58 protein-coding genes and 1 other annotated feature (2 of these 59 running past the window's edge) are annotated in these 56,478 nt (G+C 53.6%); of the genes, 30 read left to right on the top strand and 28 right to left on the bottom strand.

Annotated elements, in window-relative coordinates:
- A protein-coding gene (gene adhE, locus AC0TOY_RS04465) for a bifunctional acetaldehyde-CoA/alcohol dehydrogenase (protein ID WP_032647603.1) crosses the window boundary here: on the bottom strand, positions 1–2,678 show its 5' portion. It extends 1 nt beyond the left edge of the window; 2,678 of the gene's 2,679 nt are visible here — the first part of the coding sequence; its start codon is at positions 2,676–2,678; the stop codon is cut by the window's left edge — 2 of its three bases fall inside, at positions 1–2.
- A gap of 477 nt (positions 2,679–3,155) precedes the next feature.
- On the opposite strand from adhE, the gene AC0TOY_RS04460 reads away from it, so the two are divergent.
- From AC0TOY_RS04460 to AC0TOY_RS04430, 7 genes are all read left to right on the top strand, one after another.
- The gene (locus AC0TOY_RS04460) at positions 3,156–3,803 is read left to right on the top strand and encodes a YchE family NAAT transporter (RefSeq protein ID WP_021240330.1); all 648 of its coding nucleotides are present in this window, start codon (positions 3,156–3,158) and stop codon (positions 3,801–3,803) included.
- A gap of 769 nt (positions 3,804–4,572) precedes the next feature.
- Positions 4,573–6,204, top strand: coding sequence for an oligopeptide ABC transporter substrate-binding protein OppA (gene oppA / locus AC0TOY_RS04455; protein ID WP_024907095.1), 1,632 nt, complete (start codon positions 4,573–4,575; stop codon positions 6,202–6,204).
- 84 nt (positions 6,205–6,288) lie between these two features.
- Positions 6,289–7,209 (top strand): oligopeptide ABC transporter permease OppB, encoded by a 921-nt coding sequence (gene oppB / locus AC0TOY_RS04450; RefSeq protein WP_008502786.1) that lies wholly within the window; start codon positions 6,289–6,291, stop codon positions 7,207–7,209.
- A 12-nt stretch (positions 7,210–7,221) separates the two neighbouring features.
- Positions 7,222–8,130: an oligopeptide ABC transporter permease OppC gene (oppC, locus tag AC0TOY_RS04445; RefSeq protein ID WP_023312096.1), complete on the top strand. Its 909-nt coding sequence runs from the start codon at positions 7,222–7,224 to the stop codon at positions 8,128–8,130.
- A gap of 11 nt (positions 8,131–8,141) precedes the next feature.
- Positions 8,142–9,155 (top strand): ABC transporter ATP-binding protein, encoded by a 1,014-nt coding sequence (gene oppD, locus AC0TOY_RS04440; protein WP_045404931.1) that lies wholly within the window; start codon positions 8,142–8,144, stop codon positions 9,153–9,155.
- Positions 9,152–10,156 carry a murein tripeptide/oligopeptide ABC transporter ATP-binding protein OppF gene (gene oppF / locus AC0TOY_RS04435; RefSeq protein ID WP_024907098.1) on the top strand — a complete coding sequence of 335 codons (1,005 nt, stop codon included), beginning with the start codon at positions 9,152–9,154 and terminating at the stop codon, positions 10,154–10,156. The genes oppD and oppF overlap by 4 nt, the downstream gene beginning before the upstream one ends.
- A gap of 14 nt (positions 10,157–10,170) precedes the next feature.
- Positions 10,171–11,040: an ion transporter gene (locus AC0TOY_RS04430; RefSeq protein WP_473721527.1), complete on the top strand. Its 870-nt coding sequence runs from the start codon at positions 10,171–10,173 to the stop codon at positions 11,038–11,040.
- Positions 11,041–11,071: 31 nt separating this feature from the next.
- Here the strand turns inward: AC0TOY_RS04430 and AC0TOY_RS04425 are convergent, their stop codons facing one another.
- Entirely contained in the window at positions 11,072–11,401 is a 330-nt protein-coding gene (locus tag AC0TOY_RS04425; protein ID WP_006810881.1) for an HI1450 family dsDNA-mimic protein, read from the bottom strand.
- Between the two features lie 33 nt (positions 11,402–11,434).
- Positions 11,435–12,895, bottom strand: coding sequence for a cardiolipin synthase (gene cls / locus AC0TOY_RS04420; RefSeq protein WP_008502791.1), 1,461 nt, complete (start codon positions 12,893–12,895; stop codon positions 11,435–11,437).
- 158 nt (positions 12,896–13,053) lie between these two features.
- Between cls and AC0TOY_RS04415 the strand changes: the two genes are divergently transcribed.
- The 3 genes from AC0TOY_RS04415 (at position 13,054) to AC0TOY_RS04405 (ending at position 15,033) form a co-directional block, all read left to right on the top strand.
- The gene (locus AC0TOY_RS04415; RefSeq protein ID WP_021240326.1) at positions 13,054–13,227 is read left to right on the top strand and encodes a YciY family protein; all 174 of its coding nucleotides are present in this window, start codon (positions 13,054–13,056) and stop codon (positions 13,225–13,227) included.
- 111 nt (positions 13,228–13,338) lie between these two features.
- Positions 13,339–13,974, top strand: a complete 636-nt coding sequence (leuE, locus tag AC0TOY_RS04410) for a leucine efflux protein LeuE (RefSeq protein ID WP_023312092.1) — start codon at positions 13,339–13,341, stop codon at positions 13,972–13,974.
- A 93-nt stretch (positions 13,975–14,067) separates the two neighbouring features.
- A complete protein-coding gene (locus AC0TOY_RS04405) occupies positions 14,068–15,033 on the top strand; it encodes a bifunctional helix-turn-helix transcriptional regulator/GNAT family N-acetyltransferase (RefSeq protein WP_473721526.1) in 966 nt (321 codons plus the stop codon).
- 29 nt (positions 15,034–15,062) lie between these two features.
- On the opposite strand, the gene AC0TOY_RS04400 is transcribed toward AC0TOY_RS04405, so the two are convergent.
- Entirely contained in the window at positions 15,063–15,359 is a 297-nt protein-coding gene (locus AC0TOY_RS04400; RefSeq protein ID WP_024907101.1) for a YciI family protein, read from the bottom strand.
- Positions 15,360–15,579: 220 nt separating this feature from the next.
- Between AC0TOY_RS04400 and tonB the strand changes: the two genes are divergently transcribed.
- Positions 15,580–16,302, top strand: coding sequence for a TonB system transport protein TonB (gene tonB, locus AC0TOY_RS04395; protein WP_157189934.1), 723 nt, complete (start codon positions 15,580–15,582; stop codon positions 16,300–16,302).
- Positions 16,303–16,342: 40 nt separating this feature from the next.
- On the opposite strand, the gene yciA is transcribed toward tonB, so the two are convergent.
- From yciA to AC0TOY_RS04375, 4 genes are all read right to left on the bottom strand, one after another.
- Positions 16,343–16,738 (bottom strand): acyl-CoA thioester hydrolase YciA, encoded by a 396-nt coding sequence (gene yciA, locus AC0TOY_RS04390; protein WP_473721525.1) that lies wholly within the window; start codon positions 16,736–16,738, stop codon positions 16,343–16,345.
- Positions 16,739–16,842: 104 nt separating this feature from the next.
- Positions 16,843–17,382, bottom strand: coding sequence for a septation protein A (locus tag AC0TOY_RS04385; RefSeq protein ID WP_032647595.1), 540 nt, complete (start codon positions 17,380–17,382; stop codon positions 16,843–16,845).
- Between the two features lie 56 nt (positions 17,383–17,438).
- Entirely contained in the window at positions 17,439–18,182 is a 744-nt protein-coding gene (locus tag AC0TOY_RS04380; RefSeq protein WP_024907104.1) for a YciC family protein, read from the bottom strand.
- A gap of 25 nt (positions 18,183–18,207) precedes the next feature.
- Complete coding sequence (locus AC0TOY_RS04375) at positions 18,208–18,612, bottom strand: YkgJ family cysteine cluster protein (protein ID WP_032645143.1); 405 nt, start codon at positions 18,610–18,612, stop codon at positions 18,208–18,210.
- Between the two features lie 281 nt (positions 18,613–18,893).
- On the opposite strand from AC0TOY_RS04375, the gene ompW reads away from it, so the two are divergent.
- Positions 18,894–19,526 carry an outer membrane protein OmpW gene (gene ompW, locus AC0TOY_RS04370; RefSeq protein ID WP_032674934.1) on the top strand — a complete coding sequence of 211 codons (633 nt, stop codon included), beginning with the start codon at positions 18,894–18,896 and terminating at the stop codon, positions 19,524–19,526.
- 145 nt (positions 19,527–19,671) lie between these two features.
- The gene (locus tag AC0TOY_RS04365) at positions 19,672–19,881 is read left to right on the top strand and encodes a hypothetical protein (protein WP_473721524.1); all 210 of its coding nucleotides are present in this window, start codon (positions 19,672–19,674) and stop codon (positions 19,879–19,881) included.
- Positions 19,882–20,037: 156 nt separating this feature from the next.
- Here AC0TOY_RS04365 and yedF read toward each other — a convergent pair whose 3' ends face one another.
- Positions 20,038–20,271 carry a sulfurtransferase-like selenium metabolism protein YedF gene (gene yedF, locus AC0TOY_RS04360; RefSeq protein WP_003856774.1) on the bottom strand — a complete coding sequence of 78 codons (234 nt, stop codon included), beginning with the start codon at positions 20,269–20,271 and terminating at the stop codon, positions 20,038–20,040.
- Complete coding sequence (gene yedE, locus AC0TOY_RS04355) at positions 20,268–21,479, bottom strand: selenium metabolism membrane protein YedE/FdhT (protein WP_473721523.1); 1,212 nt, start codon at positions 21,477–21,479, stop codon at positions 20,268–20,270. The genes yedF and yedE overlap by 4 nt, the downstream gene beginning before the upstream one ends.
- A 249-nt stretch (positions 21,480–21,728) precedes the next feature.
- Between yedE and AC0TOY_RS04350 the strand changes: the two genes are divergently transcribed.
- Positions 21,729–22,145 (top strand): hypothetical protein, encoded by a 417-nt coding sequence (locus AC0TOY_RS04350; protein WP_024907108.1) that lies wholly within the window; start codon positions 21,729–21,731, stop codon positions 22,143–22,145.
- Between the two features lie 76 nt (positions 22,146–22,221).
- Here AC0TOY_RS04350 and AC0TOY_RS04345 read toward each other — a convergent pair whose 3' ends face one another.
- The 7 genes from AC0TOY_RS04345 to trpL all read right to left on the bottom strand — a co-directional run bounded on the left by AC0TOY_RS04345 (position 22,222) and on the right by trpL (position 29,986).
- The gene (locus AC0TOY_RS04345) at positions 22,222–23,097 is read right to left on the bottom strand and encodes a GNAT family N-acetyltransferase (protein ID WP_473721522.1); all 876 of its coding nucleotides are present in this window, start codon (positions 23,095–23,097) and stop codon (positions 22,222–22,224) included.
- 216 nt (positions 23,098–23,313) lie between these two features.
- Entirely contained in the window at positions 23,314–24,123 is an 810-nt protein-coding gene (gene trpA / locus AC0TOY_RS04340; RefSeq protein ID WP_473721521.1) for a tryptophan synthase subunit alpha, read from the bottom strand.
- On the bottom strand, positions 24,123–25,316 hold the full coding sequence (gene trpB, locus AC0TOY_RS04335) for a tryptophan synthase subunit beta (RefSeq protein WP_023312081.1): 1,194 nt from the start codon (positions 25,314–25,316) through the stop codon (positions 24,123–24,125). Before trpB ends, trpA begins: the two co-directional genes overlap by 1 nt.
- Positions 25,317–25,326: 10 nt before the next feature.
- A complete protein-coding gene (gene trpCF, locus AC0TOY_RS04330; protein WP_473721520.1) occupies positions 25,327–26,685 on the bottom strand; it encodes a bifunctional indole-3-glycerol-phosphate synthase TrpC/phosphoribosylanthranilate isomerase TrpF in 1,359 nt (452 codons plus the stop codon).
- A gap of 3 nt (positions 26,686–26,688) precedes the next feature.
- Positions 26,689–28,284: a bifunctional anthranilate synthase glutamate amidotransferase component TrpG/anthranilate phosphoribosyltransferase TrpD gene (trpD, locus tag AC0TOY_RS04325; RefSeq protein ID WP_032647582.1), complete on the bottom strand. Its 1,596-nt coding sequence runs from the start codon at positions 28,282–28,284 to the stop codon at positions 26,689–26,691.
- Positions 28,284–29,846, bottom strand: a complete 1,563-nt coding sequence (locus tag AC0TOY_RS04320) for an anthranilate synthase component 1 (RefSeq protein WP_048990764.1) — start codon at positions 29,844–29,846, stop codon at positions 28,284–28,286. Before AC0TOY_RS04320 ends, trpD begins: the two co-directional genes overlap by 1 nt.
- A 25-nt stretch (positions 29,847–29,871) precedes the next feature.
- Positions 29,872–29,965: a sequence feature (Trp leader region), on the bottom strand.
- Entirely contained in the window at positions 29,942–29,986 is a 45-nt protein-coding gene (trpL, locus tag AC0TOY_RS04315) for a trp operon leader peptide (RefSeq protein ID WP_106993556.1), read from the bottom strand. (Overlaps the previous feature by 24 nt.)
- 139 nt (positions 29,987–30,125) lie before the next feature.
- On the opposite strand from trpL, the gene rnm reads away from it, so the two are divergent.
- The 3 genes from rnm to rluB all read left to right on the top strand — a co-directional run bounded on the left by rnm (position 30,126) and on the right by rluB (position 32,596).
- Positions 30,126–31,007 carry an RNase RNM gene (gene rnm / locus AC0TOY_RS04310; protein ID WP_032647580.1) on the top strand — a complete coding sequence of 294 codons (882 nt, stop codon included), beginning with the start codon at positions 30,126–30,128 and terminating at the stop codon, positions 31,005–31,007.
- Complete coding sequence (locus AC0TOY_RS04305; protein WP_003856793.1) at positions 31,004–31,624, top strand: L-threonylcarbamoyladenylate synthase; 621 nt, start codon at positions 31,004–31,006, stop codon at positions 31,622–31,624. Before rnm ends, AC0TOY_RS04305 begins: the two co-directional genes overlap by 4 nt.
- A gap of 96 nt (positions 31,625–31,720) precedes the next feature.
- Positions 31,721–32,596 (top strand): 23S rRNA pseudouridine(2605) synthase RluB, encoded by an 876-nt coding sequence (rluB, locus tag AC0TOY_RS04300; RefSeq protein WP_023312076.1) that lies wholly within the window; start codon positions 31,721–31,723, stop codon positions 32,594–32,596.
- Positions 32,597–32,631: 35 nt separating this feature from the next.
- On the opposite strand, the gene cobO is transcribed toward rluB, so the two are convergent.
- Positions 32,632–33,222 carry a cob(I)yrinic acid a,c-diamide adenosyltransferase gene (gene cobO, locus AC0TOY_RS04295; RefSeq protein ID WP_024907116.1) on the bottom strand — a complete coding sequence of 197 codons (591 nt, stop codon included), beginning with the start codon at positions 33,220–33,222 and terminating at the stop codon, positions 32,632–32,634.
- Positions 33,219–33,980 carry a YciK family oxidoreductase gene (locus AC0TOY_RS04290; RefSeq protein ID WP_024907117.1) on the bottom strand — a complete coding sequence of 254 codons (762 nt, stop codon included), beginning with the start codon at positions 33,978–33,980 and terminating at the stop codon, positions 33,219–33,221. Before AC0TOY_RS04290 ends, cobO begins: the two co-directional genes overlap by 4 nt.
- Positions 33,981–34,231: 251 nt before the next feature.
- On the opposite strand from AC0TOY_RS04290, the gene sohB reads away from it, so the two are divergent.
- The gene (sohB, locus tag AC0TOY_RS04285) at positions 34,232–35,278 is read left to right on the top strand and encodes a protease SohB (RefSeq protein WP_024907118.1); all 1,047 of its coding nucleotides are present in this window, start codon (positions 34,232–34,234) and stop codon (positions 35,276–35,278) included.
- 34 nt (positions 35,279–35,312) lie between these two features.
- On the opposite strand, the gene AC0TOY_RS04280 is transcribed toward sohB, so the two are convergent.
- The gene (locus AC0TOY_RS04280) at positions 35,313–35,564 is read right to left on the bottom strand and encodes a YciN family protein (protein WP_023312072.1); all 252 of its coding nucleotides are present in this window, start codon (positions 35,562–35,564) and stop codon (positions 35,313–35,315) included.
- Positions 35,565–35,963: 399 nt separating this feature from the next.
- Between AC0TOY_RS04280 and topA the strand changes: the two genes are divergently transcribed.
- The 6 genes from topA (at position 35,964) to acnA (ending at position 43,449) form a co-directional block, all read left to right on the top strand.
- Complete coding sequence (topA, locus tag AC0TOY_RS04275; protein WP_024907119.1) at positions 35,964–38,561, top strand: type I DNA topoisomerase; 2,598 nt, start codon at positions 35,964–35,966, stop codon at positions 38,559–38,561.
- A gap of 187 nt (positions 38,562–38,748) precedes the next feature.
- Positions 38,749–39,723 (top strand): HTH-type transcriptional regulator CysB, encoded by a 975-nt coding sequence (gene cysB / locus AC0TOY_RS04270; RefSeq protein ID WP_024907120.1) that lies wholly within the window; start codon positions 38,749–38,751, stop codon positions 39,721–39,723.
- A gap of 338 nt (positions 39,724–40,061) precedes the next feature.
- Positions 40,062–40,202: a YmiA family putative membrane protein gene (locus AC0TOY_RS04265; RefSeq protein WP_213327741.1), complete on the top strand. Its 141-nt coding sequence runs from the start codon at positions 40,062–40,064 to the stop codon at positions 40,200–40,202.
- A 2-nt stretch (positions 40,203–40,204) separates the two neighbouring features.
- Positions 40,205–40,375 carry a hypothetical protein gene (locus AC0TOY_RS04260; RefSeq protein WP_048991908.1) on the top strand — a complete coding sequence of 57 codons (171 nt, stop codon included), beginning with the start codon at positions 40,205–40,207 and terminating at the stop codon, positions 40,373–40,375.
- Positions 40,376–40,513: 138 nt separating this feature from the next.
- Entirely contained in the window at positions 40,514–40,612 is a 99-nt protein-coding gene (ymiC, locus tag AC0TOY_RS04255; RefSeq protein ID WP_032623144.1) for a small membrane protein YmiC, read from the top strand.
- Positions 40,613–40,773: 161 nt separating this feature from the next.
- Positions 40,774–43,449, top strand: coding sequence for an aconitate hydratase AcnA (gene acnA, locus AC0TOY_RS04250; RefSeq protein WP_473721519.1), 2,676 nt, complete (start codon positions 40,774–40,776; stop codon positions 43,447–43,449).
- Between the two features lie 35 nt (positions 43,450–43,484).
- On the opposite strand, the gene ribA is transcribed toward acnA, so the two are convergent.
- A complete protein-coding gene (ribA, locus tag AC0TOY_RS04245) occupies positions 43,485–44,075 on the bottom strand; it encodes a GTP cyclohydrolase II (RefSeq protein WP_008501210.1) in 591 nt (196 codons plus the stop codon).
- A 197-nt stretch (positions 44,076–44,272) separates the two neighbouring features.
- Between ribA and pgpB the strand changes: the two genes are divergently transcribed.
- The 5 genes from pgpB (at position 44,273) to yciH (ending at position 47,922) form a co-directional block, all read left to right on the top strand.
- Positions 44,273–45,040 carry a phosphatidylglycerophosphatase B gene (pgpB, locus tag AC0TOY_RS04240; RefSeq protein WP_473721518.1) on the top strand — a complete coding sequence of 256 codons (768 nt, stop codon included), beginning with the start codon at positions 44,273–44,275 and terminating at the stop codon, positions 45,038–45,040.
- A gap of 148 nt (positions 45,041–45,188) precedes the next feature.
- Positions 45,189–45,497 (top strand): LapA family protein, encoded by a 309-nt coding sequence (locus AC0TOY_RS04235; RefSeq protein WP_023312067.1) that lies wholly within the window; start codon positions 45,189–45,191, stop codon positions 45,495–45,497.
- Positions 45,498–45,503: 6 nt separating this feature from the next.
- Complete coding sequence (lapB, locus tag AC0TOY_RS04230) at positions 45,504–46,673, top strand: lipopolysaccharide assembly protein LapB (RefSeq protein WP_023335944.1); 1,170 nt, start codon at positions 45,504–45,506, stop codon at positions 46,671–46,673.
- A 185-nt stretch (positions 46,674–46,858) separates the two neighbouring features.
- Positions 46,859–47,596 carry an orotidine-5'-phosphate decarboxylase gene (pyrF, locus tag AC0TOY_RS04225; RefSeq protein ID WP_157189307.1) on the top strand — a complete coding sequence of 246 codons (738 nt, stop codon included), beginning with the start codon at positions 46,859–46,861 and terminating at the stop codon, positions 47,594–47,596.
- Positions 47,596–47,922, top strand: a complete 327-nt coding sequence (yciH, locus tag AC0TOY_RS04220) for a stress response translation initiation inhibitor YciH (protein ID WP_024907124.1) — start codon at positions 47,596–47,598, stop codon at positions 47,920–47,922. Before pyrF ends, yciH begins: the two co-directional genes overlap by 1 nt.
- Before the next feature lie 105 nt (positions 47,923–48,027).
- Here the strand turns inward: yciH and osmB are convergent, their stop codons facing one another.
- The 3 genes from osmB to AC0TOY_RS04205 form a co-directional block, all read right to left on the bottom strand.
- Positions 48,028–48,246 carry an osmotically-inducible lipoprotein OsmB gene (osmB, locus tag AC0TOY_RS04215; RefSeq protein ID WP_008501216.1) on the bottom strand — a complete coding sequence of 73 codons (219 nt, stop codon included), beginning with the start codon at positions 48,244–48,246 and terminating at the stop codon, positions 48,028–48,030.
- Between the two features lie 263 nt (positions 48,247–48,509).
- Positions 48,510–49,262, bottom strand: a complete 753-nt coding sequence (gene yciT / locus AC0TOY_RS04210) for a DNA-binding transcriptional regulator YciT (RefSeq protein WP_048991911.1) — start codon at positions 49,260–49,262, stop codon at positions 48,510–48,512.
- 43 nt (positions 49,263–49,305) lie between these two features.
- Positions 49,306–49,488 carry a YciZ family protein gene (locus tag AC0TOY_RS04205; RefSeq protein ID WP_024907126.1) on the bottom strand — a complete coding sequence of 61 codons (183 nt, stop codon included), beginning with the start codon at positions 49,486–49,488 and terminating at the stop codon, positions 49,306–49,308.
- A gap of 193 nt (positions 49,489–49,681) precedes the next feature.
- Between AC0TOY_RS04205 and AC0TOY_RS04200 the strand changes: the two genes are divergently transcribed.
- Positions 49,682–50,551, top strand: coding sequence for a crotonase/enoyl-CoA hydratase family protein (locus AC0TOY_RS04200; RefSeq protein WP_032647560.1), 870 nt, complete (start codon positions 49,682–49,684; stop codon positions 50,549–50,551).
- Here AC0TOY_RS04200 and pdeR read toward each other — a convergent pair.
- The 4 genes from pdeR to fabI form a co-directional block, all read right to left on the bottom strand.
- A complete protein-coding gene (gene pdeR / locus AC0TOY_RS04195) occupies positions 50,548–52,539 on the bottom strand; it encodes a cyclic di-GMP phosphodiesterase (RefSeq protein ID WP_473721517.1) in 1,992 nt (663 codons plus the stop codon). The genes AC0TOY_RS04200 and pdeR overlap by 4 nt on opposite strands.
- A 322-nt stretch (positions 52,540–52,861) precedes the next feature.
- Positions 52,862–54,796 (bottom strand): exoribonuclease II, encoded by a 1,935-nt coding sequence (locus tag AC0TOY_RS04190; RefSeq protein ID WP_370883570.1) that lies wholly within the window; start codon positions 54,794–54,796, stop codon positions 52,862–52,864.
- Between the two features lie 88 nt (positions 54,797–54,884).
- Positions 54,885–55,871, bottom strand: a complete 987-nt coding sequence (locus AC0TOY_RS04185) for a CMD domain-containing protein (RefSeq protein WP_024907130.1) — start codon at positions 55,869–55,871, stop codon at positions 54,885–54,887.
- Positions 55,872–56,025: 154 nt separating this feature from the next.
- Positions 56,026–56,478, bottom strand: partial view of an enoyl-ACP reductase FabI gene (gene fabI / locus AC0TOY_RS04180; RefSeq protein WP_003856831.1) — the 3' portion only. The gene runs 336 nt beyond the window's last position; 453 of the gene's 789 nt are visible here — the last part of the coding sequence; the start codon falls outside the window, past its right edge — the gene reads right to left on this strand; its stop codon occupies positions 56,026–56,028.

The following is a 56,478-nucleotide window of genomic DNA, read 5'->3' as shown; positions in this document are numbered from 1 at the left end:
TAAGCGCTTTTCTTCGCTTTCTTGTCAGCTTTGATGACAGGCACTTCTGTTTTCACAGCGGCAACGTCACCTTCTTTGAACTCACGACCGTAGAAGGTATCCAGCAGAATCTGTTTCAGCTCGGAGATCAGTGGGTAGCGCGGGTTAGCACCTGTACACTGGTCATCGAATGCATCTTCAGACAGCTTATCTACATGAGCGAGGAAGTCAGCTTCCTGTACGCCCGCTTCACGGATAGATTTAGGAATACCCAGCTCAGCTTTCAGACTTTCCAGCCATGCCAGCAGTTTCTCAATCTTCGCAGCAGTACGGTCGCCCGGTGCGCTCAGACCAAGGTGGTCTGCGATTTCAGCATAACGACGACGTGCTTGCGGACGGTCGTACTGGCTGAAAGCAGTCTGCTTGGTTGGGTTGTCATTAGCGTTATAACGAATAACGTTGCTGATCAACAGGGCGTTCGCCAGACCGTGAGGAATGTGGAACTGTGAACCCAGCTTGTGCGCCATAGAGTGGCAAACACCCAGGAAGGCGTTCGCAAACGCGATACCGGCGATGGTTGCTGCACTGTGAACGCGTTCACGTGCTACCGGGTTTTTAGACCCTTCGTTATATGACGCTGGCAGGTTTTCCTTCAGCAGTTTCAGAGCCTGCAGAGCCTGACCGTCAGAGAACTCAGACGCCAGTACAGAAACGTAAGCTTCCAGGGCGTGAGTTACCGCATCCAGACCACCGAACGCACACAGTGACTTCGGCATATCCATGACCAGGTTCGCATCGACGATAGCCATGTCTGGGGTCAGGGCATAGTCAGCCAGCGGGTATTTCTGACCTGTCGCATCGTCCGTTACTACCGCGAATGGCGTGACTTCTGAACCGGTACCGGAAGTGGTGGTGACCGCGATCATTTTCGCTTTTACGCCCATTTTCGGGAACTTGTAGATACGTTTACGGATGTCCATAAAGCGCAGCGCCAGTTCTTCGAAGTGGGTTTCAGGATGCTCGTACATGACCCACATGATTTTCGCGGCGTCCATTGGGGAACCACCACCCAGTGCGATAATCACATCTGGTTTGAAGGAGTTAGCCAGCTCAGCACCTTTGCGCACAACGCTCAGGGTAGGGTCAGCTTCAACTTCAAAGAACACTTCAGTTTCAACGCCAGCCGCTTTCAGCACAGAGGTGATCTGGTCAGCGTAGCCGTTGTTAAACAGGAAACGGTCAGTCACGATGAGCGCACGTTTGTGGCCATCAGTAATCACTTCATCCAGCGCGATTGGCAGTGAGCCACGGCGGAAGTAGATAGATTTCGGAAGTTTGTGCCACAACATGTTTTCAGCTCGCTTAGCAACGGTTTTCTTGTTGATCAGGTGTTTTGGACCAACGTTTTCAGAGATGGAGTTACCACCCCAGGAACCACAACCCAGAGTCAGGGAAGGCGCGAGTTTGAAGTTGTACAGGTCACCGATACCACCCTGAGAAGCAGGGGTGTTAATCAGAATACGGGCAGTTTTCATCATCTGACCGAAGTGAGCAACACGCTCTGGCTGGTTATCCTGGTCAGTGTACAGACAAGAGGTGTGACCGATACCACCCATGGCAACCAGTTTCTCGGCTTTTTCTACCGCGTCTTCGAAATCTTTCGCACGGTACATTGCAAGCGTTGGAGACAGTTTTTCATGTGCAAACGGCTCGCTTTCGTCGACAACTTTTACTTCACCGATCAGGATTTTAGTTGTTGCCGGAACGGTAAAGCCTGCGAGTTCAGCAATCTTGTACGCTGGCTGACCCACGATAGCGGCGTTCAGCGCGCCATTTTTCAGGATGATGTCCTGAACTGCTTTCAACTCTTTGCCCTGCAGCAGGTAGCCGCCGTGGCTGGCGAAACGTTCGCGAACGGCGTCGTACACGGAGTCAACAACAACAACAGACTGTTCAGATGCACAGATCACACCGTTATCGAAGGTTTTAGACATCAGTACAGACGCAACGGCACGTTTGATGTCAGCGGTTTCGTCGATAACAACAGGGGTGTTACCGGCGCCCACACCGATGGCTGGTTTACCGGAGCTGTATGCCGCTTTAACCATGCCAGGACCACCGGTCGCCAGGATCAGGTTAATGTCCGGGTGATGCATCAGGGCGTTAGAGAGCTCAACGGAAGGTTGGTCGATCCAGCCGATCAGATCTTTTGGTGCACCCGCAGCGATCGCCGCCTGCAGGACAATATCCGCAGCTTTGTTGGTCGCGTCTTTCGCACGTGGGTGTGGAGAGAAGATGATTGCGTTACGGGTCTTCAGGCTAATCAGCGATTTGAAGATAGCGGTAGACGTTGGGTTAGTGGTCGGAACAATACCGCAGATGATGCCGATAGGTTCAGCGATGGTGATAGTACCGAAGGTGTCGTCTTCGGACAGCACGCCACAGGTTTTCTCATCTTTATAGGCGTTATAGATATACTCGGAAGCGAAGTGGTTTTTAATCACTTTATCTTCCACGATACCCATGCCGGATTCGGCAACGGCCATTTTAGCGAGAGGGATTCGAGCATCTGCAGCAGCCAGTGCGGCCGCGCGGAAGATTTTATCAACCTGTTCTTGGGTGAAATTGGCATATTCACGCTGGGCTTTTTTAACGCGCTCGACGAGGGCGTTCAGTTCAGCGATATTAGTAACAGCCATAATGCTCTCCTGATAATGTTTAAACTCTTTTAGTAAACCAGCGCTCGATACGTCACACAGTATAGACAGAGCCGATACGACTTGCGTAACACAAAGTAAAACAAAGAGTTACTTTCTGCGTCAGCACACTAATTTACTAAAAGAGCCTTACCTTGGCATCATCCCTTTTGTCAGGTGACCTCCCTGGGGGTGTAACCAAGATTACTCACTTCTGAGTACGGAAATCATGATCTGTGTCAATTTCCCCCCAAGCTGATACCTTTCAGCAGGGTTATTTCGTGCTGATTTTTCCAGTGTTAAATAATTACGTAAGTATTGGAAGCGGCGCTATCATTGATTATACATATGTTTAACATCCTGAAATGATAACGTTTTGGCACAGATTTCGAGTGAAGTATGCTAATAAAAAGGGTATCTTCAGCGCGATTTCTCATGACGAATTGTCAGTCCAGGGCATGTGTATAAGCGGAGCAAAACGTGATCCAAACGCTCTTTGATTTTCCAACGTATTTTAAATTTTTTATTGGTTTGTTTGCCCTGGTCAACCCGGTGGGGATCATTCCTGTCTTCATTAGTATGACGAGTTACCAGACAGCGGCGGCCAGGAACAAGACCAACCTGACCGCTAACCTGTCAGTGGCGATCATATTGCTCACCTCTCTTTTTCTGGGTGACGCCATTCTCCAGCTCTTCGGGATTTCGATCGACTCTTTCCGCATTGCGGGTGGGATCCTGGTGGTGACCATCGCCATGTCCATGATCAGCGGTAAGCTGGGCGAGGATAAGCAGAATAAACAAGAGAAGTCAGAAACCGCTATCCGCGAAAGCATTGGCGTAGTGCCGTTGGCCTTACCGCTGATGGCCGGTCCTGGTGCCATCAGTTCAACCATTGTCTGGGGGACGCGCTATCATAGCCTGATGCACCTGATTGGTTTTTCAGTGGCGATTGCCATTTTCGCGCTCTGCTGTTGGGGCGTGTTCCGCATGGCACCCTGGCTGGTGCGCTTGCTGGGTCAGACGGGCATTAACGTCATAACGCGTATCATGGGCCTGCTGTTGATGGCGTTAGGGATTGAATTTATCGTTACGGGTATTAAAAGCATTTTCCCCGGTTTGCTGCACTGATATTGCATATGAAAGAACGGAGCCACGGCTCCGTTTTTTTACGTCATTATCAGTAAATCCTATAACTAAAGTTGAAATGCTCACATATCATAATAAATTCTACTAATAATGTTCATTTCTTGTATTTCAACAAGTTATTAATTCCACTCAAACCCGCCTGCGCAGAAAATCTTCGATCGCTCTGTTATTTTACTCACATGATACTCTGGGGCTTGCTGAGAGATAACCGAAATGATATTAGTAATTTCAACATTCCCCTAGATGAATGTGCTAAATAATAACCAGTTGTTAAATTTTTGTACAAAATCACTCGATGATAGCGCAGCGACGCGCTTGTAGAGAAAAATTTCTCTATCTTGTTGAATATCATGTTTTTTAATTGATGTTCGATGTCCGGCAGGGCTGCCCTCAACGATGCGGTACTCACCGTAAAAGAGAATTGCTTAACAAATTTGCAAAATGTATTGGCGCACGTTTACGCCATTTGATACTTTCCGGCCTAATATTTTGCAGCATAAAACAAGCAGATGAGAATTATTTTCATATGGTTCTCTTCTCAGATATCCAACGCAGGTCTCAAACAGGGTGGCCTGTAAAGAATCGACGCAAGACGGCCATACGAGCGGTCAGTAATAAAAAAGTCGGTGATAGCAAGCAGTAAAAGAAGAACCTGACAGCAGCAAAAAAAACTCCTGCGCTGTACAGGCCCCAACAGGGGATTACACAGCTGGCGAAGGCCAGTCATTATAATGAGTGGAGTACCAACACAATGTCCATCATCACAAAAAAAAATCTGGTAGCGGCGGGGATTTTAACTGCGCTAATCGCGGGCAACGCTGCAATGGCTGCGGACGTTCCTGCAGGTGTTCAACTGGCTGAGAAACAGACGCTGGTGCGTAACAACGGTGCGGAAGTTCAGTCTCTTGACCCGCACAAAATTGAAGGTGTTCCTGAGTCTAACGTTAACCGCGACCTGTTCGAAGGCCTGCTGGTGACAGACGTAGACGGCCACCCGGCGCCGGGTGTAGCCGAAAAATGGGAAAACAAAGATTTCAAAGTCTGGACCTTCCATCTGCGTAAAGATGCGAAATGGTCCGACGGTACACCGGTCACGGCCGAAGATTTCGTTTATAGCTGGCAGCGTCTGGCGAACCCAACAACCGCTTCTCCGTATGCGAGCTACCTGCAATATGGCCACATCGCCAATATTGATGACATCATCGCGGGTAAAAAACCTGTTACCGACCTGGGCGTAAAAGCGATTGATGCGAATACCTTTGAAGTGACGTTGAGCGAACCTGTTCCGTACTTCTATAAGCTGCTGGTTCACCCGTCCGTCTCCCCGGTACCAAAATCCGCCGTGGAAAAATTTGGTGAAAAATGGACGCAGCCTGCCAATATCGTGACCAACGGTGCCTATAAGCTGAAAGACTGGGTGGTCAACGAGCGTATGGTGCTTGAGCGTAACCCGCAATACTGGGACAATGCGAAAACCGTCATTAATCAGGTTACCTACCTGCCAATTTCGTCCGAAGTGACTGACGTTAACCGCTACCGCAGCGGTGAAATCGACATGACCTATAACAACATGCCGATTGAACTGTTCCAGAAACTGAAAAAAGAGATCCCTAAAGAAGTTCACGTCGACCCGTACCTGTGCACCTACTACTATGAAATCAATAACCAGAAAGCACCGTTCACCGACGTACGTGTACGTACCGCGCTGAAGCTGGCTCTGGATCGCGATATCATCGTAAACAAAGTGAAAAACCAGGGCGATCTGCCGGCATACAGCTATACCCCTCCATACACCGATGGCGCAAAACTGACCGAGCCAGACTGGTTCAAACAGACGCAGGAACAGCGTAACGCAGAAGCGAAGAAACTGCTGGCCGAAGCGGGCTATACCGCAGATAAGCCGCTGACCTTCAGCCTGTTGTACAACACCTCCGATCTGCACAAAAAACTGGCTATCGCCGTCGCTTCGATCTGGAAGAAAAACCTGGGCGCGAACGTGAAGCTGGAGAACCAGGAGTGGAAAACCTTCCTCGACAGCCGTCATCAGGGCACCTTTGATGTGGCACGTGCTGGCTGGTGTGCGGACTATAACGAACCGACCTCCTTCCTGAATACCATGCTGAGCGACAGCTCGAACAACACCGCGCACTATAAGAGCCCGGCGTTCGACAAGCTGATTGGCGACACGCTGAAAACCACTGACGAAGCACAGCGTACAGAACTGTACTCTAAGGCCGAGCAGCAGCTGGATAAAGATTCCGCGATCGTTCCGGTTTACTACTACGTTAACGCCCGTCTGGTGAAACCATGGGTAGGTGGGTATACCGGTAAAGACCCGATGGATAATATCTACGTTAAAAACTTGTATATTATCAAGCATTAATGGCAATGAGTGGGGCGGGCGTGCTCGCCCCACGGTGTCTAACCAACGTCACATAATATAGGCACACGCCAGAAGGTACGGGCAATGTTGAAATTTATCCTACGTCGCTGTCTTGAAGCGATTCCAACGCTATTTATTCTCATCACGATTTCCTTCTTCATGATGCGCCTTGCGCCGGGAAGTCCATTTACCGGTGAGCGTACGCTGCCGCCAGAAGTCATGGCGAATATCGAAGCGAAATACCACTTAAACGATCCTATCTCCACCCAGTACTTCAATTATCTGAAGCAGCTGGCTCACGGTGATTTTGGACCGTCATTTAAATATAAAGACTATTCCGTTAACGATCTGGTGGCGTCCAGCTTCCCGGTTTCGGCTAAGTTGGGGGCTGCGGCATTCATTCTGGCCATCGTTTTCGGGGTCACCGCAGGCGTTATCGCCGCGCTCAGACAAAATACCAAATGGGATTATGCCGTAATGGGGGTGGCAATGACCGGGGTAGTAATACCCAGCTTCGTTGTCGCGCCATTACTGGTGATGATATTTGCCATCACGCTGAAGTGGCTGCCGGGCGGCGGCTGGAACGGCGGGGCATTGAAGTTCATGATTTTGCCGATGGTGGCATTATCTCTGGCGTACATTGCCAGTATCGCGCGTATTACCCGTGGTTCAATGATCGAAGTGCTGCACTCAAACTTCATTCGTACCGCGCGCGCTAAAGGGCTGCCGATGCGTCGGATTATCTTCCGCCACGCGCTCAAACCGGCGCTGTTGCCCGTGCTCTCCTACATGGGACCGGCATTTGTCGGGATCATTACCGGCTCTATGGTTATCGAAACAATCTATGGTCTGCCGGGCATTGGTCAGCTGTTCGTAAACGGTGCGCTCAACCGCGACTATTCGCTGGTACTGAGCCTGACCATTCTCGTCGGTGCGCTGACCATTCTCTTTAACGCTATCGTCGATGTGCTGTACGCCGTCATCGACCCGAAAATCCGTTACTAACTGGAGCACGCCATGATGTTGAGTAAGAAAAACAGCGAGGCGCTGGAAAACTTCAGTGAAAAACTGGAAGTAGAAGGTCGTAGCCTCTGGCAGGACGCGCGCCGTCGCTTTATGCACAACCGCGCGGCGGTTGCCAGTCTGGTTGTTCTGGTGATTATCGCGCTGTTTGTGACCCTGGCGCCGATGCTGTCGCAATTTACCTATTTCGACACCGACTGGGGCATGATGTCCAGCGCGCCGGATATGGAGTCTGGCCACTATTTCGGCACGGACTCCTCAGGACGCGATCTGCTGGTGCGTGTCGCTATCGGTGGCCGTATCTCGCTGATGGTCGGGATTGCTGCCGCGCTGGTGGCGGTGATCGTGGGTACGCTCTACGGCTCACTGTCCGGCTACCTTGGCGGCAAAATAGACTCGGTAATGATGCGTCTGCTGGAAATCCTGAACTCCTTCCCGTTTATGTTCTTCGTCATCCTGCTGGTGACCTTCTTCGGTCAGAATATTTTGCTGATCTTCGTGGCCATCGGGATGGTTTCCTGGCTGGATATGGCGCGTATTGTCCGCGGCCAGACCCTGAGCCTCAAACGCAAAGAGTTTATCGAAGCCGCGCAGGTCGGCGGTGTCTCTACCGGGAATATCGTGGTTCGCCATATCGTTCCTAACGTGCTGGGCGTGGTGGTGGTCTATGCCTCACTGCTGGTGCCAAGCATGATCCTGTTTGAATCTTTCCTGAGCTTCCTCGGTCTGGGTACGCAAGAGCCGCTCAGCAGCTGGGGCGCGCTGCTGAGTGACGGTGCAAACTCAATGGAAGTGTCTCCGTGGCTGCTGTTATACCCGGCGGGTTTCCTGGTCGTTACCCTGTTTTGTTTTAACTTTATCGGCGATGGCCTGCGTGATGCCCTCGACCCGAAAGACCGTTAAGGAGCGCCGTCATGACAATTATTGAAACGGCAACCGCGCCACAGGCGCAGCAGCGGAGCGACCTTCTGCTGGACGTAAAAGATCTTCGCGTCACCTTTAAGACCCCGGACGGGGATGTGACCGCCGTGAACGATCTCAACTTCAACCTGCGCGCGGGCGAAACGCTCGGCATCGTGGGTGAATCCGGATCCGGGAAATCCCAGACTGCCTTTGCGCTAATGGGCCTGCTGGCCGCTAACGGTGTGATTGGCGGTTCCGCGAAATTCAACGGTCGCGAAATCCTCAACCTGCCGGAGCACGAGCTCAACAAGCTGCGCGCCGAGCAGATCTCGATGATTTTCCAGGATCCGATGACCTCGCTGAACCCGTACATGCGCGTTGGTGAGCAGCTGATGGAAGTCCTGATGCTACACAAAGGCCTGGGTAAAGCCGAAGCCTTTGAAGAGTCGGTCAAAATGCTCGATGCGGTGAAAATGCCGGAGGCGCGCAAGCGCATGCGCATGTTCCCGCACGAGTTTTCTGGCGGTATGCGTCAGCGCGTGATGATTGCGATGGCGCTGCTGTGCCGGCCAAAACTGCTGATTGCCGACGAACCGACCACCGCGCTGGACGTTACCGTTCAGGCACAAATCATGACCCTGCTGAACGAGCTGAAGCGTGAGTTTAACACGGCGATTATTATGATCACCCACGACCTGGGCGTGGTGGCGGGCATCTGTGACAAAGTGCTGGTGATGTATGCCGGTCGTACCATGGAATACGGAAAAGCGCGTGACGTGTTCTATCAGCCTGCTCATCCTTACTCCATTGGGCTGCTGAACGCGGTGCCACGTCTTGATGCGGAAGGGGAATCCCTGCTCACCATTCCGGGCAACCCGCCAAACCTGCTGCGCCTGCCGAAAGGCTGTCCGTTCCAGCCGCGCTGTCCGCACGCGATGGAAATCTGCAACAGCGCTCCGCCGCTGGAAGAGTTTGCACCAGGCCGTCTGCGCGCCTGCTTTAAGCCGCAGGAGGAGCTGGTATGAACGCATTAGATGAAAAACGCAATGTGCTGCTCGAGATTGCTGACCTTAAGGTGCATTTCGACATCAAAGACGGCAAACAGTGGTTCTGGCAGCCGTCGAAGACCCTGAAAGCGGTGGACGGCGTCACGCTGCGCCTGTATGAAGGGGAAACCCTGGGCGTGGTGGGCGAGTCCGGCTGCGGTAAATCGACCTTTGCGCGCGCCATTATCGGTCTGGTGAAAGCCACCGACGGTAAAGTGGCCTGGCTGGGTAAAGATCTGCTGGGCATGAAACCCGACGAGTGGCGCGAGGTGCGCAGCGATATCCAGATGATCTTCCAGGATCCGCTGGCCTCACTTAACCCGCGTATGACCATCGGTGAGATTATTGCCGAGCCGTTGCGGACCTATCATCCGAAGATGTCCCGTCAGGAAGTGCGCGATCGCGTTAAGGCGATGATGCTGAAAGTCGGCCTGTTGCCTAACCTCATCAACCGCTATCCGCACGAGTTCTCAGGCGGTCAGTGTCAGCGTATTGGTATTGCGCGCGCCCTGATCCTCGAACCGAAGCTGATTATCTGTGATGAGCCGGTTTCCGCGCTCGACGTCTCCATTCAGGCGCAGGTGGTTAACCTGCTGCAGAAGCTGCAGCGCGAAATGGGGCTGTCGCTGATCTTCATCGCGCATGACCTGGCCGTGGTGAAACACATCTCTGACCGCGTGCTGGTGATGTATCTGGGGCACGCCGTGGAGCTGGGCACCTATGACGAGGTGTACCACAATCCGCTGCACCCGTACACCAGAGCGTTGATGTCGGCAGTGCCGATCCCCGATCCCGATCTGGAAAAGAATAAGACCATCCAGCTGCTGGAAGGGGAATTGCCTTCACCGATTAACCCGCCGTCGGGCTGCGTCTTCCGCACGCGCTGCCCAATGGCCGGACCGGAATGTGCGAAAACGCGACCGGTTCTCGAAGGCAGTTTCCGACATGCGGTTTCCTGCCTGAAAGTAGACCCGTTATAATCGCAAGGGCTGACATGATGTCAGCCCTTATTTTTTGCGAGGTTACTGTGTCGCGTTTATTCACGTCAGCCCGTCGGCGGCTTTATCATGTTTTATTCGATCCTGAAACGGTATCCGGACGACGATTCGAAGGTCTTTGTGGGTTATTTGCGCTCCTCAGCGTGGTGGTCATTTTTATTGAATCGGGTGCCGGGACGCAATACCACCTGACGTTTGACGAATGGCATGTCTTTGTCTGGCTTGAGCTGGCGATTACCCTGGTTTTTACCGCTGAATATCTGCTCAGAGTAATTGCGTGGCCCAACCCGGCCCGATATGTTTTCAGCTTCTGGGGATTTATTGATTTAGCCACTATTCTGCCGCTCTACGTCATGTGGCTGTGGCCGGAAATCAGCCTGAGTTATGTCTTTGCCTGGCGGGCGATGCGCGTGATTCGGGTATTACGTATTCTGAAATTACTGCGTTTTATGCCGTCATTACGCGTGTTCTGGAGTGCGATCGTCAGCGCACGGCATCAGCTTATTTTGTTCTACTCGTTTATTGCCATCGTCATGATTGTTTTTGGCGCGCTGATGTATTTAATAGAAGGGCCCAAATATGGCTTTACGACGCTCAATGCGTCCGTTTATTGGGCGATAGTAACCGTGACGACCGTGGGGTACGGTGATATCACGCCCCATACGCCGCTGGGCCGCATTGTGGCCTCAGTGCTGATTTTGATTGGCTATTCGGTCATTGCTATTCCGACCGGGCTTATTACCACGCACATGAGCAGCGCCTTTCAGAGCCGCAAGCAGCAGCGCAAATGTCCGCGTTGCCAGAAGGGCGAACATGACCTCAACGCGCGATTTTGTCACCGCTGCGGCAGTGAATTGGCGGAGTAAATAAAATAGGCTGCAATCGCAGCCTATTTTATTATTCGCGCCAGAGTATATGGCACAGCTTATGGTCTTTCTCACGACACAGCAGGACGCGAGCGAAGATATCGTTAATTTCGCCACCGTCTTCATCGGCCAGCCCAATCACCACTTCAGCAAAGAAGTCAGGATTCAGGTCGAAATCCACATGCTCAGCCCAGTCCTCTGAAGGGTCGAACAGTTCGGCACCGCCGCGCTCTTCGAACTGCAGATTAAAGAGGATCACGTCTGCGGGATCGAGGTTATCAACCGCCAGTTCGAGAAAAATGTCATAGGCCTGCTCGAGCGTTTCGTCTTCGGTCAGGCGATTGTTCAGATCCATTTCCATGATGACTACCTGTTTAACATCGTTGGGCACGTTTTACAGCAACGGACTAAAGAAGTAAAACAGTCGTTCGGCAATTCTCTGCCACAGCGGACGTTTTACCCACAGTCTGGCATCCAGCAGCCGCGAGCGGGAGATATAATCATCCTGTACCGCGGCGAGATCGCCACCAAAGCCGGCATCATCAATAACCAGCGTGATTTCAAAGTTGAGCCACAGGCTGCGCATATCTAGGTTGACCGTTCCCACCAGGCTTAACTCGCCGTCGACAAGCACGCTTTTGGTGTGGAGCAATCCGCCTTCGAACTGGTAGATCTTCACCCCTGCAGCCAGCAGTTCGCTAAAGAATGCCCGGCTGGCCCAGCCCACCAGAAGAGAGTCATTTTTGCGCGGCAATATAATGCTCACATCGACGCCGCGCTGCGCCGCGGTACAGATCGCGTGCAGGAGATCATCGCTGGGAACAAAGTAGGGCGTCGTCATGATCAGGTATTCACGCGCCGAGTACGTTGCCGTCAGCAGCGCCTGATGAATCAAATCCTCCGGGAAGCCCGGCCCGGAAGCAATGGTATGAATGGTGTGACCGCTGGCCTCTTCAAACGGCATAATATTGCCGTCCGGCGGTGGCGGCAGAATGCGTTTGCCGGTTTCAATTTCCCAGTCGCAGGAATAAACGATGCCCATTGAGGTGGCAATCGGCCCCTCCATTCGCGCCATCAAATCCACCCACTGGCCCACGCCCGAGTCCTGCTTGAAGAAGCGCGGGTCAACCATGTTCATGCTGCCGGTGTAGGCAATATAGTTATCGATCATGATCATCTTACGATGCTGGCGGAGATCCATCCGGCGCAGAAACACGCGCAGGAGATTGACCTTCAGCGCCTCGACCACCTCGATCCCAGCATTACGCATCATGCCCGCCCAGGGGCTACGGAAAAATGCCACGCTGCCTGCGGAGTCAAGCATCAGACGGCAGTGAATGCCGCGTCGCGCCGCGGCCATCAGCGATTCAGCGACCTGGTCAGCCATCCCGCCAGGCTGCCAGATATAAAAAACCATCTCGATGTTATGACGTGCCAGCTGGATATCGCGGATTAATGCCTGCATGACGTCGTCGGACGAGGTCAGCAGCTGGAGCTGATTGCCCTTAACGCCACCAATCCCCTGACGGCGCTCGCACAGCTTAAACAGTGACGATGCGACGCTACTGTTCTCCTCGGCAAAGATATGTTTGCAGGCTTTAAGATCGTTCAGCCACTTTGCGGTTGAGGGCCACATGGCACGGGCCCGCTCTGCGCGGCGTTTACCCAAGTGAAGCTCACCGAAAGAGAGATAGGCTATAATTCCCACCAGCGGGAGGATGTAGATTATCAGAAGCCAGGCCATGGCAGAGGGAACGGCTCTGCGCTTCATCAGGATGCGTAATGTCACACCTGCGATTAACAGCCAGTATCCCAAAATGACCAGCCAACTCACCACGGTGTAGAAGGTTGTCATAGGTAAAAAAATCCTTTTGAAAGCGTATTGTTATGAGTGTACGCATCAGGATTCATCTGGCAAATAAAAACGCCAGGTAAAAGCGCTGGTTTGCCGCAGGGTTGGGTTTATAATGGCCTTTCTTTTAGAGAAAAAGTGTTAGAGAAAGAGTTGTAGACATGAAGCGCAGTAGAACAGAAGTAGGGCGCTGGCGCATGTTGCGACAGGTGAGTCGTCGCAAGGCTCGTTGGCTGGAAGCACAATCCCGCCGCAATATGCGTATTCACGCCATCAGAAAATGTGGAATGACCCGGCATCGCAACGCGTTGCTGTTCGCAGTCCAGGATATCTGAGTACCATGAGGGCACCGTAATGGTGCCCGCTGATTTTGTAGCGTCTGATTTTTAGGAGTAGCGTATTTGCAGCGCTATTCCTGCTGTATTGAGCAAAAGGAGGGAGAAGAAGTGTTTGCGGAGTTTGGCGTACTGAATTTCTGGACGTATGTTGTTGGCGCATTTTTTATCGTGCTGGTACCGGGGCCGAATACCCTGTTTGTGCTGAAAACCGGGATTGGTCACGGCGTTAAAAAAGGGTATCTCGCCGCCACAGGCGTGTTTATCGGTGATGCGGTTCTGATGTTTCTGGCCTGGGCGGGTGTCGCAGCATTAATCCAGACCACGCCGGTGCTGTTTAACATCGTGCGCTATCTGGGCGCCTTCTATCTGCTGTGGCTGGGGGGCAAAATGCTCTGGTCGGTGGTGAACCGTCAGAAAAACGCGCATGAGAGCGGCCCCGAACCTGCCAGTATGATCATGAAACGTTCGCTGGTATTGAGCCTGACCAATCCAAAAGCGATTCTGTTCTACGTATCGTTCTTCGTTCAGTTCATTGACGTGAACGCACAGAGCACCGGCACCTCTTTCCTTATCCTCGCGACGACGCTTGAGTTGATAAGCTTCATGTACATGAGCTTCCTGATCTTCTCCGGTGCGTTTGTCACGCGTTATCTCAAAACGAAAAAGAAACTGGCAAAACTGGGGAACGGGCTGATAGGGCTGCTGTTTGTCGGGTTTGCGGCGAGGTTAGCGTCGCTGCATTGATTGATGAAAGGCTCCTGCGGGAGCTTTTTTCATTCTGTTTGACAACGCCTCACCATTTAGTTGTATAGTACAACTAAATGGTGAGGACAGAACATGCACAGCGAAACCCCGGTAGTCAGCGTTATTCGACGTTCCTCGCGCCTCATGGTGCGAGAGTTAGGTTTTATGGGTTCAACCCTGGCCTCAACGAGCTACTCACCTTCGGCCGTCCATACCCTGGTCGAAATCGCCTTACGCAAACAGATGACGGCGAGTCAGCTGGTGCAACTGCTGGGCCTGGAAAAGTCCAGCGTCAGCCGGATGCTGTCTCGCCTGATTGCTGCTGGCGAACTCGAGGAAGTTATTTCTACTGAGGACGCGAGAGCAAAGAGCCTCAGGCTGACCGAGAAAGGGCATGAGACGGTCAGTAAAATTAATACCTTCAGCAATGAGCGCGTGGTCTCAGCAATAAAATGTCTTGCTCCTGCCCAGCAGCAGACCATTTCGGAGGGGCTCACCCTTTATGCCAATGCGCTGCAGGCATGCCGTGAGTCGGGCAACGAGACGCACCCTGACGAGCTTACGATAGTGCAGGGGTATATCCCCGGCATGATTGGCCGTATAGCGGAAATGCACGGGAGTTATTACGCTCGTGAACATCATTTTGGCCGCTTTTTTGAGGCCAAAGTGGCGACAGGACTCGCAGAATTTAGTGAACGGTTGGATAAGCCGTGCAACCAGATCTGGCTGGCAATGATGAACGGCAGGATAGTGGGGTCAGTGGCGATCGATGGCGAGGATCTGGCAACGGGTGAAGCCCATCTTCGCTGGTTTATTCTTGATGATGGCTGCCGGGGACACGGCGTGGGGAAAAGACTGCTGAATGAAGCGATTCGTTTTTGCGACAGCGCCGGTTTTTCAGCCGTGCACCTCTGGACATTCAATAAGCTGACCGCCGCCCGGCGCCTGTACGAGTCGTTTGGGTTTACGCTGGTAAAAGAGTGGGAAGGCGACCAGTGGGGAAGCCTGATTACAGAGCAGCAGTTTACCCGGTATAAAGACGCACAACCGGCGCTATAAAAAAGGCTCCTTGCGGAGCCGCTTTGATATCAGAACACTTTCTTATACGGTCGAACCGTCACCTTCGCATACACACCTGCTGCAACATACGGATCTGCGTCAGCCCAGGCCTGAGCGGCTTCCTGGGATTCAAACTCAGCAATAACCGTAGAGCCGGCAAAACCGGCGGCGCCCGGATCGTTACTGTCTACTGCAGGCATAGGGCCGGCGGTCAGTAATCGACCTTCATCCTGAAGCAACTGCAAACGTGCCAGATGCGCAGGGCGCACAGCCTGGCGTTTTTCGAGCGAATCAGCAACATCTTCAGAGTAAATCACGTAAAACACGGCGAAGCTCCTTAACCGGTAAAAGTGTCAGTTACGTTATGTGAAAGGGCAAACGACTGCAATGTAAAATAAAAACAATGTTAATACCCTGATCTGAATGCGCCTTTTTTGGCCTCTCATGCGCTAAAGTTGCGTCAGAACAAAGTGTCTTATTGAATATGATTGCTATTTGCATTTAAAATCAGTGTTCGGTTTTTTAACGTTGATGACTATGACTTCGATGACCCTTGATTTACCTCGCCGCTTTCCCTGGCCGACGCTGCTTTCTGTCGTGATTCACGGTGCCGTTGTGGCGGGTCTGCTGTATACCTCGGTTCATCAGGTTATTGAAATGCCAGCGCCCGCGCAGCCGATTTCGGTGACGATGGTCTCGCCAGCGGATCTTGAACCGCCGCAGGTTGCCCCTCCGCCGCCACAGCCGGTGGCTGAACCGGAGCCAGAACCCGAGCCTGTTCCGGCGCCACCGAAGGAAGCCCCGGTGGTGATCCACAAGCCTGAACCGAAGCCAAAACCTAAGCCGAAGCCAAAACCGGTGAAGAAGGTCGAAGAGCGTCCGAAACGCGAGGAACGTCCGGTTGAACCGCGCGCGACCCAGCCGGTCGAAAATGCAGCGCCTTCACGTCCGGTGATGAACAATACGGCAACGACTTCAAAGCCAACGGTTACCGCGCCAGCGGGCCCGCGTGCCGTAAGCCGGAACCAGCCCCAATATCCGGCGCGAGCTCAGGCCTTACGTATTGAAGGCCGCGTACGGGTGAAATTTGACGTGACCGCGGATGGACGCGTGGATAACGTGGAAATTTTATCTGCTCAGCCTTCTAATATGTTTGAGCGCGAAGTGAAATCTGCCATGCGCAGATGGCGCTACGAGCCAGGCAAGCCGGGCAACGGATTGATTGTTAATATCGTTTTCCGCCTGAACGGCGGGGCGCAGATGGAATAAAAAAAGCCTCCGAAAGGAGGCTTTTTTTTTTGCCTGTCGATCAGGCCTGTGGAAGTTGACGAGGTTTACCCTCGCTGTCTACTGCGACGTAAATAAACAGCGCTTCAGTGGCCTTATAACGCTGCCCAATGGGCTCAGAAGAGACTTTCTTCACCCAGACTTCGATGTTGATGGAAATGGAGGTATTGCCGCGTTTCAAGCAGCGCGCGTAGCAGCAAACCACATCCCCTACCGCAACCGGGCGCAGGAAGGTCATGCCGTCCACCCGCACCGTCACCACGCGCCCGTGGGCGATCTCTTTTGCCAGAATTGCGCCGCCCATATCCATCTGCGACATCAGCCAGCCGCCAAAAATATCGCCATTGGCATTGGTGTCAGCGGGCATTGCCAGTGTGCGTAAAACCAGTTCGCCCTGAGGGGCGTTAGTTGTTGTCATTGTTTTAACTCGTAACGGAAGACTTCAGGCGGGATGCTACTATGATTTCAAAGCGGAGAGAATAGACCAGAACGCCTGTCGTTGACGTTCTGGTCAGTCAGTAATCAGTGCTTGTCGTCCTGCGGCATGTGGCGATAGATATAAACGCCGCTTAACAGCGTGAAGATAAGCGTCAGCGCGGTCAGGCCAAAGACCTTAAAATTGACCCAGATATTCTGCGGCAGCCAGAAAGCAATATAGATGTTAGCGAGACCGCAGAGAATAAAGAAGACCGCCCAGGCGATATTCAGACGGGACCAGACGTGTTGAGGCAGCGTCAGCTCTTTGCCCAGCATGCGCTGGATCAGCGGCTTTTTCATCACCCACTGGCTGATTAACAATGCGCCCGCAAACAGCGCGTAAATGACGGTCACTTTCCACTTAATAAATTCATCATTGTGGAAGAACAGGGTAAGCCCGCCGAAAACGGCGACCAGGACGAAGGTAACCAGCGCCATTTTTTCGACTTTACGATAGCGAACCCAGCTGTAAATCAGTACGACGGCGGTCGCAACGATCAGCGCAGTGGTGGCGGCATAAATATCGTACAGCTTATAAAAAGCAAAAAAGACCACGAGCGGTAAAAAATCAAGAAACTGCTTCATTCTGTGATTCCATCTTCTGAGCGGGGCGGGAGACAGCGATGCCCCCCGCCTCGGGATTACTGACGAATTAACATATACAGGCGGAACAGATAGACCAGCAGTACCGCTGAAATCAGATTGCTCAGCGTATTCGCCACTACCGCGCCAACATTGGGCGTTAATACCGCAAAATTCGGCGCAAACAGTAACAGCAGCGTTTTGGCGAGCAGCCAGACGATCACGGCGGGCGCCACCAGACGCATATTAGCCCATGCCAGTCGGATGCTGCCGCGCATCGCGGTAAAAATCCCCATTTTATCCTGCACGACCATCACCGGCGCAAATGAGAGCACGATAGCCAGTAACACACCCGGCACCACGACCAGCATAATCCCCATCTGCACCAGCAGGGTGGTTAAAAAGATCAGGATAAACAGCTTAGGTAAGACCGGCGCGCTGGCACCAATCGCCCGCAAGGCGCTGACCCGGTGACCCGCCGATACCAGCTGAATCATCAGCAAAACGCCGCCCGCCAGAATTGCATTACCAATCAGGCCTGAGAACGTGGACGCGGCAGAAGCGCGCAGCAGAATTTGCTGCTGCTCAGGCGTCATGTTTTGCACCAGTTCAAACAACCCCACGCTACCCGCAAGGTGGTCGCCCTGGCTGAGGCTGGCAATCTGTTCTTCACTCGGTGAGAAGGCATGGCCCAGCACCACCGTGATAAAGGCACATAGCAACGCGATCAGTAAAAAGGTTATGAACTGATTGCGGAAAAAGTTTCCCGTGTCACGGTAGACAGACTTCGCCGTGATAGACATGCACTCTCCTTGAGTATTGCAGGTGTTAATTAGCCGGCAATTGTACACCGGATGCACCTGCTGTGGCAGCATCAAGGCTTGTATGGAAAAGCATATCTTTGTAAAGCGGCGGTAATCCAACGCGGGCGCGGGCGCGGTTACAGGCTTCGTTGACCTGCCCATCTTCCCCCGACATGGCAAATTCCCGGCACGGGCTGGGGCGATCCTCATAGATAGAACACCGGGTAGAGACCCCAGGCTCGCCTTGTAGCGCGACGCAGCGGACCTGCTTTTGGTTTGTGCCGCTCATGCAGCGCAGAAAGGGGGTTAACGGCTCAGTAAGATGAACCGGAACGGCACCGCCGCCATCGCTGGCTTCGGCCCAGTAGAAAGAGACTCGAAAATACGCACAACAGGCTCCGCACGTCATGCACGGGTTAATATCACTCATGGCACACCTGCAAAAGAAGAACGCATCAAATCAACTTGTGAAGCGATAAATTATCCAGCCGCCAGAGGAAGAGCAAGAGGGGGAAAAGGGAAAATTTTGTAACCGTGAAATGCCAAAAATTGACATGGAAACAACTTATTGGTTTTGGATGCGTAACAAAAAATTAATCCAGATCAATGAATGTTAAGTTACTGGTTTTAATGTGATCTGTGGCAGATCACTTATTACCCTTTTGTGAGTATATTCTCACCCGCGATTAAAACCACAACGATGGAGCGGATATGAAAAAATTAGCGGTGGCAGCCCTTGTATTAAGCAGTCTCTCTGGCGGCGCGTATGCGCATGAAGCAGGCGAATTCTTTATTCGTGCCGGTTCGGCTACGGTTCGCCCAACTGAAGGATCGGATAACGTGCTGGGAATGGGCGGTTTTAACGTCAGTAATAACACCCAGTTAGGTTTAACCTTTACCTGGATGGCGACGGATAACGTGGGCGTTGAGCTTCTGGCCGCAACGCCGTTCCGTCATCGCGTCGGTTTAGGACCAACCGGTGATATCGCCACGGTTCACCATTTACCGCCAACGCTGATGGCGCAATGGTACTTTGGCGACTCAAGCAGCAAGGTGCGTCCTTATATTGGCGCCGGTGTGAACTACACCACCTTCTTTGATGAGAAATTCAACGATACCGGTAAAGAGGCGGGTCTGACGGACCTCAGCCTGAAAGATTCGTGGGGCATGGCGGGGCAGGTCGGTCTGGATTACCTGATTAACCGCGACTGGCTGATCAACGCCTCGGTCTGGTATATGGATATTGATACGGACGTACGCTTCAAGGCGGGCGGCCAGCAGCAAAGTATCAATACTCGCCTGGATCCGTGGGTGTTTATGTTCTCTGCGGGTTATCGTTTCTGATCCCACGTCAAACTGGCCACAGGGTGGCCAGTTTGCTTTGCTCACTTCAAAACGACGGATAAACCGGCCGCTCATCAAGCTTTACGCAGTGCCTCAGGATCGTTTCCCCATCATATAAATAGCTGAAAGCGTCGCTGGACAGGGAATGGAAGAGAATATCGCCGTTGGCAAACGGGATAATTTCGGTATCACCCGCACGTTTATGTCCCGCGCCGGTTTCAAAATGACCGCGCCACCGTTCCTGGGTATGGTCATAAACGTGCAGAATAACCTCGACAAGTCCGCGTTGCGGACAATTCAGGCGCAGGAAGGTAGAAGAGAAATTCAGGGACAGCGCATGGAAGGGAATCAATAAGGCGAAAACCAGTAAAGCTCGTAAATACATCAAACCGCGAAAACCTCCTTCAAAAGGGAAATGAGATTTTACTTAAGTCAAAAATCACGTTTTTGCCGTGGATCAAGATGTCTTATAATTCAATACGATAAAGGCCCCTGACGAGGCCCTTAACGATCATTTTTGAATCAGATAGCGAATGGTTGGGCCATCCTGCTGGATATCCAGCACCGTATAACCGTGGTTTTTCGCATCCAGCGGTATGTTGTTGATGGACTGCGGGCAGTCGCTGACTACCTCCAGAATTTCACCTTTCTTAAGCTGCGGCAGCGCTTCAAGCGTAGCCACCGCCGGATATGGACAGGGCTCGCCAACCATATCCAGACGATAATCAGGCACAATCTCTTTCATGCTGCATTCTCCTGCGTTTCTGTTTTAACGCTCGCACGGCGGAAGAAACGTCTCTCCTGTGCGACGACCAGTAAAAAAGCGACCAACAGCAGAGCGTAGGTGACGAGCAGGCCGCCGAGAGGCCCGAAGGTATTCAGCAGGTTAACCTTGTCCCAGCTGGTGGCCAGGACGGGAGACACGTCATCCCAGTAGTACGCCAGGATCGTCGAGCCAATCACATTTCCCAGACCCACCCACCAATAGTGAACCTGACCTTCGACGGCGCGATACATCCAGCCGGTTTCACACCCGCCAGCCAGCACGATCCCGAAGCCGAACAGCAGGCCGCCAATGACCGCGTTAGGACCGGCCCACATGATTTTCGGTTCGACGCCCAGTTGAACATAGCTGAAGATGCCGATGGCGCTGACCGCCATCCCGGCGATAATCGCCTTCGCCATCATCGTGCGCCCGGTGATCCACATATCGCGAAACGCGGAGGTGAAGCAGATCTGCGCGCGTTCAATGAGCAGGCCAAACCCCACGCCGAACAGCATCGCCAGACCGAGCTTAGGCTGGTTCAGGGCGGTGCAGAGCGCCCATGCCACCATGGCGAAAAAGACCAGCATTCCGAGGCGGAAACGGCGGCGGGCCTGAGAGGGCTTCTGGGTTAACGGAGACGCTGCGCTGACTTTTACCATTTTCACTGGAATGCGAAACAGCGGCAGTAGAGTGAATTTTGCACCAAAGTAAGAGCCAATGGCCGTGGCGACAGCAAAGAACCAGGCGTGAAGAGAAAACTGAGGGATCCCGGTAAAGAAGGCGGCAAGGTTGCACCCCATCGCCAGGCGCGCGCCGAATCCGGCAATTATGCCGCCGATAATCGCCTGCAGAATACGGATCCGGCTTTTGGGCATACGCAACTTAACGTTGTTTGCCCACAGCGCCGCAGCGAAACAGCCGCCGAACATGCCGATGATCATCATCCCGTCGATGCGGGTGAGCGGCGTACCGTCCAGATGAATGAGTTTAAAGTAGCCCCACTCTTCGGCATGTACGCCAGCGAGTTGCAGCAGTTGGCCACCCCAGCGGGTGAACTCGCCGGTTACGGCCCAGAAGGTACCGGTTATGCCAAAATAATAAGTAGAGAGAATGCCTGCCGCGATAACGGCCGGAACAGGTGACCAGAACTTAACCAGGTAAGTCTGTTTGAAGAATTGCCATGACATGAAGAAGCCTCTGAACTCAGAAGGAATATGTGGAATTAACGGACTGGAATATATAACTTTTTTCCTTACTCTAAAACCTCACTGATGCCTTTCTCTAAAATACATCCCTTTTTCATGACTTTTATCACTAAACCGAGCGGCTTATTCAGCCACGCCTGGCTTCAGGATGCGACAGCACAGGCGTTGAATAAATATTTAAATAGTTAATGTTATGTTAAGGCATGCTAAAGCTCGATGCAGGCGTTTTCAATGGCGAAAACTGATTCTATAACCACTGATGAATTCATGGTCATTCATCAGAAGTTGTACCGAATTTCAAAGACGTGGGGTGATTTATGGTTGACGTTATTTTTTTTACGTACTGAAAGCTGCCGGGTTGTAAACATAAAATACAGTGATATTAACGATGATCTGTTGTATCTCGCGGCAACACCAAAATTTGAGTCGCGGACAGTGAGACTGTGCAAGATACTGCGGCAATTATTTAATAAAAGAAAGCTAGCTAACCCCCTGGATATCTATGTTTTTCAGAGTAAATCAAATCGCGTAAAAGGCGTTGCAAAGCCAGTAACAACGGTGGCGATGAATATAGCCCTTAAAGAGGCCGCAAGAGAAATTGCAAACAAAAATGTCACCATGAAAAGTGCTCAGCAGATAATGGACTAAGAAGTTTGCAAAGATCCGAGTGGCCGTAGTCTTATTTTTTATAAGACGTACAGCTAAGGTACGTCATAAAATTTCATCAAAATACACGTCTCAGAGGAATGATATTACACCACTGTTTTTTATACTCCATTCCGGCGAAGTTTTTTCCCAATGAGAATATGATTTGTTTCTCATCCCGCTCACACAGCTCTCGGGCGCGATTATAATTTTCCCAGAGCAAGACGCTCCCCGCACCAATGTCATTATATTGGGGATCATATCCACCATTGATGTCATCGAAATAGATCCATTCGGGGCATTCAGTTTTGAATATTAAATCAATTGCTATGATTTTTTTATTGAATGCGAGCGCGGAGCCAAAAACCATATGCCTCAGATTTTCAATAGCATCCAGCAGGTTATCTCTTGGATAGGGTGATATCTTACCGCGCCAGCGAGCATTAAATAAGTTTATGTAACTGTCGCAAATTTCCTCAGCAGAAAGAGTATTCACATCCAGTATTTCCCCTCCAAGCTTGAGGAAACGATTCCTTTCGCCATTTCTTTTCTTAATCGTTTTTGGAGAAAATACAGATTTCATATGACATATCTCATCATTCAGCATTTTACTGCTGAATGAATTGATGAACGCATTTTTCTGTAATGGCGAAAGTTTTTTTGTCCTGACGGGAAGGAAAAATTTTGAATGAGGGGCGCTGGGTAATATTATATCCTCAAAAACAAACGGGTGCGATTTTGAATAGAGATTCAGGGATCCACTGATGGAGTAAGTTGATGAAACAATAATACCATCTTTTTTTCTACAGAAAAAACGAATGTCTTTTTTTCGTTTGTTTGCCAGGTAAGTTAGCACATCCGGGTGTGTGCATACACTTCCGCCATAAACAGAATAAGCCTGACGGTAAATACTCAGGTCGCACTCTTCCCATCCACAAATGAAACTTCTTAACATTTTGACCAAATATTTTTTGCAATAACAGATATACGCATACTTTATACATTCTTTGCAGTATGTAAATCGACAAAGAGATATTGTTGACTACTTGTTTAGTGAAGGGATGAATTAAGTATTAGCGTGCTATTTATTGCAACTGATATGAGCGCTGGAAATGAAGAGAGCGTGTAAAAAAAGAGGACCGTCTGGCTGGGATGCCAGACGGTCGAAGGGTTAGGCTTTACGCGTCGCCGCTTTCATTGCAGTCACAAACGCTTTCAGCTCGACCAGCATCTGCTCTGGCTTGTCCACGTTCTTTTCGATGATCTTCACAATCGCAGAGCCGGAGATGGCACCTGCTGCTTTCGCCTCAATCGCTGCGGTGACCTGATCCGGGGATGAAATCCCGAAACCCTGCAGCGGAGGTGCGGCATGGTACTCGCCCAGCTTCTCCACCAGGTGATGCAGCGGCAATGCGGCTTTATTCTCGGCACCGGTCACACCTGCGCGGGAGAGCAGGTAGGTGTAACCGCGCCCGTAAGAGGCTATCTGGCGCAGCAGTTCGTCATCAGCGTTCGGTGGACAGATGAAAATCGGGGCAACGTTATGGCGCATTGCCGCCTGGCGGAATGGCGCAGACTCCTCAACCGGCACGTCGGCCACCAGAACGGAGTCGACGCCCACGCGCGCGCACTCGGCGTAAAACTCATCGATACCGCGGTTGAATACCAGGTTGGCGTACATCAGCAGGCCAATCGGGATAGTGGGGTGCTTCTGACGGATCGCCGCCAGCATCTCGAAGCACTGGGTCGGCGTGACGCCCGAGGCAAACGCGCGCAGCGTCGCATTCTGAATGGTCGGGCCATCCGCCAGCGGGTCAGAGAATGGGATGCCCAGCTCAAGCGCATCGGCACCGGCTTCAATCAGGGTGTCGATGATCTTCAGCGACTGTTCAGGGCCAGGGTCGCCAAGGGTGACGAAGGGAACGAACGCGCCTTCCTGGCGGGATTTCAGTTCTGCAAATACGTTATCGTAGCGTTCCATCAGATTTCCCCTCGTGCTTTCAGAATATCGTGAACGGTGAAGATATCTTTGTCACCGCGACCGGAAAGGTTCACCACCAGCAACTGTTCTTTTTCCGGATTTTCTTTCATCATTTTCAGCGCATGGGCCAGAGCGTGTGAAGACTCCAGCGCCGGGATGATCCCTTCGCTACGGCACAGCGTTTTGAACGCTTCCAGCGCTTCGTCATCGGTAATGGAGACATAGTCCGCGCGACCGGTGCTGTTCAGATAGGCGTGCTGCGGCCCGACGGACGGGAAGTCGAGGCCGGCAGAGATAGAGTAAGACTCTTCAATCTGGCCTTCATCGGTCTGCATCATCGGGGATTTCATGCCGAAGTAGATCCCCACGCGGCCATGCTTCAGCGGTGCGCCGTGTTCACCCGATTCAATGCCGTGACCCGCAGGCTCGACGCCAATCAGACCCACGCTGGTGTCGTCGATAAAGTCTGCGAACATGCCAATGGCGTTAGATCCGCCGCCGACGCAGGCGATGACCGCATCCGGCAGGCGACCCTCTTTTTCGAGGATCTGCGCTTTGGTCTCTTCCCCGATCATGCGCTGGAATTCACGCACGATGGTCGGGAACGGGTGCGGGCCCGCCGCGGTACCGAGCATATAGTGTGCGGTTTCGTAGCTGCCAGACCAGTCGCGCAGCGCTTCGTTACAGGCATCCTTCAGCGTCGCGGAGCCGCTGTGCACCGGGATCACTTCCGCACCCATCAGACGCATACGGAAAACGTTCGGAGACTGACGCTCAACGTCTTTCGCCCCCATATAGATGCGGCATTTCAGGCCGAGCAGGGCGCTGGCGAGCGCCGAGGCCACGCCGTGCTGGCCTGCACCTGTTTCGGCGATGATTTCGGTTTTACCCATACGCTTAGCGAGCAGCGCCTGGCCCAGCACCTGGTTAGTCTTATGTGCGCCGCCGTGCAGCAGGTCTTCACGCTTCAGATACAGCGTGGTTTTCGTGCCTTCCGTCAGGTTGCGGCATTTGGTCAGGGCCGTTGGGCGGCCTGCATAGTTTTTCAGCAGGTCGGTAAATTCCGCCTGAAACGCCGGATCCTTCTGCGCACTCACAAACGCTTCTTCCAGCTGGCGCAGCGCGGGCATCAGGATTTGCGGGACGTACATCCCACCGAACTCACCAAAATACGGGTTAAGTAATGTCGTCATCTTCTCTTCCTTAATATGCACGCAGAGTTTTAAAAACCGAGGCCAGTTTGCTGGCATCTTTAATACCCGGCTGGGACTCTACGCCTGAATTGAAATCGAGGCCTGCGCAGCCGGTTTTCGCGGCTTCTACACAGTTGTCCGGGCTTAATCCGCCCGCCAGCAGAACGTTGTCCAGCTTTTCACCGTTCAGCAGAGACCAGTCAAAACGCTGGCCGGTTCCGCCCTGACCGTTATCGAGGACGTATTTATCCACGTGGTTCAGGTTACGCGGGGGCAACGTATCGTCAACGCGTTGCGCTTTCCAGATCTGTACCTGCGGTGCCAGCGTGGCGCGAAGGGCATCGATATAGGCCTGATCTTCATCGCCGTGGAGCTGCACCGCGCTCAGGGATAACGCGTCGGCTTTTGCCGCAACATCTGCAATATCTGCGTTGCGGAACACGCCAACATAGCTGAGCGGAGCCGCGGCGATGACCTTACGCGCTTGCTCTTCGCTGACCACGCGAGGAGAGGAATGCACAAAAATCAGCCCGCCATAAATCGCTCCGGCTTCATACGCGGCCTGGGCGTCCTGTTCGCGAGTTAAGCCGCAGACTTTGTTTTCACCCAGCAGCACACGACGTACTGCCGCATTGAGATCGTCATGTTCCATCATGGCGGAGCCAATCAGGAAACCGTTGGCGAAGTGGCTCAGCTCGCGCACCTGGGCGTAGCTGTTAATGCCGGATTCGCTGATGACCGTGACGCCAGCGCCCAGACGCGGTGCCAGCTGACGCGTGCGGTTCAGGTCAATGGACAGGTCACGCAGATCGCGGTTGTTAATGCCAACCACTTTGGCTTCCAGCGCAATCGCGCGTTCCAGCTCTTCTTCATTACTCACTTCGGTCAGCACGCCCATGTTCAGGCTGTGCGCCACGGCGGAAAGCTGGCGGTACTGCTCGTCGTCAAGTACCGAGAGCATTAGCAGGCAGGCGTCGGCCTGGTAAAAGCGCGCCAGCCAGATCTGATACGGATCGATAATAAAGTCTTTGCACAGGATCGGCTGCGGCGCGATGCCGCTGACGATCGGCAGAAAATCGAAGCTGCCCTGGAAATATTTCTCATCCGTCAGCACGGAGATGGCTGACGCATGATGCTTATAAATACCGGCAATACGTGCCGGGTCGAAATCGTCACGAATAACGCCTTTAGACGGGGAGGCTTTTTTGCACTCAAGAATAAACGCGGTGCGCGCACCCTGCAGGGCATCATAGAAACGACGTTGGCTTGGTACGACGTCGTTCTGGAAACTGGCAAGCGGCTGCTGTTGCTTGCGGGCTTCCACCCAGATGGCCTTATCGGCAACGATTTTCGCTAAAACGGTCTGCATTCTTTACCCTCTTGCCGCAAGTGCGGTAACGCGATCGTAAGCTGCACCGGAGCGCAGTACATCCAGAACTTTTTGAACGTTGGCCTTCAGGTCTTCCTCACCGTGCAAACGCATCAGCATGGCGACGTTGGCAGCAACGGCGGCCTCATGAGCGACCTCTCCCTTACCTTGTAATAAGCGCGTCAGAATGTCACGGTTTTCTTCCGGCGTACCGCCGGCCAGCGCTTCCTGGTGATACGGGGTTAAACCAAAGTCAGCGGCTTCCAGCTGGTAGCTCAGGATTTCACCGTCGCGCAGTTCGGCTACCAGCGTTGGCGCATGCAGTGACACTTCGTCCATACCACCGCTGTGCACCACGGCGGCACGCTGGTAACCCAGCACGCGCAGCGTCTCGGCAATCGGCAGTACCAGTTCCGGACTGTAGACGCCAATCAGCGCCAGCGGCGGGTGCGCCGGGTTGATCAGCGGGCCGAGCACGTTAAACAGCGTGCGGGTTTTAAGCTGCTGACGAACCGGCATCGCGTGGCGGAAACCGGTGTGATACTTCGGCGCAAACAGGAAGCAGACGCCCAGGTCATCCAGCGCTTCACGGGAACGCTCGGCGTTCATATCGAGATTAATACCGAATGCGGCGAGCAAATCGGAAGAACCAGACCGGCTGGAAACGCTGCGGTTACCGTGTTTTGCGACCTTTAAACCACACGCCGCCGCCACGAAGGCGCTGGCGGTGGAGATATTGATGCTGTTACTGCCGTCTCCCCCGGTGCCAACAATATCGGCAAACTGATAGTCCGGGCGCGGGAACGGGGCGGCATTTTCCAGCAGGGCCGTAGCGGCACCGGCGATCTCCTGCGGGCTTTCGCCGCGCACTTTCATGCTCACCAGCGCGGCCGCCAGCTGCTCAGGCTTCAGCTCGCCGCGAACCACGGCGGAGAAGAGCTGGTGGCTCTCCTGCTGGCTCAGGGTCTGCGCCTGGTACAGTTTTTCCAGAATCGGCTGCAGGGTATTGGTCTGCTCCAGCTTCTGTAACGCCCAGTCGAGCGTCTGCTCCAGCAGGCGGGCGCCGTGGGAGGTCAGGATCGATTCAGGGTGGAACTGCAGGCCGCAGACGCGATCCGCATCGTGACGTACCGCCATCACCATCCCTTCAAACGAGGCGTTAATGGTCAGCCCGGCGGGAATATTGCTGCCAACCAGCGAGTGATAGCGCGCGACCGGGAGCGGGTTCGGCAGCCCGGCAAACATTGCCTGGCCGTCATGTTCAATGCTGGACGCTTTACCGTGCAGGATCTCACCCGCCTGGCCGACGTAGCCGCCGTAGGCTTCAACAATTGCCTGATGGCCGAGGCAGATGCCGATAATCGGCAGCTTGCCGCGCATGCGGGTCAGCAGCTCCGGCATACAGCCTGCTTCGCTCGGTGCGCCTGGCCCGGGGGAGAGCATCAGCACCGGGTTTTGCATGGTTGCCAGACGGTCAATCAGGGTCTGCGCCGGGACGTGGTTGCGGTAGATAACAACGTTGTGGCCATTCGCACGCAGCTGATCTGCCAGGTTATAGGTAAAGGAGTCGATATTATCGAGCAGCAGAATGTCAGCCATCAGAAAATCTCCTGTGCATGGTGTGCGGTAGCAATGGCGCGAAGGACCGCACGGGCTTTGCTGCGCGTTTCGTCAGCTTCAGACTGCGGAACAGAATCAAGAACAATTCCGGCACCCGCCTGGACGGTGGCAATGCCGTCTTCGACATAGGCGGAGCGGATCACGATGCAGGTATCGAGGTCACCGTGGGCCGTGAAGTAGCCCACAGCGCCGCCGTAGCTGCCGCGACGGCGTCCTTCGGCCGCGGCAATCAGCTGCATGGCGCGCACTTTCGGCGCACCGCTCAGGGTGCCCATGTTCATGCAGGCGCGGTAGGCGTGCAGCACGTCGAGGTCGTGGCGCAGCTCGCCAACCACGCGAGAGACCAGGTGCATCACGAACGAATAGCGGTCGACTTTAGTCAGGTCCGCCACGTAGCGGCTGCCCGGGGTGCAAATACGAGCCAGATCGTTACGCGCCAGGTCAACCAGCATCAGGTGCTCGGAGAGCTCTTTATGATCGGTACGCATTTCCAGTTCGATACGGCTGTCCAAATCGCGATCCAGGGAGCCATCGGCGCGACGTCCACGCGGACGGGTTCCGGCAATCGGGTAGATCTCAATCTGGCGGCTGGTGGCGTCATATTTCAGCGAGCTTTCCGGCGAGGCGCCGAACAGCGTGAAGTCGTTGTCCTGCATAAAGAACATGTATGGGCTTGGGTTGCTCTTTTTCAGCACGTCGTAGGCGGCGAGCGGCGACGGGCAGGGCAGAGAGAAGCGACGGGACGGTACCACCTGGAAAATTTCCCCGGCGCGAATCGCCTTTTGCATCTGGCGAACCACGGCGCCGTACTGATCGTCAGTCTGGTTCACATCGCAGGTCATTTTTTCCACCCGCTGCACCGGAAGTGCAGGGGGCGCTTCCGTCATCTGCTGCTGGAGCTGCGCGATGCGGTGCTCAAGACGGTTTTTCTCGGCTGTCGAAGGCGTGAACAGGCTGGCCTGGATACGGGTGTATTGTTTCTGATGGTCGATCACCAGCAGGGTTTCAGCCAGATAGAAACAATAGTCCGGGCAGCGATTACCCTGTTCGGTTTCCGGCAAATCTTCAAATCCGGCTACCAGGTCATAGGCAAACAGCCCACCAAAGAACATCGCCTCACGCTCGTCTTCCGGCACGGTAACCAGGTTCTGCAGCAGGCGGAAGGCATCGAAAACGGACAGGGAGCAGAGGCGCGCGTCTTCGTCCAGCAGTTGGCTCACCGGCGGGAAATGCAGAATGCGCATTTCTGGATGACGTTCGTTTTCAATGCCTGAAGGCAGGGCTGCATCCAGCAGCGGCAGCAGCGATGCGCCGTTATCTGACAGCGCCTTAATTGTGACAGTGTCACCTAAAGCGGTAATGCGCAGCGCGCTGTCGACCAGCAGCAGGCTCTTGAGATCGTCTTTGCTGTCGATGTCTGCAGATTCCAGCAGCAGCGTTGCCGGACGTGCCCCGCACACCTGATGAAACAGCGCGGTGGGGTTGTGGCGATAGGCCGCCTCGCAGGTCAGCAATTCGAGATGAGGTTTGGCTGTTTGCATGTTGGTGTTCTCATTTATTCTGTTCAAAAAAAAGCCCGCTGAGTAGCGGGCGGGTATCTGTTTGCATTTCGCAGACGCGTGACACTGCCCGATGATCAGGAAGTACGCCACCAACCGTGCAGAGTGAAATGTGCTGTCATTTTCAGATACCTTTCTCGTGTGAACTTGCGTACTAGTTAACTAGTTCGATGGCGTGTTGTCAACCCTTGATTTCAGAATTTCGCGTGAAGTCGGTATCATGGGGTTTTCGGATGTCTCCAACCTGTTATGGGAAGTGCTTTGAGCGATACCACCTACGCCATTATTTATGATTTACACAGCCATACTCAGGCCTCTGATGGCCTGCTGACACCCGAAGCCCTGGTTCATCGTGCCGTTGAAATGCGTGTCGGTACGCTGGCGATAACCGATCACGATACGACAGATGCCATTCCGGCGGCGCGCGCTGAGATCGCCCGCAGCGGGCTGGCGCTGAATCTTGTGTCCGGCGTTGAGATTTCGACCGTCTGGGAAAACCATGAGATTCATATCGTTGGCCTGAACATCGATATAGACCATCCGGCACTTATTGCCTTTTTGCAAGAACAAAAAACGCGCCGCAACCAGCGCGCAGAGATGATCGGCGAGCGTCTGGAAAAGGCGCATATTCCGGGCGCGCTGGAAGGTGCGCAAAAGCTGGCGAACGGCGGGGCAGTCACCCGCGGTCATTTCGCCCGTTTTCTGGTTGAAGCAGGCAAAGCGACGACCATGGCGGATGTTTTTAAAAAGTATCTGGCGCGCGGGAAAACCGGATACGTTCCGCCACAGTGGTGTACAATAAAACAAGCTATTGATGTGATTCATCATTCTGGCGGTAAGGCCGTACTGGCCCATCCGGGGCGGTATAATCTTTCTGCTAAATGGCTGAAAAGGCTGCTGGCACACTTTGCCGAATGCGGTGGCGAGGCGATGGAAGTCGCCCAGTGTCAGCAGGCGCCCAACGAACGCGCGCAGCTCGCGACCTATGCCCGCCAGTTCGGTCTGCTTGGGTCACAGGGTTCTGATTTCCATCAGCCCTGCGCCTGGATCGAACTGGGGCGCAAGCTCTGGCTGCCTGCTGGCGTTGAGCCGGTCTGGCAGCTCTGGGAACAGCCGCAGCAAATTGAAGAGAGGGAAGTATGAGTCAGTTTTTCTATATCCATCCGGATAACCCACAGCCACGTCTGATCAACCAGGCCGTGGAGATCGTCCGCAAAGGCGGCGTGATTGTCTACCCGACCGATTCAGGGTACGCGCTGGGCTGCAAAATTGAAGATAAAGGGGCGATGGAACGCATTTGTCGTATTCGCCAGCTGCCGGACGGCCATAACTTTACCCTGATGTGCCGCGATCTCTCTGAACTGTCGACCTATGCGTATGTCGATAACGTGGCGTTTCGCCTGATTAAGAACAACACGCCGGGCAACTACACCTTCATCCTGAAAGGGACGAAAGAGGTGCCGCGCCGCCTGCTGCAGGAAAAGCGTAAGACTATCGGCATGCGCGTGCCGTCGAACCCGATTGCGCAGGCGCTGCTGGAAACCCTCGGCGAGCCGATGCTCTCTACCTCGCTGATGCTGCCGGGAAGTGAATTTACCGAGTCCGATCCGGAAGAGATCAAGGATCGTCTGGAGAAGGTGGTCGAGCTGATTATTCACGGCGGCTATCTCGGCCAGCAGCCGACCACCGTGGTCGACTTAACCGAAGATGCACCGGAAGTGATTCGTGAAGGCGTGGGTGATGTAAAGCCTTTCTTGTAAAGGTATAAGCAGATATACTACGCGGCCATCAAAGCAGGGCTCAGCCCTCTTTTGACCTGATTCGACGCCTGTGAAGGCGACACCTGAGGAAGCTCAATGAGCGAGAAGTTACAGAAAGTGCTGGCGCGTGCCGGCCACGGCTCACGCCGTGAAATCGAAGCCATTATTGAAGCGGGTCGCGTGAGTGTGGACGGTAAAATCGCCACGCTGGGTGACCGCGTTGAAATCGTACCGGGGCTGAAGATCCGCATCGACGGTCATCTTATCTCCGTGAAAGAGTCCGCTGAACAAATCTGTCGCGTGCTGGCTTACTACAAGCCGGAAGGCGAGCTGTGCACCCGCAACGACCCGGAAGGTCGTCCGACGGTGTTTGACCGTCTGCCTAAACTGCGCGGCGCTCGCTGGATTGCCGTTGGTCGTCTGGACGTGAACACCTGCGGTCTGCTGCTGTTTACCACCGATGGTGAACTGGCAAACCGTCTGATGCACCCAAGCCGTGAAGTAGAACGTGAATACGCGGTGCGCGTATTTGGCCAGGTTGATGAGAATAAACTGCGCGATCTGTCGCGTGGCGTTCAGCTGGAAGACGGTCCTGCGGCGTTCAAAACCATCAAATTTACCGGTGGGGAAGGCATCAACCAGTGGTACAACGTGACCCTGACCGAAGGCCGCAACCGCGAGGTGCGTCGTCTCTGGGAAGCGGTAGGCGTACAGGTTAGCCGTCTTATCCGTGTCCGTTACGGCGATATCCTGCTGCCGAAAGGTCTGCCACGCGGTGGTTATACCGAACTGGATCTGACCCAAACCAACTACCTGCGCGAGCTGGTCGGCCTGACGCCGGAAACCACCTCAAAAGTGGCGGTGGAAAAAGATCGTCGTCGCATGAAGGCGAATCAGATCCGTCGCGCGGTGAAGCGCCACAGCCAGGTGAGCAGCAGTCGCCGCTCCGGCAGCCGTAATAACAACGGTTAATGTAAAAGCCCGGTGAACTCACCGGGCTTTTTTCTTTAGTAATCAACGCCAATTTGCGCTTTGATACCCGCATCAAACGCATGTTTGACCGGACGCAGCTCGCTCACGGTATCGGCCATCTCCAGAATATCCCGATGACATCCGCGCCCCGTGACGATAACCGTCTGGTGTACAGGACGGTTCTTCAGAGCATCCAGCACGGCTTCCAGCGGCAGGTAGTCGTAGGCGACCATATAGGTTATCTCATCCAGCAGAACCATATTCAGCGAAGGATCGGCCAGCATTCTCTTTGCATGCTCCCAGACGGCGAGACAGGCGGCGGTATCCGTTTCCCGGTTCTGGGTATTCCACGTAAACCCGGTTGCCATTACCTGAAACTCGACGCCGTGAGGCTCCAGCAAATTGCGCTCGCCGTTGGGCCATGTGCCTTTAATAAACTGGATCACGCCCACTTTTTGCCCGTGTCCGACGGCGCGTGTCGCCGTACCGAATGCGGCGGTGGTTTTCCCCTTGCCGTTGCCGGTAAAGACAATGACGATCCCACGCTCGTCCTGTGCCGCCGCGACGCGCGCATCGACCTGTTCTTTCAGACGCTGCTGGCGCTGCTGATGACGTTCTTCACTCATTGCGAAATTCCTGGTTTACGGCCCGGCTGGGCGTCAAAGGTCATCCCGGTTTTGCGGCGGCTGTCGTCGCCCATCAGCCAGAGATAGAGCGGCATAATGTCTGCCGGGGTTTTCAGCTTCTGCGGATCTTCGCTCGGGAACGCACTGGCGCGCATTTTGGTGCGCGTACCGCCCGGGTTGATGCAGTTTACGCGCAGATGGCGGCTCTGGTACTCCTCCGCCAGCACCTGCATCATGCCTTCGGTCGCGAATTTTGATACGGCATAGGCTCCCCAGTTTGCGCGTCCCTCACGGCCAACGCTGGAGGAGGTGAACACCAGTGAACCTGAATCCGATTTGAGTAATAAAGGAAGCAGTGCCTGGGTCAGGAAAAACGTCCCGTTGACGTTGACCTGCATCACCTGCTGCCAGATATCAGGATCCTGTTCATCCATCGGACGCACTTCGCCTAACAAACCGGCGTTATGCAGTACGCCGTCGAGTCTCGGATAGTGGGCGCTGATGCGCCGGGCTAATTCCTGGCATACTTCGGGCGTGCAGGTCAGCAAATCGAGTGTATACCACGGGGCCGGTGTGCCGCATACAGCCTCAATCTCCTGAGCGACGTTTTTCAGTTTTTCTTCGTTGCGCCCGATCAGAATAACGTTCGCGCCGTAATCGGCGTAGGTCAGGGCCGCCTCGCGGCCAATCCCGTCGCTGGCACCGGTGACAAGAATAATCCGGTTTTGCAGCAGATTTTTTTGCGGTTGATAATGCACGGTGACTCCTCAGGCGACCGGTGATGCAATGGCGCCTTTATGATGACTTTTCGGCTTTATGCCCGAATTAGCCTAATAATTCAATCAGTCTACAGGACGCATTACTGTAAAATTAACAATTTGCAAATATTTAAACGCCAGTACGGGGATTCCTGAAGGCGGCTCGCAGAGGTAATGTCACGAGCGAGACGCATGGGCAGGGCTGATGTACACTGCCGTGAAAGATTCGTGGTTAAATCAAGGTGGAACGCGTGGAATTACTTTCTCAATATGGGTTGTTTTTGGCCAAAATCGCGACGGTGGTGATTGCCATTGCGGTGGTTGCCGTTCTGATTGTCAACCTGACGCAGCGCAAGCGTCAGCGAGGGGAGTTACGCATCACCCGCCTGAGCGAGCAATACAAAGAGATGCAGGAAGATATGTCTCTGGCGCTGCTTGATAGTCATCAACAGAAACTCTGGCTGAAAGCGCAGAAGAAAAAGCATAAACAGGAAGCCAAAGCGGCAAAGGCAAAAGCGAAGCTCAATGCGCCGCAGGATAAGGCCACTCCACGTGTCTATGTGCTCGATTTTAAAGGCAGTATGGATGCGCATGAGGTTTCCTCTCTGCGGGAGGAAGTAACTGCCGTTCTGGCCGTGGCGACACCGCAGGATCAGGTTGTCGTGCGTCTTGAAAGCCCGGGCGGGGTGGTTCACGGTTACGGACTGGCCGCCTCACAGCTGCAGCGCCTGCGTGAAAAACAGATCCCGCTGACCGTGGCCGTGGATAAAGTGGCGGCCAGCGGAGGCTACATGATGGCCTGCGTGGCGGACAAAATTGTGGCCGCACCGTTCTCTATCATTGGCTCGATCGGCGTGGTCGCGCAAATTCCGAACTTTAACCGCTTCCTGAAAAATAAAGAGATTGATATCGAACTTCACACGGCGGGTCAGTATAAACGTACCCTGACGCTGCTGGGGGAAAATACGGAAGAAGGGCGTCAAAAGTTCCGTGAAGATCTCAACGAAACGCATCACCTCTTTAAAGACTTTGTGCATCGTATGCGCCCGACGCTCGATATTGAACAAGTTGCGACAGGCGAGCACTGGTACGGCGTCCAGGCGCAGGAGAAAGGGCTGGTGGATGAAGTCGGAACCAGCGACGATCTGCTGCTCAACCTGATGGAAGGCCGGGAACTGGTGGGCGTGCGCTTTACCCAGCGTAAGCGGCTTCTTGACCGCTTTACCAACAGTGCGGCAGAAAGCGCGGACCGCCTGCTGCTGCGCTGGCTACAGCGCGGACAAAAACCGCTGCTGTAAACAAAAACGCGAGGCACATGCCTCGCGTTTTGCGTTAATCGACCAGGTGATATTTCTCGGAAAGCGTATGCGCCAGGTATTTAAACATGTTAAACACGGCGGTGCTTTTCGGGGTCGGCAAGCCCTGTTCATCAAGGAAGTATTCGCCGCTGAAAATCAGCACGCCATTACGCTGCTCTACGCCGGTGGCTTCAATGCCCGCCAGCGTATCTTCGTGGTCACGGATAAGCTTGTTTGCTTCGATAAGCAGAGAGGCTCGGTCAATAGGTTGGGTCGTATTCTGCATAATCCACTCCTTAAACAGTGACAATAGTCTACGCCGAGGGCGCTTTGGGGGCAAATTTTCCCTGTAATGTGAGGGGATAAGGTACAGGGACCTGGCTGGCGGGATTTGCTTTTGCATGCTAATAAAGTTGCGTAACGAATTTTATCAGGTAGAGTGTGCGCTTTCGTCATTCTGGCAACAGAATTGCTTGACATTCAACCGGGAATTCGTCACGAATTACACGAGATGTGAGAAAAATACCCGAGAACTCAATCACCTGGGCGTCTTTTCTTTAACGCCCGGTAAGACAAAGGGGTTGATATCTCCTGACGCAGTCGCAATATCATTGGCTCGTCGTCAGCGGAAGGGAAATCAACGTGCGGCGTATTCCTGGAAGAATTAAATTAGGTAAAGGTGAATATGGGTAAAGCTCTCGTCATCGTTGAGTCCCCGGCAAAAGCCAAAACGATCAATAAGTATCTGGGTAATGACTACGTGGTTAAGTCCAGCGTGGGTCATATCCGCGATTTGCCGACCAGTGGCTCAGCCAGCAAAAAGAGCGCAGACTCTACCTCCACCAAAGGGGCTAAAAAGCCTAAAAAGGATGAACGTAGCGCGCTTGTCAACCGCATGGGTGTTAACCCATGGCATAACTGGGACGCACAATATGAAGTGCTGCCCGGGAAAGAAAAAGTCGTTAACGAGCTGAAGCAGCTGGCTGAAAAAGCAGACCACATCTATCTCGCAACCGACCTTGACCGCGAAGGGGAAGCCATTGCGTGGCACCTGCGGGAAGTGATTGGTGGTGATGACAAACGCTACAGTCGTGTAGTGTTTAACGAAATTACGAAGAATGCGATTCGTCAGGCGTTTGAGAAGCCGGGCGAACTGAATATTGACCGTGTAAACGCACAGCAGGCACGTCGCTTTATGGACCGCGTTGTGGGCTACATGGTTTCTCCACTGCTGTGGAAGAAGATTGCCCGTGGCCTGTCCGCAGGGCGTGTGCAATCCGTTGCCGTGCGTCTGGTCGTTGAGCGTGAGCGCGAAATTAAAGCCTTCGTGCCGGAAGAGTTCTGGGAAGTTGACGCCAATGTGACCACGCCGGGCGGTGACGCTCTGCCGCTGCAGGTCAGCCATCAGAACGATAAGCCTTTCCGTCCAGAAAACCGCGACCAGACCATGGCCGCCGTAGCGCTGCTGGAAAAAGCACGCTATCAGGTGCTGGAACGTGAAGACAAACCGACCAGCAGCAAGCCGGGTGCGCCGTTTATTACCTCAACGCTGCAACAGGCTGCAAGCACGCGTCTGGGTTACGGCGTGAAGAAGACCATGATGATGGCTCAGCGCCTGTATGAAGCGGGCTACATCACCTACATGCGTACCGACTCAACCAACCTGAGCCAGGACGCGGTCAACATGGTGCGCGGCTACATCAGCGACAACTTCGGTAAGAAATACCTGCCGGAAAGCGCTAACCAGTTTGCCAGCAAAGAGAATTCTCAGGAAGCGCACGAAGCGATTCGTCCTTCTGATGTCTCTGTGCTCGCTGAATCGCTGAAAGATATGGAAGCCGACGCACAGAAGCTGTATCAGCTGATCTGGCGTCAGTTCGTGGCGTGCCAGATGACTCCTGCACAGTATGATTCCACCACGCTGACCGTTGGTGCGGGTGATTTCCGTCTCAAAGCGCGTGGACGTATCCTGCGTTTCGACGGCTGGACGAAAGTGATGCCTGCGCTGCGTAAAGGTGATGAAGACCGAACGCTGCCGGCAGTGAACAAAGGGGATGAGCTCTCGCTGGTTGATCTCGTGCCAGCCCAGCACTTCACCAAGCCGCCTGCACGCTTCAGTGAAGCATCTCTGGTAAAAGAGCTGGAAAAACGCGGTATTGGCCGTCCGTCGACCTACGCGTCGATCATCTCTACGATTCAGGACCGTGGTTACGTACGCGCTGAAAACCGTCGTTTCTATGCTGAAAAAATGGGTGAGATCGTCACCGACCGTCTGGAAGCTAACTTCCGCGAGTTGATGAACTACGATTTCACCGCGCAAATGGAAGACAGCCTCGACCAGGTTGCCAGCCATCAGGCGGAATGGAAAAAGGTCCTCGACAGCTTCTTCAGCGACTTTACCGACCAGCTTGAGAAAGCGGAGAAGGATCCTGAAGAGGGTGGCATGCTGCCTAACCAGATGGTTCTGACCAGCATCGACTGCCCAACCTGTGGTCGCAAGATGGGGATCCGTACTGCCACGACGGGCGTGTTCCTTGGCTGCTCCGGCTACGCGCTGTCGCCAAAAGAGCGCTGTAAAACCACCATCAACCTGGTGCCTGAGAACGAAGTTCTCAACGTGCTGGAAGGTGACGATGCGGAAACTAACGCTCTGCGTGCCAAACGCCGCTGCAAAAAATGCGGCACGGCAATGGACAGCTACCTGATCGATCCAAAACGTAAGCTGCACGTCTGCGGTAATAACCCAACGTGTGACGGGTATGAGATCGAAGAGGGCGAGTTCCGCATTAAAGGCTATGACGGCCCGATTGTAGAGTGCGAGAAGTGTGGCTCTGAAATGCACCTGAAAATGGGGCGTTTCGGTAAGTACATGGCCTGTACCAACGACGAGTGTAAAAACACGCGTAAAATTCTGCGTAATGGTGAAGTGGCTCCACCGAAGGAAGATCCGGTTCCGCTGCCAGAACTGCCGTGCGAGAAATCTGACGCGTACTTTGTGCTGCGTGACGGCGCTGCGGGTGTCTTCCTGGCCGCCAACACCTTCCCGAAATCGCGTGAAACGCGCGCGCCGCTGGTGGAAGAGCTGCATCGCTTCCGCGATCGTCTGCCTGAGAAACTGCGTTATCTGGCCGATGCGCCACAGCAGGATCCGGAAGGCAACAAAACCGTGGTACGGTTTAGCCGTAAAACCAAGCAGCAGTATGTTGCGGCCGAGAAAGAGGGTAAAGCGACCGGATGGTCAGCTTTCTTTGTCGATGGCAAATGGGTTGAAGGCAAGAAATAATCTTCCCTTACCGTAACTTACCTGTAAAAGGGCCGGATTTCCGGCCCTTTTTTATTGCCTTGTTATTATTTTTTGTTCCGTACTATACAGTCAGGCTATAAATGATATAGTGGTTATAGTTAACCTGTTTCTTATTATTAAATCGTCTTAAGCGATTGACCGCATGCGCTAAATCGGATGGTCTGGCATGAAATTACAGCAGCTTCGTTATATCGTTGAGGTGGTGAATCATAACCTTAACGTCTCTTCTACCGCCGAGGGGTTGTATACCTCGCAACCGGGCATCAGCAAACAAGTTCGTATGCTGGAGGATGAGTTAGGTATCCAGATATTTGCCCGCAGCGGTAAGCATCTCACTCAGGTGACGCCTGCGGGGCAGGAAATCATCCGCATTGCGCGGGAAGTCCTCTCTAAAGTCGATGCGATTAAGTCAGTGGCAGGGGAACACACCTGGCCGGATAAAGGTTCGCTGTATATTGCCACGACGCATACCCAGGCGCGCTATGCGCTTCCCGGTGTCATCAAAGGCTTTATCGAGCGTTATCCCCGCGTCTCTTTGCATATGCACCAGGGCTCGCCAACGCAAATTGCTGAAGCCGTTTCCAAGGGTAATGCAGACTTTGCCATCGCCACCGAAGCGCTTCACCTCTATGACGATCTGGTCATGCTTCCATGCTACCACTGGAACCGTTCTATTGTGGTGACCCCGGATCATCCCCTGGCGGGTAAAGGGTCGGTCTCTATCGAAGAGCTGGCCCAGTATCCATTGGTGACGTATACGTTTGGTTTTACCGGCCGCTCCGAGCTTGATACGGCCTTTAACCGGGCAGGGCTAACGCCGCGCATTGTCTTTACCGCGACGGATGCCGACGTGATTAAGACCTATGTGCGGCTTGGTCTGGGGGTGGGCGTCATTGCCAGCATGGCGGTGGATCCGGTGTCAGACCCTGACCTGGTGCGTCTTGATGCGCACGATGTTTTCAGTCATAGCACCACAAAGATTGGATTCCGTCGCAGCACCTTCCTGCGCAGCTATATGTATGATTTTATTCAGCGCTTTGCCCCTCATTTAACGCGTGATGTGGTTGATACCGCCGTTGCATTACGCTCAAATGAAGATATTGAAGAGATGTTTAAAGACATCAAACTCCCCGAAAAATAATCACACCCGGTATCTTTCCCTTAGGGAAAGATACCGAAATAACGCCTCAAAGCTAAATTAGAATTATCATCATCTACGTATCCCCTGTCATATAATGTCATTATCCATTTAGTCCGTAAGGTTATAATGTCGTGAATTGGCGACAAAAGTAGAAACTAATTTACGCCTTCGCAAATTTTTCTTTTCAATTATTTATTTCTGGTCAAAAGATTGAATATTTCATACCTCCCGGTGCGTAAATTCACTGGCTTTTCGGCTAAAGTTTCTTTAGGATTTATCTCAACAGATGATTAATTGTACCAATTGTTTGGTCCTAAATGATAAGCGATGTCGATTGTATGAGGTTAGCAATGCCTTCAGGAAGTGAAGAACCGCAAAGGGATCCTGCGCTCAAGCGTAAAGCCTGGCTGGCGGTCTTTCTCGTCTCTACCCTGTTTTGGGTGGTGGTTGCTCTCCTGGCCTGGAAATATTGGGGTTAAATATGGCAGTGACGGTACGTACAGCTTCGGTAAAACAGATGTGTCAGCATCGTGACAATGGCCACAGAGGGCGTAAAGCACCTGCGACTGTTGTACCCGCGACCTGGAAACTGACGCCGCAGCAGCAAGCGTTTATTGATGTGTTCGCAGAAGACGAACCCAAAAAACAATAATTTAGTTAATTGCGTAATGATGCAAATAGTCTGAATATCGACTCTGCACTTTTGTACTCTTTAATAAATACACATCAGCAATATAGCACTGAGGTCAAACCTCGGAACGTTTTATAAATAATGCCTGGTGTCCCTATGATGAATAACATGACGTCTCACAAATACTGGTCATGGATCGGCGTTTTTACCGTGTCGATTCTGTTCTGGAGTCAGCTCATCTGGTTGGCCCTCCACTAAATTGTAAAACCTCGCTACGGCGGGGTTTTTTGTTTTCCTGTTCTGGACCAATCCTAAATTTATCAATTTGGGTTGTTATCAAAACGTTACGACATCTTTGTGTTATCTTTAATTACGGCCCTGATGATTGTCAGGGCATCTCTGTGATTAAGGAGGAGCTTATGTCGTTAACCCTACGCGAAGCCAGTAAGGACACATTACAGGCAGAAAACAAAACCTGGCATTACTACAGCCTGCCGCTGGCTGCCAGAACGCTTGGGGACATTTCGCGTTTACCCAAGTCATTGAAAGTTTTACTGGAAAATCTATTGCGCTGGCAGGACGGTGACTCTGTCACCCTCGATGATATCCAGGCGCTGGCAGGGTGGCTTGAAAAAGCCCATGCCGACAGAGAAATCGCCTACCGCCCGGCAAGGGTGCTAATGCAGGACTTTACCGGCGTTCCTGCCGTCGTTGATTTGGCCGCGATGCGCGAAGCCGTTAAGCGTCTGGGCGGAGATACGGCAAAAGTGAATCCGCTTTCCCCCGTTGACCTCGTCATTGACCACTCCGTAACCGTCGATCGCTTTGGTGATGACGACGCCTTTGGCGAGAACGTGCGTCTGGAGATGGAGCGTAACCACGAGCGCTACGTGTTCCTGAAGTGGGGGCAGCAGGCGTTCAGCCGGTTTAGCGTGGTCCCGCCAGGTACCGGTATTTGTCACCAGGTTAACCTTGAATATCTGGGTAAAGCCGTCTGGAGTGAATTGCAGGATAAAGAGTGGGTCGCCTATCCGGACACGCTGGTGGGCACGGACTCCCATACCACCATGATCAACGGTCTGGGCGTGCTGGGCTGGGGCGTCGGGGGGATCGAAGCGGAAGCGGCCATGCTCGGCCAGCCGGTGTCCATGCTTATCCCGGATGTGGTGGGCTTCAAGCTTACTGGCAGGCTGTCTGAAGGGATTACCGCCACCGATCTGGTGCTTACCGTCACCCAGATGCTGCGTAAGCATGGTGTGGTAGGCAAGTTTGTCGAATTCTACGGGGACGGACTGGATTCACTGCCGCTGGCCGACCGCGCCACCATTGCCAATATGGCGCCGGAATACGGTGCAACCTGCGGCTTTTTCCCTATTGATGATGTGACGCTGGAATACATGCGTCTTAGTGGACGTAGCGAAGAGCAGGTCGCGCTGGTGGAAGCGTACACCAAAGCGCAGGGCATGTGGCGCAATCCGGGTGATGAGCCTGTTTTCACCAGCACGCTTGAACTCGATATGGGAAGCGTCGAAGCGAGCCTCGCAGGGCCGAAACGCCCGCAGGACAGGGTTGCGCTGAGTGACGTGCCAAAAGCCTTTGCCGCCAGCAATGCGCTGGAAGTAAACGTGGCGCAGAAGGACCATCGTCCCGTCGACTATGTTCTGAACGGACATCAGTATCAGCTTCCGGATGGTGCGGTGGTGATTGCCGCGATTACCTCCTGCACCAACACATCCAACCCCAGCGTATTGATGGCAGCCGGTCTGCTGGCTAAAAAGGCGGTAGAGCTTGGGCTAAAACCTCAGCCATGGGTCAAGGCCTCGCTGGCCCCGGGATCCAAAGTGGTGTCGGATTACCTGGCGCAGGCCAAACTGACGCCGTACCTTGACGAGCTGGGCTTTAACCTCGTGGGCTACGGCTGTACGACCTGTATTGGTAACTCTGGTCCACTGCCTGAACCCATTGAAACGGCGATTAAGCAAGGTGACCTGACGGTAGGTGCGGTCCTGTCCGGCAACCGAAACTTTGAAGGGCGTATTCACCCGCTGGTAAAAACCAACTGGCTGGCCTCACCGCCGCTGGTGGTTGCTTATGCCCTGGCAGGGAACATGAATATCAACCTGGTGACCGATCCGATTGGCCACGATCGCAAGAATGACCCTGTCTATCTGAAAGATATCTGGCCATCTTCGCGTGAAATCGCGCTGGCCGTTGAAAAGGTCTCAACCGAGATGTTCCGCAAAGAGTATGCGGAGGTCTTTGAAGGCACGCCGGAATGGAAAGCCATCAACGTCATTGGCTCTGATACCTATGACTGGCAGGATGACTCGACCTACATTCGTCTGTCGCCGTTCTTTGATGAGATGCTGGCCGAGCCGGCGCCGCTTAAGGATATCCACGGCGCACGTATCCTGGCGATGCTGGGGGATTCTGTCACAACTGACCACATCTCTCCGGCGGGGAGTATTAAAGCCGATAGCCCGGCGGGTCGTTATCTGCAAAGCCGGGGCGTCGAACGTCGTGATTTTAACTCCTACGGATCGCGCCGCGGGAATCATGAAGTCATGATGCGCGGGACGTTTGCCAACATCCGCATTCGTAACGAAATGGTACCGGGCGTGGAAGGGGGCATGACGCGCTATCTGCCGGGGACGGAAGTAGTGTCGATTTATGATGCGGCGGTCAAATATCAACAGGCAGGTACGCCGCTGGCGGTGATCGCCGGGAAAGAGTACGGTTCCGGCTCCAGCCGCGACTGGGCGGCGAAAGGTCCGCGTCTGCTTGGCGTTCGCGTGGTCATCGCCGAATCGTTCGAACGTATTCACCGCTCGAATCTGATTGGTATGGGGATCCTGCCGCTTGAGTTCCCGCAGGGTGTGACGCGTAAAACGCTGGGCCTGACCGGGGAAGAGCAGATTGACATTAGCGGCCTGCGAAACCTGCAGCCGGGTAAAACGGTGCCGGTAACGTTAACGCGGGCAGACGGCAAAACCGAGGTGCTGGATTGCCGATGCCGTATTGATACGGCAACCGAGCTGACCTACTACCAGAACGACGGCATTTTACATTACGTGATTCGTAAGATGCTGGATTGATGAACGAGCCCGGCACGCGTGCCGGGCTTTTTATATCACTCTTTCAGCAGATGGCCCATTTTGGCAGCTTTAGTATCCAGGTAGTGGGCGTTTTTCGGGTTACGGCCGACAATCAGCGGTACACGCTCGACGATGTTGATCCCCGCTTCGGTCAGGATCTCCACTTTTTTCGGGTTATTGGTCAGCAGACGAACTTCGTCCACGCCCAGCAGCTTGAACATATCGGCGCACAAGGTGAAGTCGCGTTCGTCAGCGGCGAAGCCGAGCTGATGGTTTGCTTCCACCGTATCGTAGCCCTGGTCCTGAAGCGCGTAAGCGCGGATTTTATTCAGCAGACCAATATTACGACCTTCCTGACGGTGATAAAGCAGCACGCCGCGGCCTTCTTCTGCAATATGAGACAGGGCGGCTTCCAGCTGGAAACCACAATCACAGCGCAGGCTGAACAGCGCGTCGCCGGTAAGACACTCTGAATGGACGCGGGACAGCACCGGCGTCTGCCCTGAAATATCGCCATACACCAGCGCGACATGATCCTGTCCGGTTGCCAGTTCTTCAAAACCCACCATCAGGAAATCGCCCCATGGGGTTGGCAGTTTGGCTTCTGCCACACGTTTAAGCTGCATGTGATTCTCCAGAGTAGGCTGACACGTTTCGTGCCTTTGCCCTGTTTTGCTTTCTGTATCAGTTCATTTTGCCACAAGCTCAGCAGGTTCGCCTAATAGGCACCATGCTATATGAACGTTAAACGCACGATCCGACATATCCACCCATCGAATGAATTTCAGTTATGATTGTGAGGCTTAGCGAAAAAGGAGAAGACATGCTTTCAATCGCCAGACGTACGGCAGCAGGCGCGGCCATTTTACTGATTATGCCCCTGGCCGTATGGCTCTCAGGCTGGATGTGGCAGCCGGGGCAGAATGCCACGTGGCTGAAAACGTTATACTGGATAACGGAAACGGTCACCCAGCCGTGGGGAATTATTACCCATGTCCTCCTCTGCGCCTGGTTTCTGTGGTGCCTGCGCTTTCGTTTGCGTGCGGCGCTGATGCTTTTTGCGATCCTCGGAGGCGCTATCCTTGTTGGTCAGGGCGTGAAGTCCTGGGTAAAAGATCGCGTTCAGGAACCGCGTCCTTTTGTCGTCTGGCTGGAAAAAACGCATCAGGTTCCGGTGGATGAGTTCTACAATTTAAAGCGTAAAGATCGCGGAACCCTGGTGAAAGAACAGCTTGCGGAACAGCAGGATATCCCGAAATTCTTGCGTAAACACTGGCAGAAAGAGACGGGATTCGCGTTTCCTTCCGGTCACACCATGTTTGCGGCCAGCTGGGCGTTACTGGGGGTGGGGCTGCTGTGGCCAAGGCGTCGAACGGTCACGCTCGTGATTTTACTGGTCTGGGCGACAGGGGTTATGGGCAGCCGCTTACTGCTGGGGATGCACTGGCCGCGGGACCTGGTCGTTGCCACGCTTATCTCATGGCTGCTGGTGACGCTGGCGACCTGGCTCGCTGAACGATTCTGCGGCCCGCTTACACCACCGCCAGAAGAGAAAGAAGAAATAGCCGAAAGGGACCAAACGGACGCCTGACGGTTGATAAACCGTATTATGCCCATAGATACATGACTGGCGCGTCACTTTTTCCGTTTCGCGCCCGTCGCTAAAATGGTAGTTTATAAGGCTGATTGCGGTGAGTTGAACACACTTTATTCGCTTGAACCACATAACGGGAAGTAATGTGAAATATTTACTCATTTTCTTACTGGTATTGGCGATTTTTGTCATTTCAGTCACGTTGGGTGCACAAAACGATCAGCAGGTGACGTTTAACTATCTGCTGGCTCAGGGTGAGTATCGCGTCTCGAGCCTGCTGGCGGTCTTATTTGCTGCTGGTTTTGCCATTGGCTGGCTGGTTTGCGGTCTGTTCTGGTTGAAAGTCCGTGTTTCTCTTGCGCGCGCTGAACGTAAAATTAAGCGACTCGAAAATAACATTGCCCCTGCGTCTGACATCCCGGAAAGCTCTGGTGTGCCGGTCGTGAAGGAATAATCGACTATGCTGGAGTTGTTGTTTCTGCTTTTGCCTGTAGCCGCAGCCTATGGCTGGTATATGGGCCGCAGAAGTGCGCAACAAACAAAACAGGATGAGGCCAACCGGCTCTCCCGCGACTACGTTGCGGGGGTGAACTTCCTCCTGAGCAATCAGCAGGACAAAGCGGTAGACCTGTTCCTCGATATGCTGAAAGAGGATACAGGGACGGTTGAAGCGCATCTCACCCTGGGTAACCTGTTCCGCTCGCGCGGCGAGGTCGATCGCGCCATTCGTATTCACCAGACCCTGATGGAAAGCGCCTCGCTGACCTACGATCAACGTCTCCTTGCGGTGCAACAGCTGGGGCGTGATTACATGGCCGCGGGGTTGTACGATCGCGCCGAAGATATGTTCGCGCAGCTGGTGGATGAAACAGATTTCCGCATCGGCGCGCTGCAGCAGCTCCTGCAGATTTATCAGGCCACCAGCGACTGGCAAAAAGCCATTGATACGGCTGAACGCCTGGTGAAGCTGGGTAAAGATAAGCAGCGCGTTGAGATAGCCCATTTCTACTGTGAGCTTGCGCTTCAGCAGATGGGTAACGACGACATGGATAAAGCCATGGCGCTGCTGAAGAAAGGCGCCGCCGCGGACCGCAACAGCGCGCGAATCTCCATCATGATGGGACGCGTCTTTATGGCGAATGGCGACTATGCCAAAGCCGTTGAAAGCCTGCTGCGGGTTATCGACCAGGATAAAGAGCTGGTCAGTGAAACGCTGGAAATGCTGCAAACCTGCTATCAACAGCTGGACAAGCAGGAAGAGTGGGTGGCATTCCTGCGTCGCTGCGTGGAAGAAAATACCGGTGCCACCGCTGAACTGATGCTCTCAGACGTTGTTGAGCAGTATGAGGGAAGCGACACCGCGCAGGTGTATATTACGCGCCAGCTGCAGCGTCATCCGACCATGCGGGTGTTCCATAAGCTGATGGATTACCACCTGAACGATGCTGAAGAAGGGCGCGCCAAAGAGAGCCTGATGGTCCTGCGCGACATGGTTGGCGAGCAGGTGCGCAGCAAGCCGCGCTATCGTTGCCAGAAGTGTGGTTTTACCGCGTATACGCTCTACTGGCACTGTCCTTCCTGCCGTGCCTGGTCCACCATCAAGCCCATTCGTGGCCTGGACGGGCAGTGATTTTTTAAAACGCCCCATTTTAGTTACAACATACTGATGGTTTTTACCGTATCCTTTACTCCGTGCGGTTTGCCGGCCTGGCAGGCGCGTAAAAGGATCCTGTCAATTTGCGGCGTCGGCAGGTAGAATGCTGGCCGTTTATCTGTTCCGCGCCGCTGCGCGCCCATAGACGAAAAGGGCTGGTCATGACGTCTGTTACATCCTCCACTTCCCGCGTAATTACGGATTCTCCTGTTGTTGTTGCGCTTGATTACAATAAGCGTGACGCTGCACTGGCGTTTGTCGACGGTATCGACCCTCGCGACTGCCGTTTGAAAGTTGGCAAAGAGATGTTCACGCTGTTTGGACCGCAAATCGTTCGCGATCTGCAACAGCGCGGCTTTGACGTTTTCCTCGACCTCAAATTCCATGATATCCCGAATACTACGGCCCACGCCGTTGCCGCAGCCGCAGAGCTGGGCGTATGGATGGTCAACGTCCATGCGTCGGGTGGGGCAAGAATGATGACCGCCGCCCGTGAGGCGCTCCTGCCGTTCGGTAAAGATGCGCCGCTGTTGATCGCAGTCACCGTGCTGACCAGTATGGACGAAAGTGATTTACGCGACCTTGGCGTGACGTTGTCACCTGCGGAGCATGCCGAACGTCTCGCGCGTCTGACGCAGCAGTGTGGCCTGGATGGCGTCGTCTGCTCCGCGCAGGAAGCGGTTCGTTTCAAATCAGCGCTGGGCCGGGATTTTAAACTGGTCACGCCGGGGATCCGCCCTGCAGGCAGCGACGTGGGCGATCAGCGCCGCATTATGACGCCTGAGCAGGCGCTGGCTGCAGGTGTTGACTACATGGTCATCGGTCGTCCGGTGACGCAGTCTGCAAACCCGGCTGAGACGCTTAAGGCTATCAACGCATCGCTGAAAAAGGGGGCGTAATGACCGATTCCAACAGTCGTCTGGTCTATTCAACCGAGAGTGGGCGTATAGACGAACCGAAAGCGAAAGTGGAACGTCCTAAGGGGGACGGCATCGTTCGGATCCAGCGCCAGACCAGCGGACGAAAAGGGAAAGGCGTTTGCCTGATCTCCGGCATTGACCTGGATGATGCTGAACTGACTGCGCTGGCGGCCGAGCTGAAAAAGAAATGTGGCTGCGGCGGTGCCGTGAAAGATGGCATTATTGAAATCCAGGGCGATAAACGCGATTTAATAAAATCGCTGCTGGAAGCCAAAGGCCTGAAAGTCAAACTGGCAGGCGGCTAAAATAAATGAGCCACGGCAGATGCCGTGGCTCGTGTTATATACGTGCGTATGTCAGACCTGAAATGCGTTTAAATATCGCAATATCGAGGAAGGCTTAGATAATAATTATTTGCCAACCTGGTGACCGATAATACCACCGACAGCAGCGCCACCTAATGTACCCAGCGTACTACCATCCGTTAATACTGCACCACCGAGAGCACCGGCACCGGCACCAATAGCGGTGTTACGGTCACGTTTAGACCAGTTAGAGCATGCGCTCAGGGACATTGCTACAGTGATTGCCAGAACAGCGGCGGCTAATTTTTTGCTGGTTAAGGTCATAATACTTTCTCCTGAATTATCGATTCACGGAAAGATGTACACGTTAAGTATAGACGAATCGAATACTTAATTCTGTTCTCCGTGAAAGCTGGTCGCGCAGGCGTTACGTAATCACGCAGGTGATAGTCACTTCCTGTTATATCGCTAACATTAATTTTACGACTTTAAGGCGGGTTAAACAGGTAAAAACTCTTAAAGCAGGGTTAAGAATCATCTCAGAGAAAGAAGGGCGTATGCGCCCGAAATTCGGGCGCGGAGGGAACTCAGGCGGTCGTTTTAATAATATTGACGATCAGTCCGTCATCTTCCAGTTTATTACGGTGCGCGTCGCTCAATCTTTCGTCGGTAATCACGCGACTAAAGCGTGAAGCGGGGCCCATCGTATACGGGTGAACGGCGCCAAATTTAGAGCTGTCGGTGAGCACAATGGCTTCACACTCTTTTTCCAGCACCGCATTCACGACGTCAGAGCGCATCATATCCCGACCGGTAAAACCTGTCTCCGGTTGCCAGCCGTCAATCCCGATAAAGGCCTTGCTGAAATGAACCTGCTGGACATACTGACGGGTCAGCGGGCCTACCATGCTTTCGCTTTTTTTCTGGTAAATACCCCCGAGCAGAATCACCTCGCAGCGCGTCTCTTTGAGCAAATGCGCGATATAGCTGCTGACGGTGATGATAGTAACGTCCTTTTGATCGGCAAGCGTGCGTGCCAGAAGGGCATTACTGCTGCCGTTTTCAATAAAAACGGTCTCGCCGTTGTTCACCAGGGACGCGGCAAATTCCGCCAGTTCACGTTTGAGCGCGTAGTTATTCATCATGCGCGTCTCAACGTCATCACTGTCCAGCGGGACAGCATATCCGTGCGCGCGACGCAGGTAGCTCTGTTTTTCCAGCAGATTAAGATCCTGACGGATTGTGACTTCAGACACGCCGGTGGTTTTAGCGAGATCGACTACGCTTACGCGTCCCTGATCGATGACCATCTGCAAAATGAGTTGTTGTCGGGAATTCATAGCATCCATTTAATAAAGCGAAACGAGGTCGGAGACGGTGGGGTTAAACTTCCCACGGCGCTTTTGGCTGTCTGTTTTCAGGCGCGTTGTCAGCACCATTCTGAGCAAGAAGTTCAGACTTCAGGATCTCAAGATTACGGATAGCAGAGTGATAATCGCCCGCCACCAGGATATCCAGCACGGTATCAATTCGTTGTGCTACAGCTTGTGCGTCAATAGTAGACATAATCTCACCCCAGGCGCGAAAAGTTAATATTTTCAATGATGCAGAAATTAGGATCAAAAGAGAAGGGAAAAAATGCAATAACTAAATTACATAAACGTAAGTGATAAATTTATTCCCCCTCATGCAGTGTGCTTATTGAGTGGATTAGTCTAAAACGGCGCGCAAGGCGCTTTTTTATAAGAGGAATTAGACTATGACAGTTATCAATCAGCCTACCTGCACACTGTTTACCGATACTGAACGGTTCACGCAGCTGTCAGGGTATTACGAAGCGGAGCGTCACACCGTCTGGATGATGTTGCGGGCCCAGCCACGGCCTTGTTTTAACCATGCGTTAATTGAGGAGATCATGAACTTCTCATGGCTGGTTCGCCAGTCTGGCTTTGCGGTTGATTTTTGGGTAACCGGTTCGCTGGTTCCCGATATGTACAATGTGGGCGGTGATTTACAGTTCTTCGTCGAGTGCATTCAGAACGGACGTCGGGAGGCGTTACGGGCGTACGCTCGCGCCTGCGTTGATTGCGTCCATGCGGCCTCACGGGGGTTTGATACAGGGGCCATCTCTCTGGCGATGGTCGAAGGCAGTGCTTTAGGGGGCGGGTTTGAGGCCGCTCTGGCGCACCATTTTGTCCTGGCTCAGCGCGATGCCCGTCTGGGTTTTCCGGAGATTGCCTTCAACCTGTTTCCGGGTATGGGGGGATATTCCCTGGTTGCACGCCGTTCTGGCATGAAGCTGGCGGAGGAACTCATCTATAAGGGGGAATCCCATACGGCTGAATGGTATGAACAGCACGGGCTGGTGGATGTCCTGTTTGAACCCGGACAAAGCTATGTCTCCACCCGAACCTTCATCGATACTCTGCGGCCAAAACTGAATGGCGTAAGGGCGATGCTGCGCGCGCGTACGCGCGTTCTGCAATTGCCCCGCAGTGAACTGATGGATATCACGGAAGACTGGGTTGATGCCGCTTTCTGCCTTGAGCCGAAAGATATCGCCTACATGGAGCGTCTGGTCACGCTGCAAAACCGCCATCACGCGGCGGGGTTGCGTAAAGCCAGTTAACGTTGATTTCGCGCTTGATATCGTTTTAGCCATCGCTCGAATGAGGCAGCGGGCATCGGCTTAGCAAACAGAAAACCCTGCCGTTCGTTGACGCCGTTCTTGGTCAGAAAGGCGTCTTCTTTTGCGCTTTCCACACCTTCGGCAATCACCTGCAGATTTAATGCCTGCGCCACCGCGACGATAGCGCGCACCAGAGACTGGGAGATGGACTGCTTATGAATATCCCTGACAAACGATTGATCGAGTTTAATGGCATCGATAGGGAAGCGGGCCAGTTGAGAAAGGGAAGAGTAGCCGGTGCCAAAATCATCCAGATGAATTTGCGCCCCGAGTCGGCTGAACTGCTGGATCACGGACAGCGCCAGCTCTTCGTTCTCGATAAGACAGCTTTCGGTTAATTCGACATCGACAGGGCAGTATTCAAAATTCAGATCCTTCAGCGCCTGCTTTAAGTCACTGAAAATAGTCTGGTCGGCCAGCTGGCGTGCAGAGACGTTCACCGCCACGCGCAGGTTTATGCCCTTATCACGCCATTTCGCCACCTGGCGAACCACATCGAGCATCACCCAGCGGCCCAGCGGCACAATCAACCCCGACTCCTCGGCATAAGAGATAAACTCCAGCGGCGGGATCAAACCCCGTTCTGGTGATTGCCAGCGGACCAGCGCTTCAAGGCTTCTGACTTCCCCGCGCCAGGTGATTTTCGGCTGATAGTGAATCAGGAGCTGATCGTTATCCAGCGCCTTACGCAGGTTGGTATCCAGCCAGAGATACTCAAACACGCGCTGGTTCATCTCGGGCGAGAAGACGCAGAACTTGCCCCGGCCGTTCTCTTTGGCGGTGTACATGGCGGTATCGGCGTTACGAATGACGCTTTCCCGGTCGTTGCCATGCTGAGGGGCGAGGGCGATGCCCAGGGAGCAGCCGGTATAAATCTCAATCAAACCGATGCGGAACGGCTGGCGCAGACGGGTTAAAATGCGCGATGCCATCGCCTCCAGAGAGCCCTGAGAGGTATTGGTGGCCATGACGATAAACTCATCACCGCCAAGTCGCGCCAGCACCTGTTCCTCATCCAGGCAGCTCAAAATGGCGAGGGCAACGGCCTGTAACAGCTGATCGCCAAACATATGCCCGTAAGCGTCGTTGACCTTTTTAAAATTATCCAGATCGAGATACACCACGCCCACCTGCGTGTCCCCGCGGTTGGCGATGGCGTCAGAAATCAGGTCGTGGATCGCATTACGGTTTGGCAAGCCGGTGATGGTATCGGTATTGGCCAGCACGCGCAGCCGCTCCTGAGCGCGGCGCTCCTCGGTAATATCGGTACCGGAACAGATAAGGAAAATTTCATTTTTACCGCTGCCGCTGTGTACGAATTTGTTTCTGAACAGAAACAGCCGTTGCCCTTTACGCGTTTTGATCCAGCGTTCGACTTCGTAGGAGCTGCCGTTGCGAAAAAAACCGGTAATATTGCGCTTTGAAGCTGCCGCTTCGCTGCGGCTCATAAACAGCTTAAAGACGTTCTGGCCAATGACTTCATGTTCTTTCAGGCCGGTGTACTCTTCGCTAAGCCGATTAAAACGCTGGATATTGCCGTGCCGATCGAGAATAACAATGACGGAGTTAGCCTCTGAGACAACCTGTTCCGCGAAAGAGAGCCCCTGAGCCAGATCGCGTGCCACGGAGGGGGTATCGTTCCAGGCAGAAGCGGTTCCGGCCCACTCGTTACGGGTAATTTTACGGCCCACAAGATGAACCGGAACATCTTCACCGTAGAGGGAGAGCGACATTGAAATACTGGAGGTAATAACGGTTAAATGACGGATGAGATCGGCCTGTTCATCGTCCAGCGCCACGACCTGAGTGACATCGGCATTTTCGCTGGTGGAAAGGTGCAGAGCGTTGCTGTCAGCTGACAAGCGCCACCACGGGCTGTAAGTCCCCATGTAGCGAAACAGCAAATTCGGCTCCAGATCGTCCATCATGTTTTCTCCCGCAGCTTTCATTAGCGCACAAATTATTCATTTGCAGTCGACTTTTCCGTTGAGAAACAGCGGCAAAACCGAAGTGAACTTATTGTTTTTCCCTAATTTCTTATAATAAAACGAGTCAGGCAAAAAAGGATACGGAGCGTATAAAAATTCACGTAACCGAATATAACAACACTCTTTTACTGTAGATAATTATGGCGAATTTGGGCGAAGGGAGACTGAAAATAGTAAGGAAAAATAATGATTTTGTGGCGGGGATAAAAAGAAAAATTGTCGGCCTTTCCGCGAAGGAAAGGACCGACAATTGAACCGGTTATCAGGCGACAGGGCGCGCGATAATACTGCGGGTTTCCATGCGAACTTCGGCGATAGTGACGTCAATCACGTCGGTGACCTTGTAAACTGTTTCACCCTTAATTTGCACGGTACCGTTTTCCTGACTACAGACCATTTCGTCACGAACCGCATGCAGGAACGGCGCAGGAATAAACGCGACAGCACCGTTATCGACCAGGCGGACGCGCATTCCCCCGCGGCTGATATCGATGATCTCCGCGGCGAAACGGGTATCCGTCCCGGCTTTATCCTGCAGGAAGCGAGCGTACAGCCAGTCTCCAACGTCACGTTCCGCCATGCGATTCAGACGGCGGCGATCGGCCATCTGCAGCGTGGTGTCCTCCTGAGGACGAGCAACGGTTTCGCCTTTGATAATCGCTTTCAGCAGACGGTGGTTAACCATATCGCCATACTTACGGATTGGCGATGTCCAGGTGGCGTATGCTTCGAGGCCAAGACCAAAGTGCGGGCCCGGCTCGGTACTGATTTCCGCGAATGACTGGAAGCGACGAATGCGGCTGTCCAGGAAGCCCGACGGCTGCGCGTCCAGTTCGCGGCGAAGCTTGCAGAAGCCTGGCAGGGTCAGCACTTCTTCCGGATCAACATGCACATCGTGATTCTTCAGCAGGGCCGCCAGCGCTTCGGTGTTCGCCGGATCAAACCCGGTGTGGACGTTGTAAATGCCAAAGCCCAGCTTGTCGCGCAACACGCGTGCGGCGCAGATGTTGGCGGAAATCATCGCTTCTTCAACAATGCGGTTCGCAATGCGTCGCGGTTCGGCCACGATATCCAGCACTTCGCCTTTCTCACCCAGAACAAAGCGATAATCCGGACGATCTTTGAACACCAGCGCATGGGTTTGACGCCACTCGCTGCGGTTGAGACAGATGCGATGCAGCAGACGGATCTGCGCGGCAATGGCGTCTGATTCAGGTTTCCAGCTACCGGTATTTTCAAGCCAGTCGGACACGTTATCGTAGGCCAGCTTGGCTTTCGATTCGATAGTGGCAGCAAAGAACTCGATATCGTCTTCAATCGCGCCATCCGCAGCAATGGTCATGCGGCAGGCAAGGACCGGGCGCACTTCATTTGGACGCAGCGAGCAAAGATCGTCTGACAATTCGCGCGGCAGCATCGGAATGTTGAAGCCCGGCAGGTAGTTTGTGAAGGCGCGGATTTTCGCCGCGTCATCCAGCTTGCTACCTTCGGCAATCCAGGCGGTGGGATCGGCAATGGCAACGGTCAGGTGCAGTTTGCCATCGTCGCTCTCTTCAGCGTAGAGCGCATCGTCCATATCTTCGGTGCTGGCGCTGTCGATGGTGACAAACTCCAGCGCGGTGAGATCGCGACGCGTCAGACCTTCGTCCTGCATCTCGGTCGCTACGCCGTTCGGCGCTTCTTTTTCAAGATTGTGGCGTGCCAGCGTGACCCACCATGGCACGAAATGGTCGGCGCCAAAGGTGATGAATTGGGTCAACTCAGCATAAAAACCGCGATCGCCTTTCAGAGGATGACGGCGCATTTCCGCTACGGCCCAGTCACCTTCTTTAAAATCATGCTCAACGCCACGGGCGGCGCGGCAGGGAATGGCATCTTTCAGCAGGGGATGATCCGGCACGATAGAAAGCCGATCGTCTTTTCGCTGCACCTTACCCACAAAACGGGTCAGGAACGGTTCGATCAGTTCTTCCGGTTCAGCGGACTCGCGATCCTTCTCGGTATGAATGACGGCCATGACGCGATCGCCATGCATCACTTTCTTCATCTGCGGTGGCGGAATGAAGTAGCTTTTCTGCGCGTCAACCTCAAGGAAGCCAAAGCCCTTTTCCGTGGCTTTTACGACCCCTTCTGCACGCGGCGTCTGGGAATGCAGTTGCTGTTTAAGCTGCGCTAGCAGCGGGTTGTCCTGAAACATAATGTTCTATTTTCGTAGCCATTGAGCGGCTGACAGTTTTACGCGATTCTCACTGTCTCAGCAAGCGGTCTTTGGGTAATGAGTGTGGTTATTCCTCTTTACCAAACGCCACTTTCAGACGATTGAGCCAGCCATCAAACGCACTTTGGGTAAGCAGCGTGATGGCATATTCGCCCTGGAGTCCTTGATCCGTGAGCGGGGTAAACTGCGCGGCGCTGAAGCGGTCCGGAGAGCGGGTCAGCAGTTCGACCGCCGCCGAAAGTGCGGGTGACGTCTGCGGGATCTCTGCGCGGCTGTTTAACAGGATCTCTCCGGTCAGGTCGAGCAGCGACGGCTCATGGCAAAGCACCGGCGTCAGCGCCTCCAGCGCGGGTTCGGCCTGCCAGCGAGACAGCGACTCAAGCTGATGCGCACTCGCATAGCGCAGCTCCACGACGGGCAAAAGCGGCACCCATGCATCGTGGCTCGCGGGAAGCGTGTGCGGCTGAATATGATGGCCTGGCAACCAGCGAACAGGATGTCCCAACAGGGCCTGAAAAATCGCGACGACGCGCGCCTGAAACCCGATAAACCCGATAATCTGGTTAATCACCACGATGTCGTACGTGGACAGCCCCACCTCATCAAGCTGGTTCTGCGCTTTATCATCAATGACATCAGGAGAGCTGGCGAGCTGGCGGGCATACTGGGTGATCTGTGCCAGGCGGCGGTTGCTTTCGCGCGAGGAGTCCGGGCCGGGAAGCGGGGCGAGGAGGGCGGCGTAATGGTTACAGAGCCGCTGAACGCCACAGGCCTGTGCGACCGTTAGCGCGGTACTGAGCCGATCGTAAGCGCTGAGCGTATGCAGGCGGTTCACGGGGATCGAGAGCGGAAACAGCTGGTGGCATAAGGCTCTGGCAGGAGTAAGCCAGCCAGAACAGGCGGCGACAATCTCATCAGGCAAGGCTAAATCGAGCAAAAAACGATCGTCGACGTTAGCGGCTTCGGGCACCAGGGGCAGAACATCCGTCTGCGCGTGGTTTGACTGGGTTTCATGATACCAGTGGCCTTTGCCGGAAAAACGGCGTTGTTCCATGTGCGTTCCTTGATCTCAAAATGGCGATCAATATCCTGGCGTAAGGCAGATAAAGGGAAAAATATTGTTAGGTGATAACAAATAGCAGAACGGAATAACGAAGGGGTGACGCGGGGGAAAATACTCTCTTCCCGGGCGGGAAGAGAGTCACAGCTTATTTAATTTCCAGCTCGTTCATTGCAGCGATGTTGAAGCCGCCGTCAACGTGAACCACTTCGCCGGAGATACCCGCGGAAAGGTCAGAGCACAGGAATGCTGCAGAGTTACCCACATCTTCAATGGTAACGGTACGACGAATCGGGGTAACCGCTTCGCAGTGTGCCAGCATTTTACGGAAATCTTTAATACCGGAAGCGGCCAGGGTGCGGATAGGACCTGCAGAGATGGCGTTAACGCGCACGCCTTCAGGACCCATCGCGTTCGCCATGTAGCGTACGTTTGCTTCCAGAGACGCTTTAGCCAGACCCATAACGTTGTAGTTAGGGATAGCACGTTCAGCACCCAGGTAGGACAGGGTCAGCAGGGCTGCGCCCGGGTTCAGCATCGCGCGGCAGGATTTCGCCATCGCAACGAAGCTGTAGGAGCTGATGTCGTGCGCGATTTTGAA

This window comes from Enterobacter sp. PL_is379, assembly GCF_055817355.1.
The sequence above is the reverse complement of the archived record's forward strand: the minus strand, read 5'-3'. Positions and strand labels throughout refer to the sequence as shown.

Coding starts and splice junctions, on each gene's coding strand:
- AC0TOY_RS04385 (WP_032647595.1), bottom strand. CDS start 17,382: ATGAAGCAGTTTCTTGATTTTTTACCGCTCGTGGTCTTTTTTGCTTTT.
- cysB (WP_024907120.1), top strand. CDS start 38,749: ATGAAATTACAGCAGCTTCGTTATATCGTTGAGGTGGTGAATCATAAC.
- AC0TOY_RS04365 (WP_473721524.1), top strand. CDS start 19,672: ATGGAAGAGAATATCGCCGTTGGCAAACGGGATAATTTCGGTATCACC.
- trpCF (WP_473721520.1), bottom strand. CDS start 26,685: ATGCAGACCGTTTTAGCGAAAATCGTTGCCGATAAGGCCATCTGGGTG.
- AC0TOY_RS04260 (WP_048991908.1), top strand. CDS start 40,205: ATGGCAGTGACGGTACGTACAGCTTCGGTAAAACAGATGTGTCAGCAT.
- AC0TOY_RS04415 (WP_021240326.1), top strand. CDS start 13,054: ATGAAGCGCAGTAGAACAGAAGTAGGGCGCTGGCGCATGTTGCGACAG.
- oppC (WP_023312096.1), top strand. CDS start 7,222: ATGATGTTGAGTAAGAAAAACAGCGAGGCGCTGGAAAACTTCAGTGAA.
- ribA (WP_008501210.1), bottom strand. CDS start 44,075: ATGCAGCTTAAACGTGTGGCAGAAGCCAAACTGCCAACCCCATGGGGC.
- oppA (WP_024907095.1), top strand. CDS start 4,573: ATGTCCATCATCACAAAAAAAAATCTGGTAGCGGCGGGGATTTTAACT.
- pyrF (WP_157189307.1), top strand. CDS start 46,859: ATGACGTCTGTTACATCCTCCACTTCCCGCGTAATTACGGATTCTCCT.
- AC0TOY_RS04345 (WP_473721522.1), bottom strand. CDS start 23,097: ATGTTAAGAAGTTTCATTTGTGGATGGGAAGAGTGCGACCTGAGTATT.
- yedE (WP_473721523.1), bottom strand. CDS start 21,479: ATGTCATGGCAATTCTTCAAACAGACTTACCTGGTTAAGTTCTGGTCA.
- topA (WP_024907119.1), top strand. CDS start 35,964: ATGGGTAAAGCTCTCGTCATCGTTGAGTCCCCGGCAAAAGCCAAAACG.
- AC0TOY_RS04265 (WP_213327741.1), top strand. CDS start 40,062: ATGAGGTTAGCAATGCCTTCAGGAAGTGAAGAACCGCAAAGGGATCCT.
- acnA (WP_473721519.1), top strand. CDS start 40,774: ATGTCGTTAACCCTACGCGAAGCCAGTAAGGACACATTACAGGCAGAA.
- rluB (WP_023312076.1), top strand. CDS start 31,721: ATGAGCGAGAAGTTACAGAAAGTGCTGGCGCGTGCCGGCCACGGCTCA.
- AC0TOY_RS04430 (WP_473721527.1), top strand. CDS start 10,171: ATGATGTCAGCCCTTATTTTTTGCGAGGTTACTGTGTCGCGTTTATTC.
- yciT (WP_048991911.1), bottom strand. CDS start 49,262: ATGAATTCCCGACAACAACTCATTTTGCAGATGGTCATCGATCAGGGA.
- tonB (WP_157189934.1), top strand. CDS start 15,580: ATGACCCTTGATTTACCTCGCCGCTTTCCCTGGCCGACGCTGCTTTCT.
- trpA (WP_473721521.1), bottom strand. CDS start 24,123: ATGGAACGCTACGATAACGTATTTGCAGAACTGAAATCCCGCCAGGAA.
- ymiC (WP_032623144.1), top strand. CDS start 40,514: ATGAATAACATGACGTCTCACAAATACTGGTCATGGATCGGCGTTTTT.
- cobO (WP_024907116.1), bottom strand. CDS start 33,222: ATGAGTGAAGAACGTCATCAGCAGCGCCAGCAGCGTCTGAAAGAACAG.
- trpB (WP_023312081.1), bottom strand. CDS start 25,316: ATGACGACATTACTTAACCCGTATTTTGGTGAGTTCGGTGGGATGTAC.
- pdeR (WP_473721517.1), bottom strand. CDS start 52,539: ATGATGGACGATCTGGAGCCGAATTTGCTGTTTCGCTACATGGGGACT.
- oppD (WP_045404931.1), top strand. CDS start 8,142: ATGACAATTATTGAAACGGCAACCGCGCCACAGGCGCAGCAGCGGAGC.
- lapB (WP_023335944.1), top strand. CDS start 45,504: ATGCTGGAGTTGTTGTTTCTGCTTTTGCCTGTAGCCGCAGCCTATGGC.
- AC0TOY_RS04350 (WP_024907108.1), top strand. CDS start 21,729: ATGGCGAAAACTGATTCTATAACCACTGATGAATTCATGGTCATTCAT.
- AC0TOY_RS04405 (WP_473721526.1), top strand. CDS start 14,068: ATGCACAGCGAAACCCCGGTAGTCAGCGTTATTCGACGTTCCTCGCGC.
- AC0TOY_RS04375 (WP_032645143.1), bottom strand. CDS start 18,612: ATGAGTGATATTAACCCGTGCATGACGTGCGGAGCCTGTTGTGCGTAT.
- oppF (WP_024907098.1), top strand. CDS start 9,152: ATGAACGCATTAGATGAAAAACGCAATGTGCTGCTCGAGATTGCTGAC.
- yciA (WP_473721525.1), bottom strand. CDS start 16,738: ATGACAACAACTAACGCCCCTCAGGGCGAACTGGTTTTACGCACACTG.
- ompW (WP_032674934.1), top strand. CDS start 18,894: ATGAAAAAATTAGCGGTGGCAGCCCTTGTATTAAGCAGTCTCTCTGGC.
- cls (WP_008502791.1), bottom strand. CDS start 12,895: ATGACAACCTTCTACACCGTGGTGAGTTGGCTGGTCATTTTGGGATAC.
- AC0TOY_RS04305 (WP_003856793.1), top strand. CDS start 31,004: ATGAGTCAGTTTTTCTATATCCATCCGGATAACCCACAGCCACGTCTG.
- AC0TOY_RS04185 (WP_024907130.1), bottom strand. CDS start 55,871: ATGGAACAACGCCGTTTTTCCGGCAAAGGCCACTGGTATCATGAAACC.
- AC0TOY_RS04190 (WP_370883570.1), bottom strand. CDS start 54,796: ATGTTTCAGGACAACCCGCTGCTAGCGCAGCTTAAACAGCAACTGCAT.
- AC0TOY_RS04320 (WP_048990764.1), bottom strand. CDS start 29,846: ATGCAAACAGCCAAACCTCATCTCGAATTGCTGACCTGCGAGGCGGCC.
- AC0TOY_RS04425 (WP_006810881.1), bottom strand. CDS start 11,401: ATGGAAATGGATCTGAACAATCGCCTGACCGAAGACGAAACGCTCGAG.
- AC0TOY_RS04380 (WP_024907104.1), bottom strand. CDS start 18,182: ATGTCTATCACGGCGAAGTCTGTCTACCGTGACACGGGAAACTTTTTC.
- yedF (WP_003856774.1), bottom strand. CDS start 20,271: ATGAAAGAGATTGTGCCTGATTATCGTCTGGATATGGTTGGCGAGCCC.
- AC0TOY_RS04205 (WP_024907126.1), bottom strand. CDS start 49,488: ATGTCTACTATTGACGCACAAGCTGTAGCACAACGAATTGATACCGTG.
- AC0TOY_RS04280 (WP_023312072.1), bottom strand. CDS start 35,564: ATGCAGAATACGACCCAACCTATTGACCGAGCCTCTCTGCTTATCGAA.
- pgpB (WP_473721518.1), top strand. CDS start 44,273: ATGCTTTCAATCGCCAGACGTACGGCAGCAGGCGCGGCCATTTTACTG.
- yciH (WP_024907124.1), top strand. CDS start 47,596: ATGACCGATTCCAACAGTCGTCTGGTCTATTCAACCGAGAGTGGGCGT.
- trpD (WP_032647582.1), bottom strand. CDS start 28,284: ATGGCTGACATTCTGCTGCTCGATAATATCGACTCCTTTACCTATAAC.
- AC0TOY_RS04200 (WP_032647560.1), top strand. CDS start 49,682: ATGACAGTTATCAATCAGCCTACCTGCACACTGTTTACCGATACTGAA.
- osmB (WP_008501216.1), bottom strand. CDS start 48,246: ATGACCTTAACCAGCAAAAAATTAGCCGCCGCTGTTCTGGCAATCACT.
- oppB (WP_008502786.1), top strand. CDS start 6,289: ATGTTGAAATTTATCCTACGTCGCTGTCTTGAAGCGATTCCAACGCTA.